Source organism: Acinetobacter sp. NIPH 284, assembly GCF_000369425.1.
In the GTDB taxonomy this organism is placed as follows: domain Bacteria; phylum Pseudomonadota; class Gammaproteobacteria; order Pseudomonadales; family Moraxellaceae; genus Acinetobacter.
The window spans coordinates 1-57,671 of sequence record NZ_KB850010.1 but is presented as its reverse complement, the minus strand read 5'-3'; the positions used below and the strand labels follow the sequence as shown (position 1 = coordinate 57,671).

Annotated in this window: 54 protein-coding genes and 1 pseudogene (1 of these 55 running past the window's edge); 32 read left to right on the top strand and 23 right to left on the bottom strand. The window is 37.3% G+C overall.

Features of this window, described 5'->3' with window-relative positions; translation table 11 throughout:
* From F908_RS03360 to F908_RS03320, 9 genes are all read left to right on the top strand, one after another.
* Positions 1 to 293: the 3' portion of a DUF6896 domain-containing protein gene (locus tag F908_RS03360; protein WP_228127618.1), read on the top strand. Its footprint begins 70 nt before the window's first position; the window shows 293 of its 363 coding nt (coding positions 71-363); its start codon lies beyond the left edge, outside the window; its stop codon occupies positions 291 to 293.
* A 195-nt stretch (positions 294 to 488) separates the two neighbouring features.
* Positions 489 to 1,466: a KpsF/GutQ family sugar-phosphate isomerase gene (locus F908_RS03355; protein WP_005157546.1), complete on the top strand. Its 978-nt coding sequence runs from the start codon at positions 489 to 491 to the stop codon at positions 1,464 to 1,466.
* Between the two features lie 3 nt (positions 1,467 to 1,469).
* Entirely contained in the window at positions 1,470 to 2,009 is a 540-nt protein-coding gene (locus F908_RS03350; protein ID WP_005157544.1) for a KdsC family phosphatase, read from the top strand.
* A 39-nt stretch (positions 2,010 to 2,048) separates the two neighbouring features.
* Positions 2,049 to 2,597, top strand: coding sequence for an LPS export ABC transporter periplasmic protein LptC (gene lptC / locus F908_RS03345; RefSeq protein ID WP_005157542.1), 549 nt, complete (start codon positions 2,049 to 2,051; stop codon positions 2,595 to 2,597).
* Complete coding sequence (lptA, locus tag F908_RS03340; protein ID WP_005157541.1) at positions 2,581 to 3,129, top strand: lipopolysaccharide transport periplasmic protein LptA; 549 nt, start codon at positions 2,581 to 2,583, stop codon at positions 3,127 to 3,129. The genes lptC and lptA overlap by 17 nt, the downstream gene beginning before the upstream one ends.
* Complete coding sequence (gene lptB, locus F908_RS03335) at positions 3,129 to 3,875, top strand: LPS export ABC transporter ATP-binding protein (protein ID WP_004663024.1); 747 nt, start codon at positions 3,129 to 3,131, stop codon at positions 3,873 to 3,875. Before lptA ends, lptB begins: the two co-directional genes overlap by 1 nt.
* A gap of 520 nt (positions 3,876 to 4,395) precedes the next feature.
* A complete protein-coding gene (locus tag F908_RS03330) occupies positions 4,396 to 4,998 on the top strand; it encodes an IMPACT family protein (protein ID WP_034602625.1) in 603 nt (200 codons plus the stop codon).
* On the top strand, positions 4,988 to 5,605 hold the full coding sequence (locus F908_RS03325) for an acyltransferase (protein ID WP_005157536.1): 618 nt from the start codon (positions 4,988 to 4,990) through the stop codon (positions 5,603 to 5,605). The genes F908_RS03330 and F908_RS03325 overlap by 11 nt, the downstream gene beginning before the upstream one ends.
* 115 nt (positions 5,606 to 5,720) lie before the next feature.
* Positions 5,721 to 6,563, top strand: a complete 843-nt coding sequence (locus F908_RS03320; protein ID WP_005157534.1) for a universal stress protein — start codon at positions 5,721 to 5,723, stop codon at positions 6,561 to 6,563.
* A 387-nt stretch (positions 6,564 to 6,950) separates the two neighbouring features.
* On the opposite strand, the gene F908_RS03315 is transcribed toward F908_RS03320, so the two are convergent.
* The 4 genes from F908_RS03315 to mutS form a co-directional block, all read right to left on the bottom strand.
* On the bottom strand, positions 6,951 to 7,619 hold the full coding sequence (locus tag F908_RS03315; RefSeq protein WP_005157533.1) for an O-methyltransferase: 669 nt from the start codon (positions 7,617 to 7,619) through the stop codon (positions 6,951 to 6,953).
* 138 nt (positions 7,620 to 7,757) lie between these two features.
* The gene (locus F908_RS03310) at positions 7,758 to 8,471 is read right to left on the bottom strand and encodes a D-Ala-D-Ala carboxypeptidase family metallohydrolase (protein ID WP_005157531.1); all 714 of its coding nucleotides are present in this window, start codon (positions 8,469 to 8,471) and stop codon (positions 7,758 to 7,760) included.
* A gap of 136 nt (positions 8,472 to 8,607) precedes the next feature.
* Positions 8,608 to 8,937 carry a ferredoxin FdxA gene (fdxA, locus tag F908_RS03305; RefSeq protein WP_004663008.1) on the bottom strand — a complete coding sequence of 110 codons (330 nt, stop codon included), beginning with the start codon at positions 8,935 to 8,937 and terminating at the stop codon, positions 8,608 to 8,610.
* Between the two features lie 275 nt (positions 8,938 to 9,212).
* The gene (mutS, locus tag F908_RS03300) at positions 9,213 to 11,885 is read right to left on the bottom strand and encodes a DNA mismatch repair protein MutS (RefSeq protein WP_005157529.1); all 2,673 of its coding nucleotides are present in this window, start codon (positions 11,883 to 11,885) and stop codon (positions 9,213 to 9,215) included.
* Positions 11,886 to 12,110: 225 nt separating this feature from the next.
* Here mutS and F908_RS03295 point away from each other — a divergent pair, with 225 nt between their 5' ends.
* From F908_RS03295 to F908_RS03250, 10 genes are all read left to right on the top strand, one after another.
* Entirely contained in the window at positions 12,111 to 13,460 is a 1,350-nt protein-coding gene (locus tag F908_RS03295) for a tyrosine-type recombinase/integrase (protein ID WP_005157527.1), read from the top strand.
* Between the two features lie 268 nt (positions 13,461 to 13,728).
* Positions 13,729 to 16,272 (top strand): hypothetical protein, encoded by a 2,544-nt coding sequence (locus F908_RS03290; protein ID WP_005157525.1) that lies wholly within the window; start codon positions 13,729 to 13,731, stop codon positions 16,270 to 16,272.
* Between the two features lie 289 nt (positions 16,273 to 16,561).
* Positions 16,562 to 17,419, top strand: a complete 858-nt coding sequence (locus F908_RS03285) for a YagK/YfjJ domain-containing protein (RefSeq protein WP_005157522.1) — start codon at positions 16,562 to 16,564, stop codon at positions 17,417 to 17,419.
* A gap of 91 nt (positions 17,420 to 17,510) precedes the next feature.
* Complete coding sequence (locus F908_RS03280; RefSeq protein ID WP_005157519.1) at positions 17,511 to 18,263, top strand: hypothetical protein; 753 nt, start codon at positions 17,511 to 17,513, stop codon at positions 18,261 to 18,263.
* Between the two features lie 186 nt (positions 18,264 to 18,449).
* Positions 18,450 to 18,680, top strand: coding sequence for a helix-turn-helix transcriptional regulator (locus F908_RS03275; RefSeq protein WP_005157513.1), 231 nt, complete (start codon positions 18,450 to 18,452; stop codon positions 18,678 to 18,680).
* A gap of 168 nt (positions 18,681 to 18,848) precedes the next feature.
* Positions 18,849 to 19,115 (top strand): hypothetical protein, encoded by a 267-nt coding sequence (locus F908_RS03270; protein WP_005157510.1) that lies wholly within the window; start codon positions 18,849 to 18,851, stop codon positions 19,113 to 19,115.
* Positions 19,116 to 19,133: 18 nt separating this feature from the next.
* On the top strand, positions 19,134 to 20,174 hold the full coding sequence (locus F908_RS03265) for a DUF932 domain-containing protein (protein ID WP_005157506.1): 1,041 nt from the start codon (positions 19,134 to 19,136) through the stop codon (positions 20,172 to 20,174).
* A 119-nt stretch (positions 20,175 to 20,293) separates the two neighbouring features.
* A complete protein-coding gene (locus F908_RS03260) occupies positions 20,294 to 21,343 on the top strand; it encodes a YqaJ viral recombinase family nuclease (RefSeq protein ID WP_005157504.1) in 1,050 nt (349 codons plus the stop codon).
* A gap of 264 nt (positions 21,344 to 21,607) precedes the next feature.
* Positions 21,608 to 22,519, top strand: coding sequence for a recombination directionality factor (locus tag F908_RS03255; RefSeq protein WP_005157502.1), 912 nt, complete (start codon positions 21,608 to 21,610; stop codon positions 22,517 to 22,519).
* 85 nt (positions 22,520 to 22,604) lie between these two features.
* Entirely contained in the window at positions 22,605 to 22,826 is a 222-nt protein-coding gene (locus tag F908_RS03250) for a helix-turn-helix transcriptional regulator (RefSeq protein ID WP_005157501.1), read from the top strand.
* 64 nt (positions 22,827 to 22,890) lie between these two features.
* Here F908_RS03250 and F908_RS03245 read toward each other — a convergent pair whose 3' ends face one another.
* From F908_RS03245 to F908_RS03215, 7 genes are all read right to left on the bottom strand, one after another.
* A complete protein-coding gene (locus tag F908_RS03245; RefSeq protein ID WP_005157499.1) occupies positions 22,891 to 23,583 on the bottom strand; it encodes a hypothetical protein in 693 nt (230 codons plus the stop codon).
* A gap of 131 nt (positions 23,584 to 23,714) precedes the next feature.
* Positions 23,715 to 24,377, bottom strand: a complete 663-nt coding sequence (locus F908_RS03240) for a HEPN domain-containing protein (RefSeq protein ID WP_005157496.1) — start codon at positions 24,375 to 24,377, stop codon at positions 23,715 to 23,717.
* Positions 24,378 to 24,410: 33 nt separating this feature from the next.
* Positions 24,411 to 25,853, bottom strand: a complete 1,443-nt coding sequence (locus tag F908_RS03235) for a vWA domain-containing protein (RefSeq protein WP_005157489.1) — start codon at positions 25,851 to 25,853, stop codon at positions 24,411 to 24,413.
* A 14-nt stretch (positions 25,854 to 25,867) separates the two neighbouring features.
* Positions 25,868 to 26,236: a hypothetical protein gene (locus F908_RS03230; protein WP_005157486.1), complete on the bottom strand. Its 369-nt coding sequence runs from the start codon at positions 26,234 to 26,236 to the stop codon at positions 25,868 to 25,870.
* Between the two features lie 10 nt (positions 26,237 to 26,246).
* Positions 26,247 to 27,473, bottom strand: coding sequence for an AAA family ATPase (locus tag F908_RS03225; RefSeq protein WP_005157484.1), 1,227 nt, complete (start codon positions 27,471 to 27,473; stop codon positions 26,247 to 26,249).
* Between the two features lie 109 nt (positions 27,474 to 27,582).
* Positions 27,583 to 27,864 (bottom strand): hypothetical protein, encoded by a 282-nt coding sequence (locus tag F908_RS03220; RefSeq protein WP_005157469.1) that lies wholly within the window; start codon positions 27,862 to 27,864, stop codon positions 27,583 to 27,585.
* A 62-nt stretch (positions 27,865 to 27,926) separates the two neighbouring features.
* Entirely contained in the window at positions 27,927 to 30,023 is a 2,097-nt protein-coding gene (locus tag F908_RS03215; protein WP_005157467.1) for a dynamin family protein, read from the bottom strand.
* 179 nt (positions 30,024 to 30,202) lie between these two features.
* Between F908_RS03215 and F908_RS03210 the strand changes: the two genes are divergently transcribed.
* Positions 30,203 to 33,532, top strand: coding sequence for a dynamin family protein (locus F908_RS03210; protein WP_005157465.1), 3,330 nt, complete (start codon positions 30,203 to 30,205; stop codon positions 33,530 to 33,532).
* 124 nt (positions 33,533 to 33,656) lie between these two features.
* Here the strand turns inward: F908_RS03210 and F908_RS03205 are convergent, their stop codons facing one another.
* The 4 genes from F908_RS03205 to F908_RS03190 all read right to left on the bottom strand — a co-directional run bounded on the left by F908_RS03205 (position 33,657) and on the right by F908_RS03190 (position 38,200).
* Entirely contained in the window at positions 33,657 to 35,306 is a 1,650-nt protein-coding gene (locus F908_RS03205; RefSeq protein WP_005157462.1) for a dynamin family protein, read from the bottom strand.
* A gap of 90 nt (positions 35,307 to 35,396) precedes the next feature.
* Positions 35,397 to 37,037, bottom strand: coding sequence for a dynamin family protein (locus tag F908_RS03200; RefSeq protein ID WP_005157460.1), 1,641 nt, complete (start codon positions 37,035 to 37,037; stop codon positions 35,397 to 35,399).
* Between the two features lie 164 nt (positions 37,038 to 37,201).
* A complete protein-coding gene (locus F908_RS03195) occupies positions 37,202 to 37,813 on the bottom strand; it encodes an arginine repressor (RefSeq protein ID WP_005157459.1) in 612 nt (203 codons plus the stop codon).
* Positions 37,814 to 38,008: 195 nt separating this feature from the next.
* The gene (locus F908_RS03190; RefSeq protein WP_005157458.1) at positions 38,009 to 38,200 is read right to left on the bottom strand and encodes a hypothetical protein; all 192 of its coding nucleotides are present in this window, start codon (positions 38,198 to 38,200) and stop codon (positions 38,009 to 38,011) included.
* 220 nt (positions 38,201 to 38,420) lie between these two features.
* Here F908_RS03190 and F908_RS03185 point away from each other — a divergent pair, with 220 nt between their 5' ends.
* From F908_RS03185 to F908_RS03160, 6 genes are all read left to right on the top strand, one after another.
* Positions 38,421 to 39,314: a helix-turn-helix transcriptional regulator gene (locus tag F908_RS03185; protein ID WP_005157456.1), complete on the top strand. Its 894-nt coding sequence runs from the start codon at positions 38,421 to 38,423 to the stop codon at positions 39,312 to 39,314.
* A 132-nt stretch (positions 39,315 to 39,446) separates the two neighbouring features.
* Positions 39,447 to 39,911, top strand: coding sequence for a hypothetical protein (locus F908_RS03180; protein WP_005157454.1), 465 nt, complete (start codon positions 39,447 to 39,449; stop codon positions 39,909 to 39,911).
* Between the two features lie 57 nt (positions 39,912 to 39,968).
* Positions 39,969 to 40,478 carry a hypothetical protein gene (locus F908_RS03175; RefSeq protein ID WP_005157453.1) on the top strand — a complete coding sequence of 170 codons (510 nt, stop codon included), beginning with the start codon at positions 39,969 to 39,971 and terminating at the stop codon, positions 40,476 to 40,478.
* Positions 40,479 to 40,630: 152 nt separating this feature from the next.
* Complete coding sequence (locus F908_RS03170; protein WP_005157450.1) at positions 40,631 to 41,167, top strand: hypothetical protein; 537 nt, start codon at positions 40,631 to 40,633, stop codon at positions 41,165 to 41,167.
* Between the two features lie 20 nt (positions 41,168 to 41,187).
* Complete coding sequence (locus tag F908_RS03165; protein WP_005157447.1) at positions 41,188 to 41,625, top strand: hypothetical protein; 438 nt, start codon at positions 41,188 to 41,190, stop codon at positions 41,623 to 41,625.
* A gap of 81 nt (positions 41,626 to 41,706) precedes the next feature.
* A complete protein-coding gene (locus tag F908_RS03160; protein ID WP_005157435.1) occupies positions 41,707 to 42,192 on the top strand; it encodes a hypothetical protein in 486 nt (161 codons plus the stop codon).
* A gap of 42 nt (positions 42,193 to 42,234) precedes the next feature.
* Here F908_RS03160 and F908_RS03155 read toward each other — a convergent pair whose 3' ends face one another.
* Together F908_RS03155 and F908_RS03150 are read right to left on the bottom strand one after the other, a co-directional pair.
* A complete protein-coding gene (locus F908_RS03155; RefSeq protein ID WP_228127617.1) occupies positions 42,235 to 42,837 on the bottom strand; it encodes a hypothetical protein in 603 nt (200 codons plus the stop codon).
* Positions 42,838 to 42,891: 54 nt separating this feature from the next.
* Positions 42,892 to 43,479, bottom strand: coding sequence for a DUF805 domain-containing protein (locus tag F908_RS03150; RefSeq protein ID WP_005157427.1), 588 nt, complete (start codon positions 43,477 to 43,479; stop codon positions 42,892 to 42,894).
* Between the two features lie 313 nt (positions 43,480 to 43,792).
* On the opposite strand from F908_RS03150, the gene F908_RS03145 reads away from it, so the two are divergent.
* From F908_RS03145 to F908_RS03125, 5 genes are all read left to right on the top strand, one after another.
* Positions 43,793 to 45,361, top strand: coding sequence for a type I restriction-modification system subunit M (locus F908_RS03145; protein ID WP_005157424.1), 1,569 nt, complete (start codon positions 43,793 to 43,795; stop codon positions 45,359 to 45,361).
* Complete coding sequence (locus F908_RS03140) at positions 45,361 to 46,581, top strand: restriction endonuclease subunit S (protein WP_005157421.1); 1,221 nt, start codon at positions 45,361 to 45,363, stop codon at positions 46,579 to 46,581. Before F908_RS03145 ends, F908_RS03140 begins: the two co-directional genes overlap by 1 nt.
* Positions 46,582 to 46,590: 9 nt before the next feature.
* The gene (locus F908_RS03135) at positions 46,591 to 47,196 is read left to right on the top strand and encodes an AlbA family DNA-binding domain-containing protein (RefSeq protein WP_005157418.1); all 606 of its coding nucleotides are present in this window, start codon (positions 46,591 to 46,593) and stop codon (positions 47,194 to 47,196) included.
* Entirely contained in the window at positions 47,117 to 47,533 is a 417-nt protein-coding gene (locus tag F908_RS15875; RefSeq protein ID WP_155756593.1) for a hypothetical protein, read from the top strand. The genes F908_RS03135 and F908_RS15875 overlap by 80 nt, the downstream gene beginning before the upstream one ends.
* Before the next feature lie 108 nt (positions 47,534 to 47,641).
* Positions 47,642 to 50,518, top strand: a complete 2,877-nt coding sequence (locus F908_RS03125; protein ID WP_005157402.1) for a type I restriction endonuclease subunit R — start codon at positions 47,642 to 47,644, stop codon at positions 50,516 to 50,518.
* A gap of 17 nt (positions 50,519 to 50,535) precedes the next feature.
* Here the strand turns inward: F908_RS03125 and F908_RS03120 are convergent, their stop codons facing one another.
* The 3 genes and pseudogenes from F908_RS03120 to F908_RS03115 all read right to left on the bottom strand — a co-directional run bounded on the left by F908_RS03120 (position 50,536) and on the right by F908_RS03115 (position 53,000).
* Entirely contained in the window at positions 50,536 to 51,660 is a 1,125-nt protein-coding gene (locus tag F908_RS03120; RefSeq protein WP_005157385.1) for a Fic family protein, read from the bottom strand.
* A gap of 246 nt (positions 51,661 to 51,906) precedes the next feature.
* Positions 51,907 to 51,969: pseudogene (locus tag F908_RS16480) on the bottom strand (hypothetical protein); the annotation flags it as partial.
* A 533-nt stretch (positions 51,970 to 52,502) separates the two neighbouring features.
* Entirely contained in the window at positions 52,503 to 53,000 is a 498-nt protein-coding gene (locus F908_RS03115; protein WP_005157372.1) for a hypothetical protein, read from the bottom strand.
* Positions 53,001 to 53,222: 222 nt separating this feature from the next.
* On the opposite strand from F908_RS03115, the gene F908_RS15375 reads away from it, so the two are divergent.
* A protein-coding gene (locus F908_RS15375) for an IS3 family transposase (RefSeq protein WP_155756589.1) occupies positions 53,223 to 54,352 on the top strand; the annotation gives its coding sequence in 2 pieces (ribosomal slippage) (positions 53,223 to 53,475 and positions 53,475 to 54,352; 1,131 coding nt in all).
* A 53-nt stretch (positions 54,353 to 54,405) separates the two neighbouring features.
* Here the strand turns inward: F908_RS15375 and F908_RS03100 are convergent.
* The 3 genes from F908_RS03100 to tnpC all read right to left on the bottom strand — a co-directional run.
* On the bottom strand, positions 54,406 to 54,648 hold the full coding sequence (locus tag F908_RS03100) for a hypothetical protein (RefSeq protein ID WP_005157371.1): 243 nt from the start codon (positions 54,646 to 54,648) through the stop codon (positions 54,406 to 54,408).
* A gap of 29 nt (positions 54,649 to 54,677) precedes the next feature.
* Positions 54,678 to 56,795, bottom strand: coding sequence for a TonB-dependent receptor (locus F908_RS03095; protein ID WP_005157370.1), 2,118 nt, complete (start codon positions 56,793 to 56,795; stop codon positions 54,678 to 54,680).
* Between the two features lie 273 nt (positions 56,796 to 57,068).
* The coding region (gene tnpC / locus F908_RS03090; protein WP_005157360.1) for an IS66 family transposase at positions 57,069 to 57,671 on the bottom strand (603 nt) is incomplete at its 5' end.

The following is a 57,671-nucleotide window of genomic DNA, read 5'->3' as shown; positions in this document are numbered from 1 at the left end:
TGCAAGGATTTGGTATAAAGCAACCTATTACAAATATTGAATGGGCATGTATGGATATCCCTCAACTTGGTAAATTGATAGGAGGTATTCCATATTTTAAACATGGTTTTGGCTGTAAGCTTAAATTACCTAGAGGTGCCGTAGATTTTTATTTTGGAGAGCAGGGGCAGATCAATGGTTTTGATTTATGGAGATTGCTTGATTTTGCTGGTTCAAGATTATTTAAATATGGATTTTCTAGCGAAGCTGCTTTAAAGCAATGTTTTGAAGATGAAGTGAAAGCAGGTCGTTGAGTCTATTCAGGGTATATACTTTATTACTTAGTAGATTCTAGCAATTAACATAAGTTCAATCTCTCTTCATTTTTGATGAAAACTACTACATTTAGAAACGTGCATATTTTTCAATTATGCTAGAATCAGTATCATTCTTTTGATTAAAATCATCCACCTTCAGGTGGATAGCGTATTATTCTGGGTCAAACTCATATGTCACAAGCCATAAATTTTCAAAAAAGCGCATTAGAGACCCTGCGAATTGAGCAACAAGCCTTAGAAGTTCTTGCAACACAAATTAATGAAAGTTTTGATCGTGCCTGTGAAATTCTTTTGCAGTGTAAAGGGCGTGTTGTTGTGACGGGTATGGGCAAATCAGGTCATATCGGTCGAAAAATGGCAGCGACACTTGCATCAACTGGGACACCATCATTTTTTATGCACCCAGGTGAAGCGGGGCATGGTGATTTGGGTATGTTGGTTCGAGGTGATGTATTAATCGCGATTTCAAATTCAGGCAAAAGTGATGAAATCATGATGCTCATGCCGTTAATCAAACATCTAGGTGTACCATTAATTACTATCAGTCGTGATGATAAAGGACCAATGCCACAGAATGCGGATGTTGCACTGACATTAGGTGAGGCGGATGAGGCTTGTCCTCTAGGTTTAGCACCAACATCTAGTACGACTGCAACACTTGTTTTAGGCGATGCATTAGCCGTCGCATTGTTGGAAGCGCGTGGTTTTACCGCAGATGATTTTGCTCGTTCCCATCCTGCGGGAGCATTAGGTAAACGCTTACTTTTGCATGTAAAACATTTGATGCATACAGGGACTGAATTACCCAAAGTTAAACCTGATACACCGATGAACAAGGTGTTATATGAAATCTCAGATAAACGTTTGGGTCTTACCACGGTTGTTGATGAGAACGATATTTTATTAGGTATTTTTACTGATGGTGATTTACGCCGAATGATTGATCAGCAGCAAGGTTTTGATGTAAACCTCCCAGTTGCTGAAGTTATGACCAAAAATCCACTCACTATTTCTCAAGAAGCCCGTGCGGTGGAAGCATTGGAAAAAATGCATGAGAGAAAGATTAATCAATTTGTAGTTGTTGATTATACCAATAAAGTGATTGGTGTGATTAGTATGCATGACCTTATTCAGGCAGGAGTAAATTAAGCCATGGCATCTTATGCTTTACAAGAACAAGCACGTCATTTACAAGCATTAGTGCTTGATGTGGATGGAATCTTAAGCGATGGCTTTGTAACCCTAACAAACTCAGGTGATGAACTTAAATCATTTGATATTCGTGATGGGTTAGGTATGAAATTGGTTCAACAAGCAGGAATGAAAGTGATTATTATCACTGGACGTAAGAGCAATATTGTTGAAAAAAGAATGACAGATTTAGGTGTTGATCTTATTTTTCAAGGGCGAGAAGATAAAGGTGTGGCATTACGTGAAGCATGTGCTCAGTTAAATATTTTACCTGAAGATTGTTTATATATGGGCGATGACTGGCCTGATTTATCTGCATTTGCGATTGCTGGCATGAGTATTACTGTTCCCAATGGTCATGAGGAAGTTCGTCGTCGTGCAAATTTAGTCACTCAAGCGATGGGTGGACGTGGCGCAGTTCGAGAAGTATGCGATATGCTCTTATGTTCAAAAGGCGTTTACCAAGAGCTACTTGCAAAATATTTAGCTGTACCACATTAATAGTAGCGTGAATTACCCAAAGGTCAGGTAACTCTGTTTATGGATACCAAGGTTTTATATGTTGTCGCTGTTTTGATTGCTGCTTTAAGTGGTGGCTATTATTATTACAGCGGCAAAGCAAAAAAGTTGGATGTTGATTCAGCGAAAAATATGACTTATTCAGCGCAGGGTGTTCACTTAACACAGACTGATGAGCAGGGTAATTTATACGTTCGGGCTGAGGTGAAACAGTTGCAGCAAAATATGCAGCAGAAAACATCCCAACTTGATCAATTAAATGCCGTGATGTACAAGCAGGGTAAGGCTGATGCAACGTTTTATGCAAAACAAGCACAAGCCTATGACGATAATACAAAGATCATATTACAAGGCAATGTCGTTGCAACTAAATTGTCTGATCAGGGGAAAATGGAGTTTCATACTAATGAACTCACAGGATATCCAAAAACCAGAGAATTAGAGACACAACACTCAGTCACTGTACAAACGCCAAGTTCTGAGTTTGTTAGTCAAGGTCTAAAGGCAAATTTGAATAATGGTCAATATGAATTCTACAAAATTCGAGGAAAGTATGCGCCAAGCTTTTAATTCTAAATTTCGTTTCACTTTCCTAAAACAGGTCACTTGTATTGCCGCTGTAGTATTTTCTTCGGCTTCAAGTTTTGCTTTGCCATCAGACCGTAGCCAACAGTTATCATTGGTTGCTGATCGTGCAACCTATAATGATAAAACGGGTGTAACAACCTATACGGGTAACGTAGTGATCGAGCAAGGCACGATGAAGCTTCAGGCTGATTCTATTATTGCGACATTGAATAGCAAAAAAGAAATACAAACGATTACAGCTAAAGGTCAGTTGGCAAAATTTCAGCAGCAAATAGATGCTAAAAAAGGTTTAGCGCGTGGTGAAGCGCAGACCATTGTTTATAATGCCGATACAGGAATTATTACTTTAACTGGTAAGGCGTATCTATATCAAGATGGCTCTAGTATTCGTGGTAACAGTCTGAAATATAGTATGAACAAAGGTGATGTAGAGGCACAAGGTTCTTCATCAAATCGAGTTCAAATTATTATTCCGCCATCAAGTTCTAAAAGTTCTCCAGGGGCGCGTGATTAATGGATCAATCAGTACAGCAATCACAAACTTTATGTATTAAACACCTAGCTAAAAACTATAGTAAACGGTGGGTGGTAAAAGACGTTTCATTTACGATGCAAAGCGGTCAAATTGTTGGTTTACTTGGACCAAATGGTGCAGGTAAAACCACAAGTTTCTATATGGTTGTCGGACTTGTTCGGATGGATAAGGGTGAAATCCATTTAGATAATTTAGATTTATCTGATCTAGCGATGCATGAGCGGGCACGTAAAGGTATTGGATACTTACCACAAGAAGCATCAATTTTTAGAAAGCTCACAATTTCCGAAAATATCATGGCAATTTTGGAAACGCGTAAAGATCTAAATAAACAGCAAAGACAGCAACGTTTAACTGAATTATTGAATGATTTTAAAATTAATCATATTAAAGACTCGTTAGGAATGAGTGTATCTGGTGGTGAACGTCGCCGTGCTGAAATTGCTCGTGCGTTGGCCGCTGATCCCAAATTTATGCTATTAGATGAACCATTTGCAGGCGTCGATCCAATTTCTGTAGGTGATATTAAAGATATTATCCAGACATTGAAAAGTCGAGGAATTGGTGTTTTAATCACTGATCATAATGTAAGAGAAACCTTAGCAATTTGTGAAAAAGCTTATATTGTCAGTGAAGGTTCTGTGATAGCAGAAGGAACTCCGCAAGAAATTTTAGATAATGAGCAAGTACGTAAAGTGTATCTAGGTGATGACTTTGTTGTTTGAATCAAATTCAATCAAGAGATGAGAGAACCATTTATTGGTTCTTTTTTTATCTAAAATTATTATGAATAATAAATAGATACGTGATTAATGCATTTAAAACTAAAAGGTTTTAATTTTTAGATGATTGATTTTTAATTAATTTTTACTTTTATTTTATGCTGTTGTTTGCGCATTATTACGAAACTATTTTACAAAAAAACAAACACTTAAGTGTGTCCGAATTAGCTGAAAGAGCATAGTTTTTTGTTGGAAAAAGTGAGTAGAATGATTGTGCTTTTAAACGATAATAATATGAAAAGAATATGAGCATAAAGACAGATATATAGTCGTCAATAGTAGAACATGGAAAATATATGGAGATATTAAGTGGCTATTTTCTATAGTACTTTTATCGGTACCGATTACGCATGCTGAGACACTCCGTGAACAGTACCATACTTTAAAAAAACCTCGCTTAAAGTGAGGTTTTTTATTGTCTTGTGAAAAGTTATACTCTCTTTTTGGTTTGTATTTATGTTTTATGCCTTTCACTATCGCGAATACAGTTACTTTTGAAGAAGACATTAAAAAAAGTCGTTTCCAAGCGATTGCCGCAGTTGTTGAGAATGAGCAGCAAGTTAAAAATTTTCTAGAACACACCAAAGATACTTCAACTACACATCAATGCTGGGCATGGAAAATTGGACACCATGTACGCTTTAATGACGATGGCGAACCTTCTGGCACCGCAGGTCGCCCCATTCTTGCCACCATTGAAGGTAATGATTTAACCAATATCATTGTATTGGTCAATCGTTGGTATGGTGGTGTTAAGCTCGGTACAGGTGGTTTGGTCAGAGCGTATGGTGGATGTGCAGGTCAGTGTTTATTACTCGCTGAAAAAATTGAATTGATTGAGAAAAAACAGATTCAATTTGCCTGTTTATTTAATGAATGGGCAATTATCCAATATGAATTGATCCAACAACAGATTGAATATCAAGAAAGTTACACTGAAACAGGTGTTCTTATTGAAGCACGATTACAAGTACATCAAATTGAGCCTTTAAGGCATAAGCTCCAAGATGTGACACGTGGACGTGAATCGCTTAAGGTGATAGAGGAACAAGAAGATGACAACTGATCCTTTATTAAAGTATCGAGAACAACATAAGCATCGTTTGAATTATATGCCTTGGTTGTACTGGTCACTTAAGCCTAAACATCGAGAATGGGCCGAAGCATGGCAAGCTGAATATCAAGCTTATTTGATGGAAATGGAAACAATAGAGATTGGCAAAAATTGTTTTATTTCCCCTTTAGCACATATTTTTGCTGAGCGTGGGCGCAAGATCACGATTGGAGATAATACTTTTATTGCGGCAGATTGTACCTTGCATGGGCCGTTGCAGATTGGTAGTGAAGTCGCGATCAATCACCACTGTATTTTAGATGGTGGACGTGCAGGCATTAAGCTGCATGATCAGGTTCGAATAGCTGCTTATAGTCATTTATATGCGTTTGATCATGGCATGGATTTAGACCGACCAATATACCAGCAAGCTGTTACCTCCAAAGGAATTGAGATTGGGCGAGATGTATGGTTAGGGGCTCATGTTGGTATAAAAGATGGCGTGAAAATTGGACATCATGCGGTTGTGGGGATGAATAGTATGGTTACTAAAAATATAGAAGATTTTGCAATTGTGGCAGGTAATCCAGCTAGATTGATTCGTTATCGTACTGAATAAAATCAATTAAAAGCTCATGAGATTCTATACATAAATTTAACCCACCATACTTTGATCTGTGATAAGTTAAAAACAAGTAGAAGACCTAAGGTGTTAAACTTAAAGAGAGGCGAACATGAACCGTGTCATTGCATGTATTGATTCTTCACCCTGTATTGATGCTGTTGCTGAAGCAGCCGCATGGGTGGCGAAGCAAACGCAAAGAGAATTAGTATTGTTGCAAATTCTGGACTATTATCCAGCAAGCTATCATTTAGGTGAAATCAGCGGTGTCATTGGTTTTGAAAGTAATGCGATGTTACTCAAAGAGTTAGCCGAACTTGAGCAAAAGCAAAGCGAGCTTGCACTCGATTATAGTAATAATTTACTCAACCATATTTCAGAATTTATAGAGAAACAATACGGTTTAACCAGTACCAAGATTCAGGAAAAAGGCGATTTTCTTGAACAGAGCTTTAATATTTTAAAAGAGAATGATGTTGTCATTATCGGGCGTGTGGGTGAACGGGCGGCCGAGAAGAATAAGCCAATTGGCAGTAACGTGGAAAACTTTATTCGTGGTGCAAACTGTACAGTGATTACAGTGGGAGAGCATTTTGAACCACCGAAACGTTTTATTTTCGCTTATGAGTATTCACCGACCTGTCAAAAAATGCTGCAACGTATAGCACAAAGTGATTTATTGAAAAAGTTACAATGTCATTTGCTTTATGTCGGTGATCATCCAGAAATGCTGGCAGAGCCAGAAAAATATTTAAAAGATGCGGGTTTAGATGTTATACCCATTTATCGATACGGAGATGTTGCCCAAAATATTCTTGAATATCAACGAGAACATGATATTCAACTCATTGTTTTAGGTGCTTTCAGCCACAGTAAAATCCATCAATTCTTTTTGGGTAGCATTACCACCACCATTTTCCGTAATGCCAATGTACCTTTGCTTGTGGCTAAGTAATTCATTTTTATAAGAGGGTTTATTACACTTCAGCCATGCTTGCGTTATAGGCTAAAATGACTCAAACAAGGCATGAAACGCAGGCAATGGCGAGACCCTTATCAAGTTTCATAACGAAGTTTGTGGATATTTTAGCCATAACCCTATGGGACAGGAGCATTTTTTGTCATTACTGTGTTATGTCTTGTTCATTTAGAATGACTAAATTTCACAATACATGTCTTGTTCCGCCTAAAAAATGCTCGCTGTCGCAAGCATCTGTGAAGTGTTAATAGACCCTCTACTAGTTATCCGCAATTACTGTGGATAACTATATGGAAAAGCATTGTAGATAAATATAATCTATTGATATTGAATAAATAATTTTTTTAGATTGTTTTTTGATCTCTATTTTACGATTGCAATTGCAAAACCATCATGCCCTTTAGATCCTACTGTTTGTAGAGCAGTGCAAGAGAGCAGTTGAGGATGATCTTTTAATGCTGAGAATGCTTCACGAATGCCTTCAATACTAGGCTTCTTATTATTCTCATCTAAGATAGCACCTGCACGAATGACGTTATCAAGTACAATAATCGTACCTGAGTGAGAAAGCTTTAAGCTTAATTCAAAGTATTCACGATAACTTTGTTTATCGGCATCAATAAAAATTAGATCAAAGGGTTCACTGCCTTCAGCAATGAGTTGCTTCATAATATCTGCACCACGACCTTTCTTGAGCTCGATATTGGTTGGCATCTTGGCAAAATCGATATTTTCCTGAGCAATAATGACGTGAGTATCTCGACCTTCTACCGTGAGTAGATAGCCATCTTCAGGTAATGCTTTTGCCAGCCAAATAGTACTGTAGGCACCAAAAGTTCCCAGTTCCAGTACCCGTTTGCATTGGTTCATCTGAATCAACATTTGCAAAAACATGCCTTGATTAGGCGCAACAGCCAAATGATTAGAAAACCCCTGAGTATCGGTGTTGTCTAATGCATGTTGAAGTCTTGGGTCTGTGGGAATTAAATGTGAATTGATATAGTCATCAATGTCGGTCCACATCTGTTGCATAATCAAGTTTACCTATGAATCTGTTAGCTGCATTTTAAACATTTATGCTTAGAGTGCAATTTGATTACTGAATTAATCACTACCATTGAAATAAAAAAGAGACCGTTTAGATCTCTTATCGATTTAAATTATCGTTTATTAGAAGTTACACATTGAACTATTTCGGGTGAGGTCAGGCCCCCAAGTTCGATAACCTTGCGTATCGATATGAATTTGGCCAGAGCTGTACAAGCCTATTCCAAGATTTAAACTCTGCCCATGCTGGATCCAAAATTGGCATAGTTTAAATTTGGTCTGTTCAATATATGCATAGTCTTGCGGTTGTGGAACCTCAGGCCCGATACGGAAGTCGATTGCTGAATTGAACAAATGCTTAGAAGAACCCGCACCACCTGCACATTGATTTAAAGGTAGATCGCGGTAAACAGAAGTGACTTCGAAATCAGTTAAAATCTTAGCAGCGATTAAATATTTAAAGACCCGTAAGGTTGAAAGTGAATTATTCCATAGCTCACGATTTGGTACCATATATTCTGAGCGACCACATTTTTGCCAATCTCTAGCGGTACGTAATAATTCAAAACTTGGAATAATATGCGCCACATTGTTGCGTGTTAAAAACTGCTCGTATTCGCGGACGCGCGCGTAACTTTCACCTTGATTGAGCCATTGGCGATAAGAGTTTGGTTCAACTTTATTTGGAATTGGGTGAGTAAAAGTAACTTGTTCTTGAGGAATGTAAATTCTTTTATCTTGATTTTGATTCACTTTAGTGGCTGAACTGACACAACCGACCATCATCACAGGGATGATACAAAATGATAAGAGACCCTGTAATTTATTTCGCATCATAAAAAAGCAGTTCACAATCTATAAGTGATAGATGAATTATTTTAATGCAAAATAACGCACAAATAATGGTGCAATTGCAAAGAAATGTGTGATTCGAGTATAAAAAAAGACCAGTTAATACTGGTCTTTTCTATGATTATTTTTCTAAATATTGCAATTTATTTGGCTTGCCATTCCATTCTTCACGATCGGCGGGTTGTTCACCAATTTGAGTGATGTTATTACCTGCCCATTTTTCAGAGAGTTCAGCATTCAGCTCAATAAACGCTTCTTGACCTTCAGGTAGCTCATCTTCAGAGAAAATCGCATTTGCTGGACATTCAGGTTCACACAATGCACAGTCAATACATTCATCTGGATTGATGACAAGGAAGTTTGGACCTTCATAGAAGCAATCTACAGGGCAAACTTCAACACAGTCTTGATATTTACATTTAATACAGTTTTCGGTGACAACAAAGGTCATGGCGGCAGCTACCTAAAAAATATGGTTTTCATTTTGCATAGCGTATTTTAGGCAAAAAATACCGATAGAAACAATTCCTTTTATTGATATTTATTATTCGTATCAATGAAATGGGCTTATTTATATGACTTTTATTGATAATAAGTCTCAATAACTTAATGAATTGTCAAATTTCTCCTTGCATTACATGATGCAAAATGAGCGCACAAATATAATTCCGATCTTACAACTAGAGAAGTCAGCTCTGACCTAGGGCCAAAGCTGATGATTTAATCTTAATTTTCGAGTGCTTGGCTAGATTTGAATAAGGCTTTGAGCTGATAAAGCTGTTCAAGTGCTTGACGTGGTGTTAGATCATCCACATCAATTTTATCTAACAATTCAAGCGCAGGGGATTGAGCTTCCACTTCAACAATTTTCTCAACAACTTGAGTTTCAATTTCATGCTCAAGTGAACTGAATAAATCATTTTGAACTGTATTTTGCAAATGTTGATGCTGTTGCTTTTCCAGAATTTTCAAACGTTTCTGTGCTTCTTTAATTACACTTGCTGGAATACCTGCCAGTTTTGCAACTTGTAAGCCGTGGCTTTGGCTTGCAGGACCGTGTTGTACTTTGTGCAATAAAATTAAATTACCATTCAGTTCTTGTGCTGTCACATGATAATTATCAATACCGACTTCACCACCCAGTTCGGTTAACTCAAAGTAGTGTGTTGCAAACAGACATAGACATTTCACACGCTTCGTCAAATCAAGTACACATGCCCAAGCTAAAGAGAGGCCATCATAAGTACTCGTACCACGACCAACTTCATCCATCAAAACCAAAGATTGACTTGTAGCATGATGTAAAATCTGTGAGGTTTCAGTCATTTCCACCATAAAAGTAGATTTACCTGTCGACAAATCATCCGCAGAACCGATACGGGTAAAGATACGATCAATTGAACCTAGTTTTGCCGATTTTGCAGGAACGAAACTACCACAGTAAGCAAGTAAACTGATTAATGCAGTCTGACGCATAAATGTCGATTTACCGCCCATATTTGGACCAGTGATAATCGCCATACGGTGTTGTGGGTCTAGAGTCGTATCATTCGGTGTAAAGGGTGCTTTATTTAAAGCTTCAACCACAGGATGACGACCAGCTTGAATTTTGATGCTGGTTTCAGCCGTAAATTCAGGTCTTGTCCAATTATTTAATCTGGCTTGATGTGCAAAATTTGCCAGTACATCAATATGCGCAATTGCTGCGCTCATCATTTGTAGTTGAGCAATATTTTGGCGAAGCTCATCTAATAAGGATTCAAACAAAAGCTTTTCACGGGCAAGCGCGCGTGATTCACTTGAAAGGACTTTATCTTCAAAGCTTTTTAGTTCAGGCGTGATATAACGTTCCGCATTTTTGAGTGTTTGACGACGTATATAATCGGCTGGTGCTTGCTCGGCCTGAACGCGTGTCAACTCAATATAATAACCACTGACACGATTATAACCAATTTTAAGTGTATTGATTCCAGTACGTTGGCGTTCTTTAATTTCTAAATCAATTAAAAATTGCCCTGCATGATCGCGAATTTTACGTAATTCATCCAGTTCATCATCATAACCCTCGGCAATGACATTGCCATCACGCAACAGCACAGGTGGATTCTCAACAATTGCCGCCATTAAATGTTGATGTAGATTTTTGAAATCACCTAATTGATTATCCAACTGATTTAATAATTGAGATTGTTGGTTTTTTAGCACAGGTGCTAAAGCATGCCGTAAAAATGGAATTTGTGCACATGCTTGACGCAGTTGAACTAAATCGCGTGGACGTGCACTGCCCAAAGCAACACGACTCAATACACGTTCGATATCACCAATTTCTTTGAGCACTAAACGTACAGGAGATTCATGGTAGCCTTTTAATAATTGCTCTGAGGCATCTAAGCGAGCATCTAATATGGCAGTATCACGAATCGGTTGCATAAGCGTTCGACTGAGTAAACGGCCACCCATTGCGGTTTGGCAGTCATTAATCAGTTGGAATAAAGATGTGCCATGTTCAAATAACGGATCAATAATTTCTAAATTACGCCGTGTAATTGGATCAAGTGCAATAAAGTCAGTGCTTTGCTCAATTTGAATAGAACGAATATGTGGTAAAGCCGTTTTTTGTGTTTCTTTGGCATAATGAATTAATGCTGCGGCTGCGGCTTTTGCCAAAGGGAGTGGATCTAGACCAAAGCCTGATAAAGTTGAAACTGAGAACTGGTCACATAAGGTCTTTTGTGCATTATTTAAATTAAAATCAACATTTGGACGTTTAGTAATTGGGCAGTCTAAATTCTTTTTAATTTGTTCAATAATATTTTGATCGATCAGATCTTCATCAATGAGAATCTCGCTAGGCATTAAACGAGCTAGCTCAATTGCCAATTGTTCTGGCTTATAGTTTTGTTGTTGAACTTTAAAAATACCCGCACTCAAATCAAGTAATGCAAACCCAATTTGATTTTGTTGAATACATAAAGCAACCAGATTTGAAGACTGATAACTGCTAAGTAATGCATCATCAGTCAAAGTACCTGGTGTTAGAATACGAACTACTTTACGTTCCATAGGTGCTTTACTGCGAGAACCTGCGTTCTCGCCTTCACCAACTTGCTCACAAATTGCAACTGTGCGACCAGATTTAACTAAGCGGGCAAGGTAGCCTTCGGCTGAATGATAAGGCACTCCAGCCATTGGAATCGGTTGCCCACTCGCTTTACCGCGATGAGTCAGTGTAATGCCGAGTAGTTTGGCTGCTAAATGCGCATCTTCAAAGAATAGCTCATAAAAGTCACCCATACGATAGAACAGCAATGCATGTTGATACTCTGTTTTGACTTTGAGATATTGCTGCATCATAGGTGTGTGAGAAGATAAGTCAGCCATGATTTCAGCGCTGTTCATGCGTATTAAGTCCTTTATTTTCAATGTATTTAATAGTGTTTAACATAAACAGAATATCCGAAGGTGTAGGAGAAAATCTAAGCAAATACAGCCTAAGCCAAAACATTAGTGTAGGTTTTAGTGTAGGTTGTTTTAGTTTAAACTAGCCATCATTCCTGATCAATAATTGGAAAATGGACAGTTTGAAAGGATAACAAATAATTCAATCTTCTTGTGAGGTTTAAAATGGTCGGCTCGATAAATCAACAAACGACAATAAAAAAAGCACTTTCAGCAAAAGCCATTGAGAAGATGAAAGTGGGTGATCCTGATAAATCTGATATTGGGGAATATGTGGGGCTGCGGGTGCATTGCGGCAAAACGGGAACGAAGACCTTTTTCTATCGTTATCGTAGTCCTGTGGATGATTCGATCAAACAATATAAGATCGGAAATTTCCCTCAAGTTACATTGGCGGAAGCAAGAATAGAGCTCATTCGTTTAAAAGCTGAAAGGAATCAGGGGATTTGTCCCAAACATAAAAAAGAGCAGGAAAAGCTCCAGCAACAGATTGAACAAGAGCTTGCAAAAAAAGATATGTCTCAACTTACTGTACAGCAAATGATAGAGATGTATTTGACTGAGGTGATTGAAGATCACTGGATTACTGACCCTCGAACAAGGGAAAGGAAGAAGGTCTTGGGGGTAAGAAAGCCCAAAGGTCAATCTGAAACACGACGAACCTTGTATGGCGATGCAGTACGGGTTTTGGGTAATCGTATTGCTTTGGAAGTAACTCGAAAAGATGTGGTGGCTTTAACCAAAGAGATTATTGATCGTGGTTCTAATGTACAGGCTGGACGGGTATTGTCCGAATTGACGTTAGCGTATGAATACGCTATTGGACTAGAGCGGTTTCCAGCCAATTTTGCTAATCCTGCGTTATTAGCCAAGATGAGTATTAAGCAGTCAAGGCTAAAAGTAACCTGTAAAAAGGGCACACGAGTTTTAAATGATCAGGAATTAAAACGTGTATTGGCTTGGCTGCCAACATCAGGATTTACAACCCATCAAAAACATATCCTTTATTTAACGCTATGGACAGGTTGCCGTACTGGAGAATTGTGTGATGCTGAATGGCGGGATTTTGATTTGGATCAAGGTATATGGCATCTAAAAGCTTCAAAAAATAGCACTGAGCGTTATGTTCAATTATCAACTCAATGCGTTAATTTATTATACACATTCTACAAACCTGATCAGAAATATTTATTCGCTTCGAGTCGAACAGGGCTTCCTATTCAGCAAAAGTCTTTAAGTGAAATGAAATGGCAATTAAAGAATCCAGAGAAAGTTCAAACCAAATATCGTCCTGAGCAACTTTGGTTAGAAAATATGGATGATTGGAATCCACATGATTTACGTCGAACAGTGAGAACGGGTTTATCCAGATTAGGATGTCCTAAAGATATTGCAGAAGCAGTTTTGGGACATTCCAAAAAAGGAATTGAGGGAACTTATAATCTGCATAATTATGAAGCCGAATGTGCGGAATGGTTGCAGAAGTGGGCGGATCATATGGAGAAGCTAATTTAAGTAATAAAAAATTGATGAGATAAATCCGTCTTAATTGGCGGATTTTTTATATCTTAAATTTGAATAAATTACACTAATTTGAAAGAATAAATTTGAAATTTATAGCTTTAAGTTAAATTAATAAAGCAAATTTTTTTGAATGTTTTTATTAGTTTTTATTTGAATTTTTTAGAAGATTTTATGGTTCTAAACTTGTGTTTTAATTTTATATCATTAATATAAAAACAAAGACTTATCCACTTTATTTTTTATAAAAAGTTGAAATGATATGAAAAAAGATAATTTCTATAAAATTCTTGAATTGTTATATGATCATATTCAAATTATTGATGCTGAAAATGGACAATCTTTAGAAATTGTAAATGCTTTGCATGTTTATCAACTGGTAGGGGAAGTGATCCCTAAACTTTTAAAAGGCTATGATCTGGAGCAAGGCTGGGTTGTGAGTGATACCAATAAGGTACAAGTTAAACGCCTGATTACTGCGCTGAAGAAAGTAAAAATTTTTCCTAGACCACATGTGAAAGATATAAACCGTAAGACATTTTCTGAACTAGGGCAGTTTCTGGAGTTTGTGGAGTCTTTCCAATACAAAGGAACAGTTAAAACAGAATATGGTGATATTGTTTTAGTGGATAAATCCTCTGGGATTTGGACATTGAATGAGGAAGATCATGCTGAGATGTTTGTAAAGGCATATCTTGACTACCGCTATAAAAAGCAAAGTGAACAATCACCCTCTGATCAAGAGCAAGATGCAATAACTCAGTTGTGGAGTGCATATCAAGATGATGCGCTTGAACTAAAGGCTTTAGATATAAAAGCAGATATTTCTTCACAATTAAAAAAGGCAGGGATGCTGTCTATTGTGGCAACTAAAATTATCATTAGAAAAAATGATCAACAATCCTCACAATTTGACGAGATGATTGCTGGTAAAGCCAATTTACTGAATGTTCTTGGTGGTGATCAAAATATTATCAGAATATTTTATAAATCATTTTTGGAAACCAAGGAAACGCTTGCGTATTATGCGGTGTTTTTTATCCAGTCAGTATTCTATCTGGATGAGACTGTCTTTATTGGAACGATCAATAAGCTACTTAAGGAATACGTTACTCAAACTTTTCAACTTTCAGTGAAGATTCATGTTCAGAATCTAAATCCTGTTTTGAGTAAAAATCTTATACCTGAACCCCAAAAAAGAGATTTTTTATTGGTTGATGGCGTAGAAGAAAGTTGGGAATTTGTTGAGCAGACGGTGCTTGAGTTTTTATATCAATTTGAAAGGTTGGGTAAATTTAGAGCAAGGACAGAGCCTTTGGAATATGCAACAGAGCTTACTTTTTATGCTGTTCGTAACAAGCTTCGTGCTATTGACATAAAAGCAGGCACTTTCCTCATTGAACCTGAATTAACCTATTTCCATGCCAATCAGATTCAAGAGCATGTTCCTCATCTTTTGTTTTTTTCTACGGGACAGCGTTCAAAGTATATTTGGGACATGATGCACTTGTCTAATCATGCAAGAGAATATATTGCAAGAATTGCCGTTATTTATCAGGAAAATTTTGCTGTATGGAAAATGCAAAAATATCTTGATTTGGCGATGTATATTGAAATTTTCATGATGACATTGATGGAAAGTGCGCCTAATGCCTTTTATTCTTTTGCATCAAGTGTGCGTGATACATTGAATCGAGGTGTAGAAAATCGTATTAGCCGACAACTGTTACAATTTGTTGTGATTTTCAGGAATCAGTATCAATTGGATGTAATGCAACACCAACTTGACGGTAAGATGATTTCGCATACATTGAAATATTTTTTTCATATCTACACAAGACAATTAAGTGATCAAGGGGATGCTGCTGTACTTGAACGTATTTTAGCTGCTGATCTTCGAGGAAGCCGTATTCAGAAGAAATTAGATGAGCTTCTATTTCAGTTTAGACTTAATCAGCCTTTATTCTTCAAAGCTGAGCCTCGTCCGAAATCACAAAAAATTCTAGGTGAAAAAAAGCGGATTAGACTTTACGCTCAAATCGTTGAGCCATCTTCCACACAAAGGACAATGACACCAACCCACCATTCTCAAAATTCTACTTCACTTGTACAAGCAGCTATACAACATTATGTAGGCAATCTAGAGCATACGGCAGATACGCCTCATAAATTGATTCATATTCAGCGTCATAAAAGTCGGCTAGAGAAAGTTCAGGGAATGTTAAAATATGCTATGAAAACTGATGTGGTAATCATACGTTGTTTATTTTATTGTGATGTTAATAAAGTAATGGATTATGCTTATTTTTCTAAAATATTTTCTACCATGTTGCAGGACAATAAAAAAAGAAAACCGATCTCTGATATGGCAGCGTATCTTGGTTATTGGGAGGGACGCAAGAGGACAAGCCAAAACCAGATTACCGATTATGCAGCGAATGTGGTACTGATGTTTAAATCACAGGCATTGCTGGAATATCCTGATTTATTTGCTCAACTGGAGCGTAACTGGCGTTCAGCTTGTCAGAAAATAGAAAGGGAATGTGATCCTGAGATCAGAATACAAGGCAGAGTGGATAAATTACAGATAGCTCAGACATTGCCAGAACTCCAATGTCATCAGTTGTTGGTGGAAACCACCCAAAAAATATTAGCCAGAAATATCGTGAATTATCTTGCCAGTTATATAGTTTATCAGGATTTGTTGGATGATGAGATTTATCAACAATTACCAAAATGGTTGATCAAGAAAACAACTACAACCAACAAGCCGAAAGCAAAAAAATCGGTAATGAAAAAATTATAACTTTAGCTTCCATTTTTACCTATAAAATCATGCCAATCGGTATGATTTTAGCTGTTTGCTATAGAAGTAGAGAAAATTGATTTTAAGTCTTTTGATGGTCATGTTCATGCAAGATTTTTGCTAGGATTATTATTTAATTATAATATTTATTAATCACTTAAATCTATGTATACCATCATCATATCCAAGATGATGATGGATTGTCATTAGAAGAATAATCAATCAATTGATCTAAATTATAAAAATACAGAACCAGCACTCCTATGAAATTTACCATAGGAGTATCCAAATGAACCAAGCAAAGACCCTACTTGATATTGAAAAATTCATGTCATCAGTGTGTAGACGAGACTATCACTGGGAAGACTTTGCACCTGATTATGATCAGTGGCTGGACGATGCAAGGGCTATCTATGATGAAGAGCTTGAATACAGTCCCTTGATTCAAGCCTATTTTGATTTAATGCCTGAACGGATTGATTGGGAAGATCAAGATATATTTGAGGATGATCAAGCATTTCGATCCTTTCAACGTCATCTCAAATACCAGCAGCAATATTTTATAGAAGATTTGGCAAATCAAAGTGATGACTATCACAACCGTTTGGATGATTATTTTGCCAGCCTTGTTGACCGTCATCGTAAATTATTATTGGTCAGGGTCGATTTATCCTATCGCTTTGAGCGTAGTCCCTGTATCCAACAGTTTGGCAACAACATCAGGAAGTTACTTAGTCGTATCCAAAACAAGGATACGATATTTAAAGATCAAGTTGGCTATGCCTATCGACTGGAACAGGGTGGCAAGAGCAAAGGCTATCATTGTCATTTACTGGTGATCTACAACGGTTCTGAGCGTTGCCGTGATGCTTATCTGGGACAATCTATCGGTGAGCTATGGCAGGATAAGATCACTCAGGGTAACGGTCTATTCTATAACTGCAATCAAAAAGAGCATAAACGCTATTACGAGGATGAAGGGACATGGGGTTTAGGTTTGGTGGAACGGCGTAATAAAACAGCAGTTACCAATGCCTATCACACCATTCATTACTTGACTCGCCATAAGCCTGACCAGTATTTAAGGGTGAAACTCAGTCGTAGAATGAATGTATTTCAAACTGGACAGACTAGATGGAAAGAATAAGACTTAATATTTTGATCATTGATTGATCATGCCTTTGGGCAGTTTATTACAGAGTCGTGTCTCTTATGGTTCTAACCCATAGGAGACATACATGAACCACATCAATTGTAATGAAACCCTCTTTCAGATCGAAGATTTAATGCTGAATATTTGTTTAAACCGATACTATTGGCGAGATGCGATTGTTGAACTGCAAAGAAACCGAGAAGCAGCGACCACTATTTATGATCCTGAACTTGAATATTCACCACTGTTACAAGGCTATTTTGATTTGATGTCGATGAGTCACGCATCAGATTCGGGTAGAACAATAAACCCACGTAGATCACCATTACAATCCAGAACGGCTTTTCAGAATTTCTGTGATGGACTCATGGATGAGCAGGATCATTTCATTCTAAGGCATAAACGACAACGTAAGCGTAACTACACCGCCATCAAAAATCACATTGAAGACCTACTGGATAGTGATTGTGAGTTTCAAGTGATACATGGAAACTTTAATAAACTGAACCATGAGGCTCAGGGTGTTTATCAGTTTCATCAAACCCTGACAGAATTTCGTAGTCGAATCTTGAAACGTGATACCTGTTGCGAAGATCTACTGGATTATTCGTGGGTGATTGAGCAAGACCGAGAAGAAGGTTTGATTTGTCGTTATATTTTCATCTATGTTGGGTCATCTGACATAGAGCTTGATAATTATGCTACAGATCGTACGGATAAGAATTATGAGTTAATCGAGGAAGAAAACCTCTTGAATATTATTCACACGCTATCAAACCACGATGTTGAAGATCAGTATTTACGTGCAAGGATTAAAGGGATGCGTTGCTTTGGATAAATGTTGATCCCAAAAAATTGAATCTACACACTATAAACATGAATGTTTATTTCATATATTCATTTTTTGGCTTGAGTCATGTGGGGATGTTGGGTCAATTCATCTCATGGGGTGCAGTAAAAAAATACGGTATGCCGATTTGTATTGAGGAAGACCCCTCTCAACTACATTACTGGGAGTACCCACATGACCAATCTCGTTGAATACCAATATCGTATCCTGAACATCAAAGCAGTGATTGAGATTACTGCATTAAGTCGTTCAACCATCTATGAAATGATCAATCCGAAATCGAACTATTACGATGCCAATTTTCCCAAACCAATTCATTTAACCCAGAATCGGGTTGGCTGGGTATCTCAGGAAATTTATGATTGGCTTGAATCTAAAATCGCCCAACGATCAGAGGCACACTGATCCACCCTGATACGGCTACATGGTTGAATCGCAACGAACTGGCATGATCCCAAAAAATCACAGATATATATCATTAACATGAAGATTGAATGTTTCTTTTATCCCTTACATTCAAAAACACAGGCTTGCCCATCGGTAAGCCTTTTTTCATTTAATGAGGTCTATCTTATGAATATTACATGTCCATATTGCTATTCAGCCAATGTTAGCCGTGCAACCGCACAGCCTACTGGCAATAACAGTTTTTCTTCGATGGCAGGTGCAGGGATTGGTGCGAGCCTTGCCAAAAGTTTGCCTACACCATTTTCACCATTACTTGGTGGGCTTGCAGGTGCAGTGGTCGGTGGCTTGATTGATAGTTTGGTTCAACCATCCCAATCACAGCAGCCTACGGCTTATTTTCATTGCAACAATTGCCAGTGCAATTTCAACTAAGGATGGGAGGAAATCATCATGGCACATCAACTTGAACAAATGGCGTATGTCGGTGAAACCCCGTGGCATGGTCTGGGTAATCACCTTACACAGGATCAACCCATTGAAGTCTGGGCACAGCAGGCAGGCATGGATTGGCGTATTGAATCATCCAATGTCAGTTACATGGCAAAGAATGATCGGGGACAAAGCATCATCCTGCCTTATGAAGAACAGCGTGTCTTGTATCGTTCTGATACCCATGCACCTTTATCAGTAGTCAGCCAACGCTTTCAGGAAGTTCAACCCAAAGAAATTCTGGAGTTCTATCGTGACCTTACGGAACAATCAGGCTTTGAACTGGAAACCGCAGGGGTACTCAAAGGTGGTAAAAAGTTCTGGGCATTGGCACGTACAGGACAGACTACCGCACTCAAGGGTAAAGATGTTAGCAATGGCTATATTCTACTGGCAACTGCATGTGATGGCACACTTGCCACGACAGCACAGTTCACTTCCATTCGGGTTGTATGTAACAACACCTTGGCAATCGCCTTACGCAATCGCAGTACCAGTGCAGGCGTAGTGAAAGTTCCACATAGCACTCGCTTTGATGCAGAAAAGGTCAAACAGCAACTCGGTATTTCCATTCGTGCATGGGATGAACACATGTATGAAATGAAGCAACTGAGTCAGCGTAAAGTCACCCAACAGGAAGCAGCTGCTTACTTTGATGCGGTGTTTAATAATACCAGTCTAAGCATTGCTGAACAGGATGACAACATTATCCAGTTCTACCGCAATGTGGCAAATGAAGCCCAAAACGCTGCAACCAATAAAACTGAACCGAATGGACGAGCTATGTCTAAAGTCATGGATATGTTTAATGGTCAGGGACGGGGTGCAGAACTCAGTTCAGCCCAAGGGACAGCCTATGGCTTGCTGTGTAGCATCACAGAGTTTGTCGATCACGAACGTCGAGCCATGAGTACCGATCACCGACTGGATTCAGCATGGTTTGGTACGGGTGCAGCCATGAAACAGCGAGGTCTGGAACAGGCGTTAAGAATGGTGTCCTAAGCAGTATAGGCATTTTTTATACCGTCTATTTCCCTCTACCCAAAACTCCCTTTTGCCACATCGCCCTGATGTGGCTTTTTTATGCCGCAATTTTAATTTTTACAGACATGGAGTATCTCATGAACCATATCGTTGAACCACAAAGCAGAAAATCCATACCACATTTACCGTTAGCTAAACCGAATCCCAGTCGTGCCAAACGCCTTGTTAAAACCAAAGGCATGAGCCGTGAACAATGGCTACAGGTACGCAAACAAGGCATCGGTAGCAGTGATGCCGCAGCAGCCTGTGGACTTAATCCTCACATGAGCATGTTGGAGCTGTGGATGATTAAAACAGGTCGGATGCAGAACCAGCCTGATCAACCCACCCAAAACAGTTATTCGCCTTTGTATTGGGGCAATCAGCTTGAACCTTTAATTGCCAATTATTACCAACACAAGACAGGTCATAAAGTGCGTAAGGTCAATGCAGTGTTACAGCATCCTGATCCCGACAAACACTTTATGTTAGCCAATCTGGACTATGCCGTTGTAGGCTGTGATGAAGTGCAGATATTGGAATGTAAATCTGTGGGGGAATGGGGAACCAAACTGTGGCGTGATGGTGTACCTTTATACGTGATTATTCAGGTACAGCACCAATTGGCAGTGACAGGCAAACAGGCAGCCCATATCTGTGCCTTAATCTGTGGGCATGAAGCCAAGATTTTTAAGGTTGAACGCAATGAGATTGTGATCAGCCGAATCATGGCTTCTGAACGGATATTCTGGAACTGTGTGGAAAGTGACACACCACCCAGTGTCGATGCCAGTGAATCAGCCGCCAAAGCCCTGCAATTGCTTTACCCACAACACATCCCTTTGCAGACCGTTGATTTCTCTACCTTAGAGGGTGTCGATCAACTGTTTACAGATCTGTTGCATGAGGAACAACAACTGGCACAGCACCAGACCAAGTATGACTATCTCAAGCATCGGATTCAGGCGTTAATGAAAGATGCCGAAAAAGCCATATTCACTCAAGGCACAGTGACATGGAAAAAATCCAAGGACAGTGTGGTACTGGATCAAAAGGCATTATTACAGGCACAGCCTGAACTCCTGCAACAGTATCCACAACCCCGTCAGGGCAGCAGACGGTTTAATATTTATTCTGCAACGGTATAAATAGTTGTCTTCACCTACCACATCAAACAATTTTATTTTCCCAAATTTTAAATTTGTGCAAAGCCACCCCCGTTTGCCCTTTCTCCAGTGATGAAGAAAGGGTGGTGGAGCAGCTTTGCATTTTTTTATGTTCGCACAATGTTTTCTCCCATGACCTGTGATTGGAAGTCGTTTCTTTCAGGAGGGTTAGCAATATGGTGTAGGAGACAGTGCCTTCAATGGATTTGGGGAATCCGTAAACAAATGCAATAAAGGATAATCACCATGATTAAAGGTTTAGCAATTACCCCACCTGTATTGGGACGTATCAGTATTGGCAAGATCGTTGAAAAGAATGGCAAGCGACTGCCTGAAAAGGATGACCAGTTTACTATTACCAGCCAGATTCAAAATAAAGATGGTTGGGTTAAACATCCACTGGATGAGCAGCTTCGGGAAAAGGCACAAAATGGAAAACTCCGTACCATTCCTGTACGGATGATCTTTAATGAGCCTGAACTCAATCTTCGGGCAGAGTACAGTTTATTTGATCGACAGACTGGACGTTTAATTTGCTCAGGCAATGGGGAAACCTGCCAGCGACTCGGACAGAACGGCGTTGAGCAACATCCTTGTCCGTCGCCTGATCTCTGTCCATTGGCACAGGGTGGGCTGTGTAAACCTTATGGCAGGCTGTATGCCAATCTGGATGAGTCGGATGAGTTTGGTACATTCATTTTTAGAACCACAGGTTTTAACAGTATTCGGACATTGGCAGCACGGCTGAGTTACTACCATGCGGCATCGGGTAATCTACTGTCATGCTTGCCTTTGCAACTGACTTTACGAGGTAAAAGCACCACGCAAAGCTATCGTACTCCGATTTACTACGTGGATTTAACTTTACGTGACGGTGTGAATTTACAGGATGCGATTGTTTCAGCCAAGCAGATTGACCAACAAAGCAAGGCAGCAGGATTTTATCAGGAGGCACTGGATTTTGTGGCACGGCAAGGCTATGGCAATGCCAGCTTTGAGGTGGGTGGTGATGAGGGGCTGGATATTGTGGAGGAGTTTTATAGTGATCAGCAAAATGCGGTTGAGGTACAGCCTGACGCAGCGTCCGTTCATCATAGAATGGATGATGTCACAGGCATAAAACAGGGGCTTCAGCAAAGTGTAAGGGCTGTAAATTAGGTCAAGGCCATTAGCAGAAAAATACAGAACTCGGGTTTGTATTGAGAGAAACACCTCTCGATCACAAACTGGGAGTAATAACATCATGTCAACTATTGAATATCAATATCAGGTTCTTAATATCACTGCTGTGATTGGAATTACGGCTTTAAGTCGTTCAACCATCTACGCTCTCATTAATCCCAAATCTGATTACTACGACCCAAGTTTTCCGAAACCTCTCCATTTGACAAAAAATCGGATTGGTTGGTTGTCAAAGGAAATCAACGATTGGCTGGAGTTAAAAATCGCTCAGCGAGAAGAGTAAGGGGAAAATGATCCCCTTATTTTTTTGTCTTAAATAGATTGGGTTGAGGAAGTTCATAGAGTATTTAAGCTGACAAATAACTTAGATAAATCAAATCTGATTGCTCTGGCTTGGATGTGGCATTACAGCTATAAAAAATTTCCCCATCAAACTTTTCCCCTAAGTGTTCAATAATGATCTCAGTTAAATCCTGAATCTTATCAAGTGAGAATGAAGATTGGTGCAGATTGAAATTGAGTATCACCGTACCGTCTTTCCCAATCGGGCTAAATAACGGTTTCACATTTTCATTCATTAACTGCTGTTCTTGTAACGAATGAATATTGATATAGCGTTGTCCTTTTTCAAAAGCATCCGACTGGTAAAGATCTGCTGGTTCGAGAAATAATTCTGGTGAGAAATAGGTTTTAATCAATGCATTAAAAACCTTTTCCAATGCCTGCTGATGGTTTTCATTGGATGCTTGCTGATAAATAATGGTATTAGATAAATGCTCAGGTAAAGGTGTTAGATTATTTTTGGCTGTAATCACGATGCTATGTTCACAGCCAATCGGAATTGCGGTTAATTCTGCCAAATCATCTACAATGATAACGGCAACTTTATTTACATCGGAAAATGGCAGTTCAGATAATGATTTCTGAATAATAGAAAAAGGGCGTAATTTCTCTGTTGTTGGATCAAAGAATTCGAGATGAAGATCAATATTGGAATAAATGTGAATCATCTGGAGTAATGAGTTATTTTGTGTTTGCATGAAATTAGCTCAATGAAAATGTTAGTAGAAAACATGATTGAGCTTATCAAATTTTGGGGGCAGAAAAACCCAGCCAAGTTTTGACTAGGTCATAGTTTGTCGCAGTGTTTAATCAATTAAATCAATATTTTTTAGGATTTAACCACAGGGTAAAAGGGTTTACCCCAAGTTTTGTCATTGGGATGATTCAGCATGACCTGTAGCATTTCAGGGATAATTGTAAACAGAATGGTGCAGGCATCTTTAAGCTGACTACGATTGACAGTACTGTTGAATGTCGCACCACCGTGAATAATCTGGTTACGCAAAGTATAGAGGTGATTAAAAACAGCGACCAAAATTTCAGGCGTATCTTTTTGGCTGAGTGCATTTAGGGCTTTTTGTTTATTACGTTCAAAACTTTCTAGCCATTCAGTTTCTGTAATTAATCCATTGTGATAATCCCAAAATTGCTGAAACGTAAATTTATTGTTCAGAATAATACGGATACTGCCTGAAAAGGTATTCCACACCGAATCATAAATATGGTGCTGTTGATCTAAATGGCAAATCCGATAAATAAATTGTACGAATAGTCCTTTATCTACACTACGAATACCTGCGCCTAAATCCTTGGCATACGCTGCATTAAAGGCAATCCATAAAAAGATAAATTGAGAATCAAAATCCTGCGCCTGTTGTGCTTGTTCAGCTTGTTGTAACCAACTGAGGGAACGATGAATGCGTAAACGGAAATCTTCATTAAACTGTTCTTTGCTCTGTTTAAATTGGTGCTGGATTTCCTGTAATAGCATGATTTTTATTTCCATTTTAAAGTCTGTTTTAGTCTAACGTAGTTTACTCCAACTGGCAAAATGATGGATGGAATTACAGAGCTGCTCTAAGCCACCACCAGCATGTCCAACCTGAATACCATGATAACGTGTTCCATCTTTTTTGGATTTTTCGACTATCGTTCGGATATGGGGAGAAGCTGACCATTGTCCATCACTGACAATCATGACATCTGCTTTTTTCCATTGTTCCTGATCAAGTCTTCGAATGGCATGTTCGATGGTATCAATATCATTTCCACCATGAAAGCTAAAGCCTAAAAACTCAAGTAGTCCTTGAATACCTGCCTTATTGAGTTTGAGTTCATGCTCAATTTTATTACCAGTGCCACTAAAGGCAAATAAATAGCAGGGGCGTTTTTCAGCATGGGCAGTTTTGGCTGCCTGTAGGGTGAGGGCTTTTGCGACCAGTTCAGGTTCGCCACTCATTGAGCCAGAAGTATCCAACACCACTAAAATAGGTCCTCGATCAAAACGTGGGCGAGGTTTTTGGACTTCAACTTGTTCATTGATTTCTGCCCAAGTTTTACTAATCTCTGTGCCTTGTACCCGATAGCTGAGTAGGGCTTGTTCATAACGGCGTGCATGCCATAGCATCTTTAATTGTGGATGTCCGAGAAATAAGGCTTCCTGTGGTAGCATACGGGCAATATTGCCGCTACGTTCAATTCCTGACATTTCTTCAGGAATATAATGAACGACTTTTTTCTGTATTTCTTCAACGACACGGGAAATACTTTCAAAAAAACTTTCGAGTACTTCATCATTAGCAATACTTTCTTGTAGGCGACCCAACGAATCCACAATCTTCTTAAATTCACTGATACGTTTAAGTAATTCTTGCAGGCGTTCGATATGTCGCCAATTTTGATGTTTTAAAATGCCTTTGGTCAGATCGACATCCCGACCCAGCATATTGCCTAGATCGCCAAACACATCGTCCAGTTTTTTCCAAGCCTTAACTTTGTCATTCCAGGCTTCATTGATCACAAGCTCACCCGAAAAATCAAATTGATCTGTAAATTCAGCATCATTAATCGGCTGATTGATACGTTTCAGGTTTTTAAATTTTTCTCGTTGCTGTTCTTGCCATTCTGCAAGTTGTTGTTGATATTCATATTGAACCAGATGCCATGTTTGTATGACATCCTGTAAAAGCTGTACTGTTAATTCATGCTGATCTTTCATAAAACGAGCAACATCTGCCTGCTTGAGTTGTTTTTCAACGTTCTCTGAAATATAAGCGGGTAGCCAATCAGGTTTTGGTGGTAGTTCTCCAGCCATGAGGTATTTATACCATTGCTGCATGGTACGGCTACGCTGCTCCAAAGTACCCACTGTTGAACAAATGACATGCTCTAATAGCTCCTGTGGGCAGTCATCCAAAAATGCATATTGGTCTTCGAGGTAATCGGCAGCAATGGTTTTAGCCATCATCACAATCCTTAAACTTATAAATGATCTTGATATGTCAATTTCAAAACTTGCAAGCGATTTTCCAAATCTTGAATCTGTGTAAGACTTGCTTGTAAAGTTTCAGTTGCAGGCTCAATAAAATCGGTATCAATCCATAAATGTCCACCATTCTGACTTTGTAAATCTTTTAAGTTTTTGGTGAGTTGTAATTTCATTAAGGCAATGTGCTTGAGATGATTTTCAACTTCTTCGGATTTTTGTTTATACCAGTGGGGTGTAGGTGTAGATTTTTTAGGTTCAGGTTTAGGCTGAACAGATTTTGGTTTTTCTTGTGGTTTAGGTTGTTGTGTAGCTGATGCAATGGCGGAAGAATTAATATTACCAAATTGTGTAAACCAACCCATGCTATTTCTCCTATTGTGTTAAAAATTCGCCAATAATTTCATCATTTTGGATAAGATGAGTTTCAGTCTTGAATTTCTTGGTTATTTTTCCATTTGTAGGCGCACGAATAACTTCGGTCTTAAAACCAGTAGTTTCAAAACCTATACGAAGTTCACAAAGGATTTCATCTTGATTGCATAAAACATTTTCGGCTTTAAACCATCTATTAATCACACCTGCTTTAATTGTTTTAGGGACTTTTAATTCATGAATATCTACTTGAGTATTTGATTGTGTGGATTTCGGTAACTTACCAACCTCTTTCTCTAAAACTTCAACCACTTTGACCAGATTATCAACATTAATCACAGCCTTACCGCAATACTGCTCATACATTTCTGCAACCAATTCAACCTGTTCAGGTTTTTCCCAAATACAATGTTGCACCAGCCAGCAATCCCAAATTGAAACCGTACTTTGACCATTGGTAAAGGCAGAAACTTTTAGCATATGAACAATCTTACGCCAACGACGATCAGAGACCTGAATCTGATTTTCATGGCACCATTTTCTTAACTCAACCAGAAAATTGACTACTTCGGCAGATAGCTCAATGTGATTGGCATTGTTTTGAATAAATTGTACTTCTTCAAGACTAAGCTGTTCGACATTTAAATCCTGATCATTATTTTTTAAAGTCAGGAGTTGTTTAAAACCTTGCCGACTGACAGGGGCAACATATTGTCGAAACAAGAAGCGGTCAAATAAGGCACTCAATTCTTCACTTTCAGGAAGTTCATTACTTGCACCTACCACAGAAAGTAGAGGCGCTTTTTCCCGAATAATTCCATTATCAAATTCACGTTCATTTAATAAGGTGAGCAGGGCATTTAAAATGGCACTATTGGCTTTAAAAATTTCATCTAAAAAGGCAATAGATGCCCGTGGTAAATAACCTTGTGTTAAACGGGTGTATTGATCTTGCTCCAGGGCTTTAATGGAAAGAGGACCAAACAATTCTTCAGGTACAGAAAAGCGAGTCAGTAAACGCTCAAAATAGGGTGTTTGCTTAAACATGAGATGGATGCGACGAGCCACCATACTTTTGCCTGTGCCAGGCGGGCCAATCAATAAAATGTGTTCACCTGATAATGTTGCAAGAAAGGCAAGTTTAATGGTTTGCTCACGCTCAATTAAGCCTTGCATCAACTGTTGTTGAATACGCTGAATTTTTTCAAATAATTGCTTTTGGTTCATGGTGTTATACGCAATATAAATTATACATAGAGTGTAAGTTTAGGTTTGATAAAAAGATAGTGATTAAAACTATGACCAAGTCATAGTTTGACGTGATGAAATCATCAACTTATGAGCCAAAGAATATACCGAGTCCGACTAAAACAATGAGCCCCAATGCCAAACGATTGAGCAGAGTAATAAAATTCCAGCCCTTTTTAATGGTCGCCCGATGTTGATAAACACGTTGAAGATTATAAAACACAAACAGTACATCAATAATCAAGGCAACTGGTAAACCAATCATCGTGACAATACCCAGCCCATTAATCAAAATAAGCAGAATGACTTTTTTAATGTTACTTTGGCTAAAAACAAGATGTTTAAAGAACAGACGTTTAATCATTTCCATATCGAATTCCCCCAAATCTGTATAAAAAAAAGGTGTACAAAAATCTGTACACCTATGTGGTTTTAAGCTAGGATTTTTTTAAGCTGTTGATATTCTTCTAAGGTTTTTTGTTTTTCAGCAAAGTCCTGACGAACCTGTTGTAACTCTTGTTCAAGTCCTGCAATTAGGGTTTGCAGTAAAGAATCACGAGTTTGTTCTAAGCTGTGCTGTAAATCCTGAGAAGATGTTTTAAACCGTTGCGATAACATTTCAAAAATTTTCTGCAATGATTGATTAAGTTGTTGTTTAAGTTGCTGAATATCACTACTTGAACGAACCTGACCGCTAAAATTACGGCTAATCAGCTCACTTGGATTGCCGATATCCAAATTTAGCTCAGGTAAATCTAGCTGATTGATGACACGATCCAGCGTATTTTTAAATTGTTTAGGATCAAAATCCTGACTGGATGTATTGAGTTCATCCACCAATGCCTTGCGTAAATCCAGTTTTAATTGGCTTGGGCGAACTAAATCATTAAAGTGATATTGAATATCGACCTTGCAATCACGGGCATATTGGCTAATTTGTTCCACTGCATCGGAAGCATTCAGATATTCATAGGTTGTGGTATAGCTACGATAACGTGTTTCAGTATTACCCCAAGTCCAAGGCTTATACCATTTTGAGGTACTGACTTCATACGAGCGTTCTTCTGTCTCTGTCCCCGTATGTGTGGTGATCTGACTATATTGTTGAATCCCTTTTTGCAAGTCACGGGTAATATCTTGAGTCGTGCTTTGCAGTTTATTAATTTGTTGATTAATCAGATTTTCCAGCTTCCCTGAAATGCGCTGAATCTGTTGTTCACATTTCTTTTGCTGCTGTTCCAGTTGCTGAATATCTTGCGTGTTCAAGGTATGGATACGTTGATCAATCATTGCAGTCAACGCTTGTACTTTATCTGTTAAATTTTCCTGAGCTTTGGGCAAAAGTTCTTGTTTCTTCTGTTCTAAAAGTTGGACTTTATTCTGGCGAGCCTGTTCATATTCTTGGCTAAGCGTTTTAAAGTTACCAATTCTTTCCCAGTCTGCTTGAGTAAATTGGTAATCACCCCATTCTTCCCCTAAACTTTGTAATTCCTTATAAGTATGCTGCATGGCGTTATCCCATTGAGATTGTTCCCAATGTGAAAAACCATAGGCAAAGGTACTGGATAGAATAGGTTTGGTCAGTGAGCGTAATAATTCGGCAACTTGTGGGCGACCTGCCTGTTCACGTTGTTCAGCAAGTTTTCCAAGTTCAGTTTCCGCACGACGATTGACACGTTTTTGAACATTGGTTTCACATTCTGCTAACGAATCACGGTTAAAACCATCATCAATAATCACAGAGTCATATTGTGCAGCCACTAAAACCATTTTCTGTACGCCACCTTGAGGGAGTTGGCTTGAGAGTAATTCAATATCAGATTGATCTAAAAACTGACTAGCACGAGAAAGAAAAAACACTACATCACAGCGTTTCATTTCTTCTTTGGTCTTTTCAGTACGGCTGAGTACAGGATCGTTCATTCCTGGCGTATCAATAATGTCAAAGCCTTTCAATTCTTCATTAGGTAAATACAGGCGTGTCATTTTGACCAAAGGGGTATATTGACCACTGTTGCCTGCATAGGTGTCCAGAACCTGCATCAGCTCATCTAAAGAATTGGCTTCAATCAGTTGTTTTTGTTGCTGCAATACCTGAGTAACATCCAGACCACTTTGCTTCACCATCGTGGTCAGTTCTTTTGCTACTTTAATTTGGTCATAATCGCCTTGTTGTTGTGCCAGTTGCTCAAGGTCTTGCCATTCCTCTGCTGTGTAGTATTCAACTTCCAGTACAGGTTTTTCACCGTAGGAAATGCGTGTTAGGTTTGCTGTTTTAGGTGTGGCTGCTGTAGGCAGAACGGGTTTGCCATTAAAAAGGAGAGCATTTAAAAAGCTACTTTTACCTGCCTTGACCTGCCCCATAATCGCAATATTCAGTGTTTGCTCTTCCTGATTAAAACGCTCGACCTGTTCTAATAACGGTTTTTTTAGGCTTAGAATATCCTGAATTTCATTAAAACGTCCCTGCCAAGGTTGTAATTGCTCAGAAAGTTGGTTCAATTTTTCTAGGTGTTGCTGAATGGTCATAAGACACTCTTTTTTATGATGAAATAAACTATTTCATGGAGTCTACCTGAATTCTTATAAAAAAATAGAGTCATTTCATCGGTCTAAGTCATAGTTTGACGTAGTAATTTTCATAGATTGTTTTATATTGAATTTCGATTGTATATGATCAACACATAATAAAATTTCAGGACAAGAGAATGTCATACCAAGAAGACTTTGATATCGCACAGCGTTATGATTTATTGTGCCGCGCCAGTCAGTCACATGTTGAACAGGAGGGGCAACGTTTACAACTTGCAGCCGATCTGGATGTATTGGACAAAATCATTAATCATGATTTGCCTGAACTGGCTCGTTCAGGTAGCCCTGATCATTTTGCCGATATTTTAAAAAGTCTCAATCTGGAATTAGAACATTTTAGGGAGTTTTGTGAATTTCCAGACTTGGCTCAAAAAGTTGTGGTAGGTGTTGGTGGCGCATTCAGTGCAGGAAAATCCAGTTTAATTAATACGCTTTTAGGGAAAAAGCGTTTAGTGGTAGAGATTGATCCAACAACTTCTTTACCGACTTATTTGTTGTATGGTGAACAGGAACAGATTACGGCACTTAATTTATTTCGCCGTCGTGTAATTTTATCTCAGGATGAATTTGCCAGTCTGACCCACGAAGAAAAAATAAAATATGGTAGTCAGATTGCAGGGCTATTGCGTTCAGCTTTTGTCAGTGATCCAGATTTTACTTGGAAAAATATCGCCTTGCTTGATACCCCAGGGTATAGCAAACCTGATAGTGAACAGTGGAGTGAGCGAACAGATGAATCTGTGGCACGTTCACAACTTAATTTGTCTAACTTTATCATTTGGGTGGTATCAGCAACACAAGGGACGATTTCCGAAGATGATTTAAAGTTTTTGGCAACTTTAAATGCGGATATTCCAAAGCTGGTTGTGGTCAGCCGTGCTGATGCGAAAACACCTGAAGATATTGCCAAAATTGCGGCTTTGATAAAACAAACAACAGCAGAACGAGGAGTTAATGTGCTGGATGTAGTTCCTGTATCTGCACGGAAGAAAAATGATTATCCAGTTCAGCCTGTAGTGAGTTTTTTGGAGAAATGGAATGAACAGAAAAAATGTTTAAGCTTTGCTCAAAATTTTAAACGGCAGTTTGTGGGTTATAGTCAATTTGTACAGAATAAACAACAACAAGCTAAAACTAAATTGGAACAAATAAATAAGTTATTATTTTTATCTGATCATACGGAACAAACACAAATTACTGAAAAACTACAATATATTGAAAAAGATAGTAACAAGGAATGGAGTGATTTAGCTAAAAAACTTGAAGAGCTACAAAGTCAGTTTTTTAAGAAAATGAATCAGCTTGCAAATTCAATAACGGGATATAAGGAACAGTTGATTGATATTGAAACACTATTGCAAGATCCAAATTGTTCAGCTGAAATATTACAGAGTTATGCTGAAAGTTTAGATAATGATATATTAGATATAATATATAAGCATCAAAATTGTCCTCAAATAGTACTTGAAAGGGCTTTATCTAAACCTGTGGGAAGCTTGTCTACAGAAAAAATTATAAATATATTTTCACGTGGTGAAATATATTTTAATGAAAAAAATCTATTAAATCATTATAATATGCTTTCTTCTAGTGAGAAGTTAATGTTGGTTGGTAAAAATATAGGTAAATTGGTAAAAAAATATCTTTCTAAAGAGGAGGATAAAATTATTTTATATGAGTTGTTAAAGAATAAAGAACTAGATGATGAAGATTTATTAAATATAGCATATTATTCTCTAAATAGTTTTTATTTGGCAAAAACACTACTAGGTGTTAAAAATCTTTGTATGGAAGCCCAAGTTATTCTGACAAAAAATGACAATGTGAGTATTAGGGCTAGTTTGGCAAAATTAACAAAAATAGAAGAGGTTCAAACTATATTAAGTAGCGATGAAAATGAGAGAGTTAGAAATCAATTATTATTGAATGATAGTTTACATGATCAAGTGAAAAATAGATTATTATCTGTAAGTTCAAATTTTAGAGTTAATCAAGAAAGTAAACATTTTTCTATAGTTCAGGAAGGAGATGATTGGGATAAACAAAATCTTGCTGAAAATTGGTGGATATCTAAGAAGATACAGTTAGCTTTAATTGATAGTTATGATGAAAGCATTAGAGGTTCTTTAGCCTCAAATCCGACTATAGATGAGGAAATACAGCTAAAATTAGTTGAATTAATAGGAGATAGTTGGATTGATTCCATTAAATATAGTTTAACAGATAATAGAAATTTGACGGGCTTAGCATTATATAAATTAATGGAAAAAGATAGTCTGTTATATGCTGATGATAGATTGTTTGATGGGAGAATAAAGTTCTCATCTGAACTACAGCAAAAGTTCTTTGATAAAGGTTTTATGACTCGATGTAGTTTGGGTAAGTATCCAAATTTAGATGAAGATATACAAATTAAATTTATAAATAGTTGGGATATTGATAATATAGTAGATAATAGTAATTTAACTAAAAAAGTACAAAATTTATTGATAGATAATGGAGAGTATTTAGATAGAATTTCATTAAATGAAAAATTATTTGATGAGATTTATTCTAGATTGGCTCATGTTGATTGTAATAAGGTTAGAGTAAATCTAATAAGAAATAAAAGTGTGAAGATGGAAGTTAAAGAGTATTTGTCTACTCTAAGTAATTTCTTGAGCTTCTCATTTGATATTATAATAAATAATAAAAATATTGATCATTTTGGTCAAAGTATTATATTAAATGAAGAAGATTTTTATGTTAAAAAAATAATGGTTGAAAATTCTATTTTAAATGAAAATATTCAAAATTCTATAGTTGAAGAAAATAATGAAACACTTGTTAGATGTATGTTGGAAAACCCATCATTAATTGAAATTTTACAGTTAAAATTTGTAAATCACTCCAACTCTTGGTTCAGAAGAAGTTTAGCTAAAAATACTAATCTAATAGAAAGAGTGCAACTTACTTTAGCAAGAGATGAAGAAGCCTCAGTAAGAGAAAGTTTAGCTAGTAATACGTCAATTACAAATAATGTTCAGTTAATCCTTGTAAATGATAGTGATGAATCTGTAGTTAAGACATTGGCTGAGAATAAAGGACTTTCGATTGATGCTCAGATAAAAATAATAGAAATTGGAAGTAAAGATATAATATATTATTTGGCTAGGAATGAGAATTTGCATATCAATGTTCAAGAAATTTTATCCAATTTTGACTGTTCTGATTATGATTCTAGAATCATACTAAATAACTTAGCATCTAATAGATGTTTACACCCTAATTTGCAAGAAAAATTAGTATTAAATGATGATTTGCACTCTAATCTGGCATCAAATGTAAATGTAATAGAAAAAGTTCAAAATATATTACTAAGTAAGTCTGATAACTATATTAATGAAATTCTTTATGAAAATATAAATTGCTCTATTTTGAGTAGAAGAGCTATTTTAGAGTCTTGAATTGATTTAAAGCCTTATCTTTTTATAAGATAAGGCTCTTTTAGTGATACTAATTAAGCTTTAATGCAATATATTTAAAAGTATATTTTATCTATTAAACTGAGATATAAGATTGATTTTGGTACTACTGATCCAAATACTCCTTAACCGCCTTAGCCAAAGCCATCATTGGTTTTTTAAGATTATCTTGAGGAACATAAAGACGTTCATCACCATTGACATAGAGCTTAGACTCATCCCGATCAAAACGAATGCTACGGATTTGATTGAGCCGAGTCACAAAACGCTTTCCAAGCATGTCTTTGCAATACAGTTCACTATGGGTAAGGAATAGACCATTTTCAGCATTTTTAAAAATGGTGGTGGTATCCACTAAAACCAGTGGATCATCATTATACTTACCGTACTCACCATCACCCTCAAAAGCATAAGCTTTGATGGCTTTATCAACCTTTTTACGCACACCGTAAATATCATCAATCAAATAGCTGCCTGCACTTGGGCGACTAATTTCATCTTCATAACTTTCTAAAATACTTTCCAATGAACGACGAGTAGGTTGTACAGCTTGAGCTTGGTTTCTAATTTGTTCAGCTCGTGCCAATAAATCCTGTGCTTTCTGCATTTCAAGGGCTTGGCGTTGACGTTCCTGTTCATCAGCAATTGCTTGGGCTTCTCGTTCAAGTTCGGCCTGATATTGGGCAAGTGCTTCCTGACGTTGCTGTTCAATCGCAAACTGTTGCGCTAAATAATGTTGCCATTGTGTTTCAATATCGACATTTGCCAGTTGTGCTAATTGGTAAATTTGTTCAAATAAATTTTTCTGGAAACTATCCAAATCCACCTGATGATGCAGTTCAGAAAGATGGGTTTTAATTTCTGCAAAATATTCAACAAAATTATCTAGTACCGATAAAATCTGTGGCTGAGCATTCCAGTCTTCTAAATATTGATTTAAAAGAGAACGATCAAAGCCTTGAGACTGTCGAGCAGAATAGGTGAGTACGGCTTCCACTTGAATGTCGTGTTGAGTGAGTGTTTGGGCCGTCACAGATTGAATCAGTTCTAAATCAATTTCAGTCTTTTTATCAGCACGGCTAATAATAATCAGTTTGGGAATATCGGCTTTTAGTGTTTTTAGAAATTGTAGGTCACTTTCAGAAATGACACCTTGATCCGCAGAAATCAGCCAAATAATCCGTTGTGCATCATTGAGTTGAACTTTGGCGATGTGGGCATCACAATTTCCTTGCTCAGAGCTTTCAGTATTACTATAGCCTGGCGTATCGAGGAAAGATAAATTTTGCCAAGGAAAATGAGCTTGTTCTACAATAATTAAATCAATACTGTTGATTAAAGCCCTATCATCCTGCTCAGCATGATGGGTTAAATTTTTAAATTGCTCGGTTGAGAGCGTTTGGTTTTCTCCTGACTTTAGAATTGCAGTAATCCGATTGTCTGTGCCTTGTACCAAATAAGTTGGAATAGAAGTGGTTGGATCAATTTCCACGCTCAGTAGTTTCTGTCCCAATAGCCCGTTGAGAAAACTGGATTTGCCTGCACTAAATGCGCCACCAATACCAATAATAAAACGATTGTTGAGCTGAGGTGATACACAGAGTTTATAGAAATGGTCTAACTCATGCTGAAAATCCAGCCCCAATTGATTTGCCTGATCCAGAGGTAAATGGGTTTTAAATTGGGTAATATTCTGTTTAAAGTATTGCTTAAGCTGTTGGTATCTGTTTTGAACATCGGTATGTATATTTGACATTTTAAAGTCCAATCTATTGATTTTATGATGTGTTGTCTGACAGATCTTATTGATACTGCAAAAATATAAATAAGATCTGCTGGTTAAAAATTAAGGATTCAGTGCTTGAAGAACCTGATTCAGCGTTGTGAGGTCCTGTTGATAGATAGCACGTTGTTGTTCCTGTTCAGCTTCACCTTGTTGTAGTTGTTGCGCCAATTGAGCTAAGGCAAGTTGAGCCTGTTGATATTTTTCATCAATTTGCTGCTGCACATTTTGTTCAACCTGTTGTAACTGTGCCGTTAAAATTTGACGCAAATTTAATTCTACTTGTCCCATAACTTGTGGAATGAGGGTTGCTTGCACATAAGAGCGAGCTTGCTCACGTTGTTCAGCCCGTTGCTGTTCTTTCTGGCTATCAGAAATAAATTTTCCTAAAATTGTGGTAATAATTGGAATAATCACCGCAGCATAAGGGAAGCTTCTTAGCACGATAGGGAGTAGAGTTGCTGCACCAGTCAAGATTGTTGTATTCAATCCATCATTGTCAGAAGCTTCAAAATTAAAATTTTGATTGATTTTAAGTTGTTCAGGTAATTCTGATTCAATACGATGTAAATATTTTTCCACCAACGGTTTAAAGTAACGCTCCATACCCTCGGTCATGCCAATACGCACAGAGTAGGTAATCTGTTGTTGAATGTCGCTACCTTGATGAAGCACACTATTAGCGAAACTATCAGTTTCACCTGTTAAACGACTACGGATATGTTGAGTAATCTGTGACAATACATCATTAAAACGGCTGTTAATCTGTTGATGCTCTTGCTTTAATTTTTGTTGGAAGTGCTGCATTTCCTCCTGCATCTCAGTTTGTTTTAACTTCAAACTTTCGAGATCAAGGTTGTCCTGATTATTCAAAACTTCAATATGTTGTTGCAAAGTCGCAATCGTATCTATGGATTGCTTGACCACCGTTTCTTTAAAACGTTGTTCACTACGTTGTTCCAATTCCTGTAAAGCAACGATAACCGTATCAAACTGTTTACGGGAAGCAGCGACCACATTCAGGTAGTTATCGGGTGGTAGGATTGCTTGCACCTGTTGTTTAACCTGTTGTTTGATTGCTTCTATATCTTCGGCAGAACGTTTGTCACTTTTAGAAATAATGACCAGTACAGGCGCTTGATGTAGGGCTAATTCTGCAAGAAAATTTTTAATACTTTCCTTGAGTGTACCCTCCTCAGAACTCACCATAATGCAGTAGGCAAGACTACGTCCGAGATAATGATGAATTGCCTGACTATGTGCCTCTGATTTAGAGTCCAATCCTGGCAAGTCTGCTAAACATAAATGGGGTAAAGACTGGAGTAGTGGATTATTCAGTTTGACCTCAACATGACCATTTGCCCCCAAATCGTCAAAATCTTGAGATTTTAATTGTTCAAAGGATAATTCCTTAACAAACTGATTATCTTTAAACCCTAAAATTTGATCTGTTTCTGCAAAACTGATTTCTGTTGCCAAATTACTGGCTGGGTCTATTTCAACCGCTAATAGTTTTTGAGCCAGTAACGCATTAATTAATGAAGATTTTCCTGCACTAAATGCACCAATCAAAGGAATGCGGACTTTAAAGTTCTGACTATTTTTTGTCAGTTCTTGAAATTTGTTGCTATCAAGCTGGTATTTTTCATACAGGTTTTGAATTTTTGGTAAATCCTGAATGAGTGTTTGTTGCTGTTGAAACATCTTAAACCCCTGATTGTATAGGTATAACTATTTATAACGAATTGATTTTTAATCTAGTGATGATTATAGGAGATAAATCATTTAAAAAAAGACTGAACCAAAAGGAGTCAGTCTTAGTTTGACGCACTGGTTTGATAAAAATATTCAATTACCTGAAATCTGTACTATTCTTTCAGTGCTTGTGCCAGTTCGGGCATTTCATACTGTTCCAGTATTGTTACCAACTCTTGAAGCACCTTGCGAGTCTCTCTTTCATCAATATTAAAAGTATCCCGATAAATTTCTGACACTTTATTACCAATACCATGAATAAGTTCACCAATGATAGAGGGTTCAACCATACCGTATCCACCACCACGAGGTCGATTAAATATGTCTGAAAGACTGGTATCGTTATTGGACATTGTTGCATTGGATGTAATTAATTTTGCCTTTTGCAATAAAGGGGCTAGTTCGGCAAGCGTATGCTCGGGCAAAAGATCACTGAGTTCCTCATCGACTAACCGTAAAATAAGTGCTTGAGTAATGCTGAGTCCCTTGACTGTGGTCTCAATCCGTTTCCAACGCCAGCTATACGGCATACAGTCACGACGACATTCCAGAGGAAATAACTTTTCCAGTAAATTTAAGTCACGCTGTATAGTACGCTGCGTAGCATCAATTCCTTGATTTCTTAAATGAGTTTCTATATCTGCGGTACTCACATATTTGCTATCCAATAAAAATTGAATAATTTTCCATTGTCGGCTGATAACTTTCGATGATTCTTGACTCATGATGTACTCAAGTAATTTTTTGCCAAGTGTAATCGTCTTTTTTAGGAAAATTAAGAGGATAAAATATATAGTAGGTCGTAGTTTGACGTACTTAATTGATTGTTTTCTTTTATAATAATTAGCGTGTAAAAAATAAATTATTTTTTGAAAAAAGGGACACAACCTGTCCCTGTGGCAAGATAGGATGACAGATTATTAATCTTCGGAGGCTGGTTCAGCAGATGAGGATGAGTTTTTTAGTACAGCATCTATACCAGCATGAGGATCAACACCGAGGGCAGTACAGTACCAAATATATTCAATGACATCTAAACGGCGTTCGCCTTGTTCAACTTTATATATAAATGAATGAGGTCGTGCCATACGTGTAACAAGATTGTGCATCATGAGATTTTGTGACTTACGCTGGCTTTTAAGCTAGTCCTGTAAGGCAAGCATTTCGTCTTTATAGATACTTCTTGTCATCACGCATATTTATGATATATTTAATTTTTTACCAAAATAGAAAAATGTATTTTGATTAAATAAGTATCGTTAAATGGACACAACCTGTCCCTTGAGAAATGAATAATTGCTGTAACGTTAGAAATAAAAATCGCAGGTTCTCATGCAAAAGGATACGCAAAATAAAAATGAGACTTTAGCCAATCGTTTGATTGATATTCTTACAAGGCTAAACTCAGGGGAAAAATTAACCATCAATATGCTTGCAGAAAGCTATGATGCCCACCCAAAAACCATTCGACGTGATTTAGTAAGGTTGGAAAGCTGTAATTTGCCTATACAGAAAGAGGGCAAATATTTTTATTTAGACTCGACCTACTTAGGTAAGTTAAAACTAAAAGATATTCAGTCTTTTGCTCGTATATCTGGGATTCGTCATTTATATCCAAATCTTGATGTTTCATTTATACGTGAGCTTCTGGATAGTCGTGTTTATGATGCCAAAGGTTATTTTGTAGAAGATGCTTCACAGTTTAAGACCTTATTTGAAGTATTTGGTGAAGCGATTCGTAACCACCAACAAATAGGCTTTCTTTATAAAGGTGAACCTCGGGTCGTTGAGCCTTATAAGTTGGTCCATCATCATGGCTGTTGGTATTTGGCAGCAGTGCGTAAAGGTGTATTGCGTGCCTATCGTTTAAGTCGGATTGAATTATCGCCACACCCTCATGAACTTTTAGGTTTTAAACCTGATGCCACAATTTTGACTCAATTAGAAGATGAAGAAAGTATTTGGTTTGGTCAAGAGAAGCAGGAAATTATCTTAACGGTTCATGCTGATGTCGCTTTGCATTTTCAGCAAAGACCACTTTTGCCTGAGCAACAAGTCATCAAAAAACTGGATGATGGTGGCTTATTACTGTCCAGCCGAATTACGCACCATACCCAGATTTTGCCGTTGGTACGCTATTGGATTCCTCATTTAAAAATTGTTAGCCCAGAGGGCTTGCAGGATGAAATGGAGTTAAGGCTAAAGGAGTATTTAGGAATTTATTGATTAATCTGGGGTATAAAAGGTTATATCAATACTTAGGAAAATCCTTACCATTTAAAAATGAAAAAGAGTTTGATGATTTCATGATGAATGGTGAGGATTTTATTCTTTAAATTATGTTTTGGGGTTTAAAATATGTCAGATCAGGAAATTGAAAAAGCGAAATTGGCAGCTGAAAGAAAGGCTAGGGGACTAGGAATTTTCGAGGCTGCCATGTTGATAGTAACAGATGGTGAGTTGAGTGATACTCCTAGTGTTGATTGGATTCGAGATATTGGATGGGAAATTGAAGATTCACTAAAAAATTGGGAAACTTGTACTATTAAAGTGAGTTATAGCATACTGGGTAATAATAGGTATGGTGGTGTTGATATAGAAATAAAATTAGGCGAAGATTCAGTAATCTATTCTGCCACTAAAGAAGAAGATGAAGATGGGGATAATGAAACATCAATAAAAGTTTTTCGTATGGGTTCATGGGTTGATCGTTTTATAACTTACTCTAAAGAAGTTAGAGCTAAATATGAAAAACAGCAACTAGATAAAATACAACAAGAAAGAAATGAAGCGCTAAAACCATTTTTGGAAATAGATTTTTAAATACACCAAAATAGAATTTTTTGGATTTATTAATAGTTTAAATTTACGAGATTGCATATGTTTGAAAAAATGTTGGCTAAAGATAAGGCTAAAGCAAGAGCTAAAGCTGAGGTAGGGGTTGAAATTGAAGCTGAAGAAGCAAGAAAATTGGAGATTTTTGATGCTTTAGCTTTGATTTTTACAGATGGTCAAATTAACCCTCAAAAACTCTATAAAAAAGCATATTTGGGTAATTCTGCTTCACGAACATGGGAAGAATATACGTTTCGTTATTCTTATAGTTTTGATTATATAGAACGTGGTCATAGGCTGCTTGATTATAATGATGATGCTACTGATTGGGGAGTAGTAATACTCAAAATCACTCTAAATAGAGATGTACTTTTTGAAGCTTCAAGAGAATATAAGCGTGGTAAATGGCAAGAAAAAGAGATAGTTCATTGTTTCTATAATGGTGAATGGGTTGATCGTATTTTAGCTTATTCAAAAGAAATTTATACTAGATATGAGAAACAGCAGCAAAGAAAAGCTGATCAGAAAAAAGTTAAAAATTTGCAGCTACTTTAAATGTTGATTTTAGATTGGGTATATGTTTATTTTAAAAAGAAGTAATGAAATAAAATTCGTTATTTCTTTTTTTATAAAAGGACACAACCTGTCCACTCCATATTCAATAATAAAGCCTTATCAAAATGATAATCCAATAAAGGGCCTATTCAATGAAATTATCAAAATCTATTTTACTGGCAAGTTTACTTGCTACAACTACATCTGTTTTTGCAGATGACTTTATTTCTGCAAATGGGGTGAAGCTTACAGTGGGTGATTCATTAAAAACGGTTACAAGCAAACTAGGCAAACCTTCAGAGAAAGCAGCAGGGTTGATTATCTGGAAATTAAAAAGTGGCAATAAAGTTGCAGCTCGTTTTGATCAATATGGCTTAAGCAATGCAACATTAAGCGGAAATGTATCTACTGATTATTTATATACAGATGGCATTAAGATTTTCCTTAATAAAGAAAGCATCAATAGCATTGAGAAAAAACTCAAGTACGGTTGCTACCATGAGGGCTGGGGTGAGGGTGCAATTGCAGACTATGTGGTGAGAAGTGGTCCAGAGGGTTCAATCAATCTGATTTTTAATACTTGGGGTGGGGACATAACCACCAAACAATTAAAAAGCCAAAAAGTATCAGCACTCAGCTTGGGCGATGATGAACCATTTGGTGAACAAAAATATTGCCACGATCAATAAGCAACTTAAAGGACTCGAAAATGAAAAAATTAATCATCGGACTTGCCGTTGCTGTCTGTAGTCATTCATTATTTGCAGCTTGCCCAAGCCAGAGCAAAACGGTATTTAACTGCACAACGACCAATAACAAAGTGATTCAGGTCTGTGATGCAGGCAATACCATCAGTTATTCATTTGGTAAGGCAAGTGCTGCACCAGAGTTGGCAATCACAGTTCCTCGGGATAAAGTCACCACTTATCAATGGGAAGGATTTGGACGCTATGAGAATTATGCGATTAATATCCCGAATGGAAAAACCATATATCGGGTCAATGATAGTCTGGACAAAATGTCTCAGGAATATACGGCTGGTGTTGAAGTTTCCAATAACGACAAATTACTTGCCACAGTTGAATGTGCCGCTAATAAAAAAATAACCAGTAAAATTCAGGGCATCAAACTTCGTCCTGAAATGTAATCTTGGTTTTATCTTTCTCTAGGTTCTTATTTCATTTTCTCGGAATAAGAGCCTGAATTTTTTAAAATAAATGGTGATCCAATGAGATTATACTATCTTATCGGGAGTCTGTTGCTTGTCGCTGGGTGTCAGGATGCCTCAAACAATAAGACAAATGTAGATTCCACTGAAAAGGCTGAAGTGATTCAGGAAACACAGCCTGTTAATGATACCGATGATCAATATAGTGCAGACGGCTTAACCCGTTATGAAAATGAAAGTGTAGAGGAAATGGAAGCACCTCAAATTCCCGAAGAAGCACCTGTACGAATCGACTTACAATTAAATCCTGCATGGGCTGAATATGGTTTAGGTATGATTGATGTTCAATCGACAACAGATCAAGTGGTGATTGAAAAAGTGATTCTCAATCGGGGACAGTGTAGTGCAATTGATAATTCAATTAAAATGCCTGTCACTTTAAGCTTTGGTCATACCTATCGAGGCTATATCAATAACTGTAACTTGGATAAAATCATTGAAATTCAAATTAATACAAATTTAGGTAACTGGACATTTAAAAGATAATAAAAGAGAAAATGTCAATATTGGCATTTCCTCTTTTTAAAATTATGGATTAGCAAGTAAAGCTAGTTTCTTGCCAACCAGTGCGTAAGATTGAGTATTCACAATTGATGGGCAGCAAGATGGATCATCATCTGCGTATTCGTGATTTTCAATCGTAATAATTCCATCTTTACTGATGTTAGTGACTTTGGCATCCAAGCCTAGATTGAGATCAGTTATAAAATTGATCTGATCTTGTTGGTCAGTAGTAAAAATAAAAATTTCATAGGTCATAGTTGTTGAATGGCAGTTTGTTTCCTCACAGAAACTAGCCTCAACAATGTAATCAGTTTTTCCATCCTGATTAAGATCGGACTTAATAATATTTTTTGCGTTTAATGCATATTTAAAATAATCGTCATCTGTAGCAGAACGTCGGGATTCTTCATTTAAGAATTTAATCGATTCAGCAATTTTATTGTCAACCAAAGTTTCAATGCCTTGAAGAGTAGGTTTATTTTGAATAATCTTTTCTTCAGCTTGGGGTTGAATAGATTGTTCAGATTTCTCATTTTCAGCTTGCGGCAGAACTTTTTTAATATTGTCACATGCATTTAATAGAGTTGCACTACTGAGTAGCATAAGCGTAAAAATAAAGGGTTTCATATAGGATTCCATTAAAAAAGCCTACATAACTGGAGAATTATGTAGGCATAAAAGTTATAGAGTAGGTTCACCGTATTGATTATTATGGCTGTCTCCTGATTGCGCCCACCAAATAATTAAAGGAATGATTCCAATAATCGTAAGACTAATCAGATACCACCATCCAGAACGGTTTGTGTCATGTAGTCTACGAGCAGAAACGGCTAGAAAAGGAATAGTTAATGCTAGCGTTGTGATGGCATAAAATACAATCTCTGTTCCTAGAATTGCATCAATGACCATTGAAAGAATATTACAAATAACGAAGCCTAGATAAAAAAACCAAAACTCTTTAGGTCTTGCTCGACCATTAAAATTGGCATAGTTTTTTAGGCACTTCATAAACCAGTCAAAAAGATTAAAAATTTCTTCAGGTTTTTCTGAATAAGAGGTGCTTAACGTGGATGAGGTATTTGTTCCTAAAGCTTTATATATAGCAATTGCTTGATTTAAATGATTAGTATCAAAATCGACTTTCATACCACGTTGTGGTAAAGCTGATTCTTTCCATTCGCTGCCTAAAAAATGATATCGAACAGCATCATCGCCTGAAATTACCCCAGTATTGGTTTGAATTGAAAAATCTAAAATTGTACCTTTCATATTTTGCTCCACGTTAAACAAGTCTGTTTTGTTGTTTTGTGAAGCTATATTGCAATGATTGATGGACAGGTGGTGTCCCTAAGCAATTATTTTATGAATAAGTATTTTTTAATGGTTAATTTTCTATCACATTGCAACTAAATCATGGTGGAAGATTATAAATGGGTTGGATATTGATCATATATGATGTTCAAAGAGAAAAACCAGAATAAGCACGACAAACTATGTCTTTTATCTTTCAAATGTAGCTGAAAAATAATTAAATTTCGGTAAACTATTCACGTTTTATACTTTTCTTTGGACTTCAATAACAATGACCCAAGTACAACTGCAACAGCTACAAAAACAACTATGGAATATTGCCAATACTTTACGTGGCAAAATGGGTGCAGATGAGTTTCGTGACTATATTCTTGGGTTTATCTTCTTTAAATATTTATCTGAAAAAGCCGTGAACTTCGCCAATGAATTGCTTGATGGTGAAGAGATTGGCTTTTTAGAGCTTGATGAAAACAACGCTGAACATACGCCGTATATCGAAGTAATTAAAAAGAATGCCATTGATGAAGTGGGCTATGCGCTGACACCAAAACAACTATTTCATACGCTTGCTGAACGTGGTCGTAAAGGCGAATTTATTTTAGATGACTTGGCTGCCACGCTGAAAGCCATTGAACAAAGTACGTTGGGTTCAGACTCTGCCGATGATTTTGCCAACCTGTTTGAAGACCTCGATCTAAATTCGACCAAGCTCGGCAATACCGCCAGTGACCGTAATGAACTGGTGGCAAAGGTTCTCAGCCATTTAGATGATATTGATTTTGATATTTCCAATACTGAAAGCGATGTATTGGGCGATGCTTACGAGTATTTAATTGGTGAGTTTGCATCGGGTGCAGGTAAAAAAGCAGGGGAATTCTATACGCCTCAAACGGTATCGACCTTACTGGCGAAGATTGTAACGCAAGGGAAAACTCGTTTACGTTCTGTTTATGACCCGACTTGTGGTTCAGGTTCGTTGTTGCTGCGTGTAAAGCGTGAAGTTCAAGACGTGGATATGATTTACGGTCAAGAGATGAACCGTACCACCTACAACTTGGCACGTATGAACATGATTTTGCATGATGTGCATTTCGCCAAGTTCGACATTAAGCAAGAAGATACCTTGATTCGTCCGCAGCATTTAAACAAACGTTTTGATGCGGTGGTGGCGAATCCGCCATTTTCAGCAAAATGGTCTGCCGATCCGTTATTTTTACAGGATGAGCGTTTTGCTGCGTATGGCAAACTTGCACCAAGTTCTAAAGCTGATATGGCATTTGTTCAGCACATGCTCTATCAACTGGATGATCACGGCACAATGGCGGTGGTTCTACCGCACGGCGTTTTATTCCGTGGTTCGAGTGAGGGCGTGATTCGTCAGTACATGATTGAACAGCTCAATGTGATTGATACCATTATTGGTTTACCTGCCAATATTTTCTATGGCACGTCGATTCCTACGTGTATTTTGGTGCTGAAGAAAAACCGTGAGCATCAAGACAATATTTTGTTTATTGATGCCAGCAACGAGTTTGAAAAGCAGAAGAATCAAAACAAGTTATTGCCTGAGCATTTGGATAATATTATTGGGGCATTTGAAAACCGTCAGAGTATTGATAAATACGCGCATGTGGCGACTTTACAAGAAGTTAAAGACAACGACTTTAACCTGAATATTCCACGTTATGTCGATACTTTTGAAGCTGAGAATGAGATTGACCTTGATGCCATTGCTCAAGCGTTGCAGGCTTTGGAAGTTGAAAGTCAAAAGACCGATGCCGTCATCACTGAGTTTTGTAAAGAGCTTGGGATTGCTTCGCCGTTTGCGGAGGTGAAGTAATGTCTATACCTAAGTTACGATTTAAAGAGTTTGATGGGGATTGGTTGTTAGATACACTTGAAAATCAAATTAATTTTTTAGCAGGATATGCTTTTGATAGTAAATCAATGAGTAATGATGTCCAAGCTTATCAATTAATTAAAATGTCTAATGTATATCAAAATCAATTAGATTTAACGAGAAATCCTTCCTATTGGTCTGTATTAGAAAGTAAAAACGAAAAATTTTTATTATCCAAAGGTGATATTGTTTTAACACTTACAGGGACAGTAGGAAAAACTGACTATGGCTATAATGTAGAAATCACAGAAAATAATAAATTTTTATTGAATCAGCGATTAGTCCGTTTAAGGGGAAAGGAACAAGTTTCTTTATCAAAATTTATTCAATATAGAATTTCCACTGACAGATTTTTTTATCATTTTTTCAATTCATCTAAAGGTGGGACAGGTAATCAATCTAATGTGAGTATTGAAGATTTAAAACTTTTAGAATTGCCTTTTCCTAAGCTTAAAGAACAAACCAAAATCGCCTCTTTCCTTTCCGCAGTCGATGAAAAAATTAGCCAACTGACTCGAAAACATGAGCTACTCAGCCAGTATAAACAAGGCATGATGCAGAAGTTGTTTAGTCAGCAGATTCGTTTTAAGGCGGATGATGGGAGTGAATTTGGGGAGTGGGCATTATCAAAACTTGCTAATTATATTAATGAATTTAAAAGTACTTCAAAGATTCAAGATGAGTATGAAGTACTTACCTCATCTAGAAAAGGTTTAATACGACAAGCTGAATATTTTGAAGGTAGTCGATTAGTTGATAGAGAAAATATTGGTTATAACATTATTCAACCGAATCAAATTACATACAGATCAAGAAGTGATGATGGACTTTTTTTCTTTAATCTTAATAGATTGGGAATAACTGGAATTATAAGTACCTACTATCCAGTATTTACTATGAAAAATAGCGATAATAGATTTTTTCATGAATATTTAAATTTTTATAAACAAGAATACGTTAAGTATGCTGTTGGTACATCGCAATTAGTATTATCACTAAATGAGCTACGTAATATGAAATTTAAAATTCCTTGCTTAGAAGAACAAACCAAAATTGCTAATTTCCTCTCTGCTATCGACCAAAAAATTGAAGTGGTTGCCCAGCAAATTGAACAAACCAAACAATGGAAAAAAGGCTTGTTGCAGCAGATGTTTGTGTAGGTGAAACAGATGACCGATTACTTTCAAAATCTTGTATTGCAATTGCTCCAAGAACCCAGTGAGCAAGAATGGTTAGAGTTTAAAGAAAACTACCATAGTGCCGAAGAAATTGGAGAGCGTATTTCTGCCCTATCCAACGGCGCATGTTTATGTAACAAGCGCTATGGCTACTTAGTTTTTGGGATTAAAGACCACGATCAAAGCATTGTAGGCACAAACTTTGATCCTAAAAAACAAAAAGCCAAAGGCAATGAGGATTTAGAGTTTTGGTTACTGGCACGCTTAAACCCACGCATTGACTTTAAAATTCATGAACTCGACATTGATGGTAAGCATCTTGTTGTATTTGAAATTCCAGCGACTAGCGGCTCACCAGTGAGCTTTCTACATGAAGCCTATATCCGTATTGGGAGTTATACCAAAAAACTTAAAGACTATCCCGATAAAGCCAAGAAAATATGGCAAAGCATGGAAACCGATTGGAGTGCTGAAATCTGTCCCGATGCGACATTACAAGATTTAGACCCGATTGCGATTGCTACAGCCCGACAGCTTTTTATCCCTCACCAATATTATTGCGCTGGATCAGGTACAAAAGAACCAGTTAATCAGTGATGATGACGCTGCCGAACTTAGAAAAAAAGGTTTAATTGAAGGTAGAAAGCCAAATTATTGTATCTCTGCAAATGTGGCTGAACAAACAGATCAGCAAGCAGAATATTTAGAAATGCGTGGTTTGGATGATCAGCATTATCAGGGACTCATTTTGGAATATTTACGCAAGTTTAAGCAGGCGAAACGAGCTGATTTTGAAAAGTTATTAATCGATAAATTACCGCAAATATTAGATGAAGACCAGCGTAGACATAGAGTACGTAATTTATTGCAAAAAATGCGTAGAGATGGTTTGGTCGAAGCTAAAGGTTTGACATGGTATTTAAAGAAGAGCTAGTTTTAGCTAGTTTTAGCTAGTTTTAGCTAGTTTTAGCTAGTTTTAGCTAGTTTTAGCTAGTTTTTTGTATAAGTTATTGTTAATTAAATATTTAATTATGAGAGAAATATGACAGTACAAAGCGAATATCAACTTGAAAATGAACTGATTGCACAACTGCAAGGACTGGGCTATGCAACCGTTACCATCAAGGATGAACGCCAACTACTGTCAAATCTCAAAACACAAATTGAACGTGCCAACGGACTTGCACCATTATCAGAAACTGAGTGGAAGCAGGTCATTAGCTTTCTAAATACAGGCACAGTATTTGAACGGGCCAAGAATCTGCGTGATCTGTTCCCAGTTAAATTTGATGACGGCACTAGCAAACATATTTTTTTCCTGTCTGATGATCCTAGCAAAAATATTTATCAGGTGACCAATCAAATCACCATCGATCACCGCGACTATAATGGCAGAACCAGCCGTTTTGATGTGACCTTACTGGTCAATGGTTTGCCTTTAGTTCAAATTGAGTTGAAAAAACGAGGCATGGAAATTGCCGAAGCCTTTAATCAAACCCAACGTTATATTCGTGAAGCCTATTGGGCAGGGCAAGGGCTATTTAGTTTTATTCAGCTTTTTGTCATTAGTAACGGTGCAAATACTCGCTATTACTCAAATGGTACGACTGGGATAGAGTTTGCCTTTCCGTGGGCAGATGTTGCCAATAAACATATCAATGAAATTGTCGATTTTGCGGATGCATTTTTAAATCATCAGCATCTTACAGACATGCTGACTCAATACATGGTGATGTTGGAAACCAGTAAAAGTTTGATGGTGCTACGCCCATATCAAATTTATGCCGTGCAAAAGATTATTGCCCATGTGCAAAATTCAGAACAAAATGGCTATATCTGGCATACCACAGGATCAGGTAAAACACTGACCTCATTTAAAGCCAGTCAGCTCATCATGAAGATGCCTGATGTAGAAAAGGTCTTGTTTGTGGTAGATCGTAATGACCTTGATACCCAAACTTCACGAGAATTTAATGCTTTTAAAGCCGAGAGTGTGGATAGCACAGACAGCACGCACACTTTAGTGAAGCAACTCGATCAACGCCATGACAAGCTGATCGTGACCACCATTCAAAAGCTGAATCGTGCGATTAGTACAGACCGATATTTAGAACAGATCAATTATTTAAAAGATAAAAAAGTTGTATTCATTTTTGATGAATGTCATCGCAGTCAATTTGGTGATACCCATCAAAACATAAAAAAGTTCTTTAGTAATGCACAGATGTTTGGATTCACGGGAACACCGATCTTTGAGGAAAATAGTCAATCTAAAGCAGGATTGAAGCTCACCACAGATTATTTATTCAATCAATGTTTGCATCAATATGTCATTGTGGATGCGATTCGAGACCGTAACGTATTGCAGTTCCAAATAGATTATCGTGGCAAATATACTGCTAAGGGTATGCAGAATAACCTCGATTATGATGAAGATGTTGAGGGGATAGATACCAAAGAGCTTTATGATAATCCGCAGCGACTGGAAATGATTGCCCGTTATATCGTTGATACGCATGATACCAAAACCAAAAACCGTGAATTTACGGCGATGTTTTGTGTCAGCTCAGTGGATACCTTAACGCAGTATTATGACTTATTTGAAAAAGTCCAAGCTGAGAAGCAACAACAAGATGAAGCGGAAGGTCGATTATTTAAACCTCTCACCATTGCAACTATTTTCTCATACGGTGCGAATGAAGCTGTTGAGAGCAACGACCAAAATGGATTGATTCAAGAAGAGTCAACAGATGCACCGAGCCAAATAAATCAGTCTAGTCGTGATAAATTGGATCGCTACATTGCCAATTATAATGCTCAATTTGGTACGAATTATAATTCAGGTGATGGATTCTATGCTTATTACCGTGATATTGCAGATCGGGTAAAGAAAAAGCAGATTGATATCTTATTGGTCGTGAATATGTTCCTCACAGGCTTTGACTCAAAACCTTTGAATACGTTATATGTCGATAAGAACCTTAAATATCATGGTTTGATTCAGGCTTTTTCACGGACTAACCGTGTTTACAATGATAAAAAACCATTTGGGAACATCATTAGCTTCCGTAATTTAAAACGTGCCACCGATGAAGCATTGGCATTATTTTCAAATAAAGAAGCACGGAAGACCGTTCTTGTCCCTAGCTTTGATGAAATCAAACAAGATTATGAGCAAGCGGTAGAAAAACTGTTTGCCATTACTGCTGATTATCAAGCCGTGGATGACTTGCTGACTGAGGATGAGCAACTAGAGTTCATCAAGGCATTCCGTGAAGTGATGCGCTACAACGCCCAGCTACAAACCTTCATTGAATATGATCAAGACGACACTAAGCTTGATAAACAGCACTTTGCGAATTTTGCATCTAAATATGCTGATCTCTGTCGTGCGATTCGGAAAACCACCAAAAATGAAAAAGTTTCCGTGCTGGATGATGTCGATTTCCAATTGGATTTGCTGCACAGTGACCGTATCAATGTGGGTTATATCCTGACACTGTTACAGATGGCAGTGAATGCTGAAACAGATGAGCAGCGTAAGAAATACGAAGCTCAAGTACATGATCTGATTGGGAGTGATATTAGCTTGCATGATAAGCAAGACTTGATACAAAAGTTCATCGAAGAAAACATGCCAAAAATGATCAATGGACAAAGTGTACAAGTGGCTTTTGCTCAGTTTTGGGATGCGGAAAAAGAGCAAGCCTATCAGCACTTTTGTGAACAAGAAAATCTCAAGCCTGAAGCAATGAAACAGGTTTTAGATAATTATGAATTCAATAAACGCTTACCACGTAAAGAAGAAATGAAAGAGTTGCCAAACTACAAGATCAAGCTTTTTGAGCGGGACAGTGTATTATCCAATTTATTAGTGAAAACACGACAGTTGATTGAGAAGTTTTATGTGGGGTTGTAGTAAGGGTTTAGAATGACTTAAACCCTTAAATTTTGGATTTGATACCTTGTATTTCTCCCACCACCTTCAAGTTTTATGATACAGCCTTTTTCCAATAAATCAGTCAGGTGGCGAGTTGCCGTTGCTCGGCTAACTTTAGCCACTTTCTGATATTGTGAAGCACTGATGCCATGCTCAAAGCCATTTTCCCCACCATCAAGCAGTCGATTTAAAACTTTACGCTGCCCCTCATGTAAATCCATTTCCGAAAAAACCTGCCAAAATGTACTTTTTCGAAGCGTCCTTTCAATACGCTTTAATGTCTGCTCAAGGCTTTCATTGAGTGCCTGTAGAAACCAAAGTAACCAATCCGTAATATCAGAATCACTTTTTTGAGTGGCTTCAAGAATTTCATAATAACTCTTACGCTTATTTAGGATGACAGGTGACATTGCATATAGACGAATACTTTGTTGATCCATCTGAGCTAAAGCCAAGTCAGTCAATGTACGGGTAATACGTCCATTACCATCATCAAAAGGATGGAGTGTCACAAACCATAGGTGAGTAATTCCAGCCCGAATCAGTGGGTCAAGCAGGGTATTGTTTCTACTCGTATTAAACCACTGGATAAATTCATCCAAACGTTGTTCTAAAGCATCTCGTGGTGGAGCTTCAAAATGTACAGTAGGGTAGTCCATACGCCCTGATACAACCTGCATAGGTTCATGTCCACGTAACTGCCCAATACGAATACGCTGCATCGTCCAGTCAGTTTCATTAAATAACCATTGATGCCACTGAAATAATCTTTCAACAGATAAGTCTTGTTTAAAATTATTTAAAGCGTCCAGCATGATATTGGCTAGACCATCGGAACGTTCAGAACTGGGGTATGGTTGGTCTAGTGACACACCTAAATGCCTTGCTAAAGATGAACGCAGCGAATAAACATTCAGCGTTTCATTTTCAATCGCTGAGGATGAGACCAGATTGGCAATTAAGTTGTCTAGTGTCATGTGTTCTTTTTCAGGGTTATGCTGGCTTTGCCCAAGCAAGATACCAATTTTTCGATGAATGTGTCTGGTGAGTGGAAGAATGTTTTCATCCTTCCATGTAAAGGTTGCCCAGTTAGATTGTTTCCAGATCCAGTCATCATACATGCTTGGTCATCCCCTGAAATAGTTAAGAATAGGTTTGAGTAGATTGTAGTATATATTTGACTCATTAAATGAGTCAAATAAATTTATGATTCAGCTCATTTAATGATTCAATCTGATTGCTTATTTGATGGGCATAAAAAATGGTGGGTCGGTTGCGGTGTAGGCTGTTTTAATGATTTTGAAAAAGTGTAGGTTGTTGTGTAGGTTTCAAGATTTTGTTAAAAATTTATTTTATAAATCAATGAAAAGGTATTTCTGCATCATTGGTGTGTGAGAAGATAAGTCAGCCATGATTTCAGCGCTGTTCATGCGTATTAAGTCCTTAAATTTTTGAATAAATTAAAATATAGAAAGTCTAATTGTCTAACTGATAGGGAGTCAACAGGATCTCATCTAAGGAGAAGTATAGCTTTTATATCTAAGAATTGAGCCAATAGTGAGTGAAATCTTATTTTAAACCTAGAACAGCAGTTTTAATAAAAAAATGAAATTTGAAAAATGTCATAGTTTGTTATTTGATAGAAATTAATGAGAGTAGAATAATTGTTGACTAGCCTACTGGTCTTTAAAAAAGATCGAGGATTCTCGTAATTTTAAAAGACAGCAGCATGAAACAAGAAGAACAGTATATGTTGATATCGTTGAAAAATTAGGAGATAGACGGGTAGATATGATTGTAACAAAAGATATTGTGGAACTTGTTAAAAGTATTGTTGATCATGGGGTGCAAGTTCAAGCGAAGAAAGCTATCATAAAAGTATATTAATGATTGTGCTATCTGGATTGAATCACAAATAATTCCCCAAAAGAGAGTTTTTTAAATCTCTGTTTTATGTTGAAAATTAAATATTAACAACAAAAGAATAAGCTTTTTGATTCAGATTGCTATCTATTAGAATTGCATCAAACGACATGTTTTCTAATAATGATTTGAGATTGTGATGCATTTTCAATGATTCTGACGAAAGATGAATAAGAATAATTCGATTAACTGGATCGATTATAAATTCAATAGTTTCAGGATTTTTGTTGGTTAAAACTAAGCGATTTTCATGAAGTAGTTCTGTAATTTGTTCACTAAGTTGATTAATTTTAATTTCTTCTTCACTTGATGATGTGGTTTTAGAAACATGAATTTGAGCAGAATAACGTTCAAAATCCTTTGGTGTGTCAATAATTTCAACTTTGTAAAAACTAAATGAGTCAGTTTCTAATTTTAAAGAAGATAATTGGTTCTTTTCTAAGAAGTCAGTTTCCATCGGTTTGATATTTGACTGATAAAGATTTGATACGTCTTTTGCTTCTTTTATAGCTTTTTTTGCTCTATTTTGTGCATCCAAGAGCGGGTCATAAGTATGCTCAATTTTTGATGAATTTACATGCTCATCGATACTAAAGAACTCTGGTACTTGATTTTCTGTTGATGCATTTACTTGTGCTGTACTATCAAATATTGTTTCACTGATTGGTTGAGTGATGTGGTTCTAGGATTTTAGACCACGTCTATAAGTGATAATCTACTCCCCAATAAGCATGGGAAATGCTTGTTTTTGGAGTCAACCATGACACGAAGAAAACGTCGTAATCATTCAGCAGAGTTTAAAGTTAAAGTTGCTCTCGCAGCAATTAAAGGCGACCACACACTCGCTGAACTTTCTACTCAATTCGATTTACATCAAAACCAAATCATCGATTGGAAAAATCAACTGCTTGAGCAATCAATCAATATTTTTTCACGACCAACAGCACAACAAGAACCTGAGATTGACCTCAAAGCTCTACATGCCAAGATAGGACATCAGGCATTGCAAATTGATTTTTTAGAAGGTGCGCTCAGAAAAATAGGGCAGCTGAGCGGCAAAAAATGATCGATAAGACCCATCAACTTTCGGTACGACAACAATCGCAATTGATTCAAATCAATCGCAGTACGTTGTATTACAAGCCCAAAGAGATTTCATCAACTGATTTGAGTTTGATGCGTCTGATCGATGAAATTCATCTCGACTACCCATTTATGGGCAGTCGAATGATACGAGATATGCTACAGCGTCAAGGACATCAAATAGGTCGGCGTAAAGTCCGACGTTTAATGCGCTTGATGGGAATACATGCCTTGTATCCAAAACCCAATACCAGTAAGCCTAATCTTGCACACCGTATTTTCCCATATCTGTTGAAAAACATGGTCATCGCTCACTCTAATCAAGTCTGGTGTACAGATATCACATACATTCCTATGACTAAAGGCTTTGTCTATCTGTGTGCAATTATAGATTGGCATAGTCGTAAAGTACTGGCTCATCGTGTATCGATCAGTATGGAAACAGACTTTTGCATAGATGCGTTGCAAGAAGCAATTGTGAAATATGGTTGTCCAGAGGTGTTTAATACAGACCAAGGCAGTCAATTCACAAGCGAGGCATTTTTGAATGAGTTAAAATTGCGAAATATCAGTATCAGTATGGATGGGAAAGGACGGTGGAGAGATAATGTGATGATTGAGCGATTATGGCGCAGCTTGAAGCATGAGGAAGTCTATTTGAAGGCTTACGATACGGTTAAACAAGCGAAACAATCAATTGCTGAATATTTGGATTTTTATAACACGATACGTCCTCATTCAAGTTTGAATAAGGCAACACCAAATGAATTTTATGATCAACATTTACTAAAAGTAATGGCAGCATAATTTAAATATTTAGAGCGGATTTATCACTTATAAAACTGAATTGAGTGGTCTAATTAACGGAACCACATTAGAGGTTGATCGATTGTTGCTGTTGTTTGCGAATCTTTTGAAGACAAAAACATTGCATCTTTATGATTTGCACTTGATGCCGAAACTAACGTAATCTTTATATTTGAATTTATATGATCGTTTTTTTTAACTGCAAAATTTAAAAGTAGGATTACAATAAAAACATGCATCATAATGCTAAAGAGAAATGCGCTCTGTGAAATATTGAGTTTATTTTGAGACAACATATTTTTCTCCTCAGCATTTATCGCTCAGGTCAGAATAAATAGCGGAAGGTCATTCTGAGGTTTCTGCCCTCAGTAGGATGAATATGCCTATCATAAATTCCTTCACGTTCTGAAGAGTTAGGTGAGCATGTAGGCTCACTGAGATCTTGACGAGGGCATGATGCATAGTAGTATTCGATATCATTTGTTTTTTGATTGAATACATTAAAGAGTTCAACTTGTGCTAGAAAATTTTTATTAAATTCATAGCTGCCTTGTAAGTTAACTAAAGTTGATGAATCGGAACGAACTGAGTTATCCTCAATCAAAGGGCGAGAACCAAAGTAACGCAAACGTCCTCCAAAATTAATTTGGTCATTCAGTTTATAAGTAAATCCAGCAGCTATGGTCTTTTCTATTGCCCCAGGAATATGATTTCCTTCCGAATTTTCATTTTTAAATCTTGCTTTTGACCAAGCCAGATCTAGATCGATAACCCAAGCATCTGTTGGTTGATAGAATTGTGAAATTTCGATACCTTGTCTTTTACTTGGTCTACTTGCTTCTGTCGTACCAGCATCGCCAATAAATACCAGTTCTGAATCTGAATCAAGTTGCCATAGAGCTATTGTTGAGGTGAGCTCAGGTATAAGTTTTGCTCTTAATCCAAGTTCTGAATTTATTGTTCTTACCAATGGAGAAACGGGGAGAGTTGGTTTTAAATAGTTACTATCACGAGAATCAATGTTTAGGTGCGTTGTAGTTCCTCTAGCATCATTGCTATGAAAGCCATATGCATAATTAATGTAATATTCAGTATTCTCCCACGGACCTAAAATTATACTCATTTTAGGGCTGAAAATATGATCAGTTTTATGACCACTATTTTCTTCTTTATCAGAATTTACATCAAAAGAATAAAAATCACCGCGAACGCCTAAAATGGTTTTTAACCAAGGTTGCCATGTTGTTTGATTTTGTCCCCATATTCCAATAGACAATTGATTAACATCATCATTTCTTATCGTGTTGAAACGTTGTCGATCTTGTGTCTGATAAAGACCTAAGTTGTTAATATAATCATACCTAAGAGATGATCCAAATGAGTTTAAAAGCTCTTTGCTTGACCATTCACTTAATGAACCTTTTTGAAATTTAAATCCAAGTGTCGTTCGTTCTTCAGCTTGCTCAAATTGGTCTCCATGGATTGGATCATTTAAAAAATAACTAAAGTCAGAAAATAGATTCAGTTTGTTATATACGGCATAAGAGGAGATTGTTGAGTATTTCGTTTTCTCATAATTTTTAGCATTATACCAAATAGCAGTCCGAGCAGACTTACCACCATCACTCTTGTTTAAACTATCGAAGCGATTAAGTTCACCGCTTTCAATCAGCCGCTCTGGAATTTGATCAGTAGCATCCCATCGTGCTTGATAATGTTGAAAGCTGATGGATTGATTTTTATTATGATCACCAGTGAAATATTTTAAGAATACATTTTGTTTTGAAAGATTTTCAGGGTTAACCCAAGGTCCGTCACTGTTGATATTCTCAACTGCACCGATTAATTCCCCGTCACTAAGAACTAAGTTTCCAACGGCTAAAAATCTAAGTAAGTTGTGATTACCTAACGTTATTTGTGCGTAAGGATTATCTAGAGAATGGATACTCGAAATTTTTGCTGTGCCTGCTGATGCAAAATCACCATCATCAATCGATACTGCTCCTTTGTGATATTGAATTGATTCAATCAGTTCGGGGATTAGAAAATTTAAGTCTGTGTAACCTTGACCGTGGGCATGACTCACCATGTTAATGGGTTGCTCATCAAATGATGTTGCAAAGTCAGTTCCATGATCTAAGTTAAAACCTCTCAGAAAGTATTGATTTGCCTTACCACTACCACTGTGTTGACTCACAATGACACCAGGGATCGTTTCTAAAACTTCTGCTGGACGTGATAAAGGTCGAGTTTCAATTTGTTCTTTCGATATTGTTCCTTGGGATGAAGTAAATGCGACCCCAAAAGTGTTATCTAAATTTGATGATGCTGTTATTTTAATTGTAGGAAGTGTTGTTGTAAGTTCACCTCCCGCATGAGTAAGCTGACCTAAATAGAAATGACTGCTTCCTATCAACAAGCAATACAAAATTCTTTTTTTCATTTTTATTCCATTAATTTTATAAATTTTCGTGATTTTCTCAAACATGAAATCATTATTCATTTCATGTTTTCAGTTGTTTATCAAATTTATATTTAGAGTTGCTTTAACATTTGTTTTAATTTTTGAATGTAGGTCGGATTTTCATAGCCAGTCTCATTACTCCAATTTAATAATTTTTCTGTGCTTTCACGATTTTTACTATCAAGTGCAAGGGCGGCATAAACCTCAAAATCGTCATTTTCTCTGTAAGCATCCAGTGAAGCCCACTTGAACTCAAGCAGGCTTCCAGTTATGCGGCAGCAGCGCTTCGATATCTTTCATTTTATGTGTTGGCAGCCTTTTCAACACATCACTGAGATAGGCATACGGATCAAGACCATTCAGCTTGGCTGACTGGATTAAAGTCATGATGTTCGCTGCCCGTTGACCACTACGCAGTGATCCTGCAAATAGCCAGTTTTTTCTGCCTAATGCCCACGGACGCATCTGGTTTTCTATCCAATTATTGTCTATTGGCAAATTGCCATCATCCAGATAACGGCTTAAGGCAGACCAGCGTTTTAGGCTGTAATTGATTGCTTTCGCTGTAGGCGAACTCTTTGGTACTTTATCTTGATATTCTTTCAGCCAGACATACAGTTGACGCATGATCGGTTGACTGTCCTGCTGCCTTCGCTGGTGGCGTTGTTCGGCACTACAGTCTGGTATCTCTCGTAATTCTGCCTCAATTTGGTAAAGCTGTTGAATCAATTGCAGAGCTTGTTCGGCAATGAGACTTTTACCCGTCACATGCAGCTCATGGAATTTACGACGGGCATGGGCCATACAACCCACTTCAATCATCTGACCTGAGGCAAAACGTGCCTTATAACCACT

What these genes read in the sequence shown, in the direction of transcription:
- F908_RS03355 (WP_005157546.1), top strand. Translation starts at nt 489, where the DNA reads ATGTCACAAGCCATAAATTTTCAAAAAAGCGCATTAGAGACCCTGCGA.
- F908_RS03350 (WP_005157544.1), top strand. Translation starts at nt 1,470, where the DNA reads ATGGCATCTTATGCTTTACAAGAACAAGCACGTCATTTACAAGCATTA.
- lptC (WP_005157542.1), top strand. Translation starts at nt 2,049, where the DNA reads ATGGATACCAAGGTTTTATATGTTGTCGCTGTTTTGATTGCTGCTTTA.
- lptA (WP_005157541.1), top strand. Translation starts at nt 2,581, where the DNA reads ATGCGCCAAGCTTTTAATTCTAAATTTCGTTTCACTTTCCTAAAACAG.
- lptB (WP_004663024.1), top strand. Translation starts at nt 3,129, where the DNA reads ATGGATCAATCAGTACAGCAATCACAAACTTTATGTATTAAACACCTA.
- F908_RS03330 (WP_034602625.1), top strand. Translation starts at nt 4,396, where the DNA reads ATGCCTTTCACTATCGCGAATACAGTTACTTTTGAAGAAGACATTAAA.
- F908_RS03325 (WP_005157536.1), top strand. Translation starts at nt 4,988, where the DNA reads ATGACAACTGATCCTTTATTAAAGTATCGAGAACAACATAAGCATCGT.
- F908_RS03320 (WP_005157534.1), top strand. Translation starts at nt 5,721, where the DNA reads ATGAACCGTGTCATTGCATGTATTGATTCTTCACCCTGTATTGATGCT.
- F908_RS03315 (WP_005157533.1), bottom strand. Translation starts at nt 7,619, where the DNA reads ATGCAACAGATGTGGACCGACATTGATGACTATATCAATTCACATTTA.
- F908_RS03310 (WP_005157531.1), bottom strand. Translation starts at nt 8,471, where the DNA reads ATGATGCGAAATAAATTACAGGGTCTCTTATCATTTTGTATCATCCCT.
- fdxA (WP_004663008.1), bottom strand. Translation starts at nt 8,937, where the DNA reads ATGACCTTTGTTGTCACCGAAAACTGTATTAAATGTAAATATCAAGAC.
- mutS (WP_005157529.1), bottom strand. Translation starts at nt 11,885, where the DNA reads ATGAACAGCGCTGAAATCATGGCTGACTTATCTTCTCACACACCTATG.
- F908_RS03295 (WP_005157527.1), top strand. Translation starts at nt 12,111, where the DNA reads ATGGTCGGCTCGATAAATCAACAAACGACAATAAAAAAAGCACTTTCA.
- F908_RS03290 (WP_005157525.1), top strand. Translation starts at nt 13,729, where the DNA reads ATGAAAAAAGATAATTTCTATAAAATTCTTGAATTGTTATATGATCAT.
- F908_RS03285 (WP_005157522.1), top strand. Translation starts at nt 16,562, where the DNA reads ATGAACCAAGCAAAGACCCTACTTGATATTGAAAAATTCATGTCATCA.
- F908_RS03280 (WP_005157519.1), top strand. Translation starts at nt 17,511, where the DNA reads ATGAACCACATCAATTGTAATGAAACCCTCTTTCAGATCGAAGATTTA.
- F908_RS03275 (WP_005157513.1), top strand. Translation starts at nt 18,450, where the DNA reads ATGACCAATCTCGTTGAATACCAATATCGTATCCTGAACATCAAAGCA.
- F908_RS03270 (WP_005157510.1), top strand. Translation starts at nt 18,849, where the DNA reads ATGAATATTACATGTCCATATTGCTATTCAGCCAATGTTAGCCGTGCA.
- F908_RS03265 (WP_005157506.1), top strand. Translation starts at nt 19,134, where the DNA reads ATGGCACATCAACTTGAACAAATGGCGTATGTCGGTGAAACCCCGTGG.
- F908_RS03260 (WP_005157504.1), top strand. Translation starts at nt 20,294, where the DNA reads ATGAACCATATCGTTGAACCACAAAGCAGAAAATCCATACCACATTTA.
- F908_RS03255 (WP_005157502.1), top strand. Translation starts at nt 21,608, where the DNA reads ATGATTAAAGGTTTAGCAATTACCCCACCTGTATTGGGACGTATCAGT.
- F908_RS03250 (WP_005157501.1), top strand. Translation starts at nt 22,605, where the DNA reads ATGTCAACTATTGAATATCAATATCAGGTTCTTAATATCACTGCTGTG.
- F908_RS03245 (WP_005157499.1), bottom strand. Translation starts at nt 23,583, where the DNA reads ATGCAAACACAAAATAACTCATTACTCCAGATGATTCACATTTATTCC.
- F908_RS03240 (WP_005157496.1), bottom strand. Translation starts at nt 24,377, where the DNA reads ATGCTATTACAGGAAATCCAGCACCAATTTAAACAGAGCAAAGAACAG.
- F908_RS03235 (WP_005157489.1), bottom strand. Translation starts at nt 25,853, where the DNA reads ATGATGGCTAAAACCATTGCTGCCGATTACCTCGAAGACCAATATGCA.
- F908_RS03230 (WP_005157486.1), bottom strand. Translation starts at nt 26,236, where the DNA reads ATGGGTTGGTTTACACAATTTGGTAATATTAATTCTTCCGCCATTGCA.
- F908_RS03225 (WP_005157484.1), bottom strand. Translation starts at nt 27,473, where the DNA reads ATGAACCAAAAGCAATTATTTGAAAAAATTCAGCGTATTCAACAACAG.
- F908_RS03220 (WP_005157469.1), bottom strand. Translation starts at nt 27,864, where the DNA reads ATGGAAATGATTAAACGTCTGTTCTTTAAACATCTTGTTTTTAGCCAA.
- F908_RS03215 (WP_005157467.1), bottom strand. Translation starts at nt 30,023, where the DNA reads ATGACCATTCAGCAACACCTAGAAAAATTGAACCAACTTTCTGAGCAA.
- F908_RS03210 (WP_005157465.1), top strand. Translation starts at nt 30,203, where the DNA reads ATGTCATACCAAGAAGACTTTGATATCGCACAGCGTTATGATTTATTG.
- F908_RS03205 (WP_005157462.1), bottom strand. Translation starts at nt 35,306, where the DNA reads ATGTCAAATATACATACCGATGTTCAAAACAGATACCAACAGCTTAAG.
- F908_RS03200 (WP_005157460.1), bottom strand. Translation starts at nt 37,037, where the DNA reads ATGTTTCAACAGCAACAAACACTCATTCAGGATTTACCAAAAATTCAA.
- F908_RS03195 (WP_005157459.1), bottom strand. Translation starts at nt 37,813, where the DNA reads ATGAGTCAAGAATCATCGAAAGTTATCAGCCGACAATGGAAAATTATT.
- F908_RS03190 (WP_005157458.1), bottom strand. Translation starts at nt 38,200, where the DNA reads ATGATGCACAATCTTGTTACACGTATGGCACGACCTCATTCATTTATA.
- F908_RS03185 (WP_005157456.1), top strand. Translation starts at nt 38,421, where the DNA reads ATGCAAAAGGATACGCAAAATAAAAATGAGACTTTAGCCAATCGTTTG.
- F908_RS03180 (WP_005157454.1), top strand. Translation starts at nt 39,447, where the DNA reads ATGTCAGATCAGGAAATTGAAAAAGCGAAATTGGCAGCTGAAAGAAAG.
- F908_RS03175 (WP_005157453.1), top strand. Translation starts at nt 39,969, where the DNA reads ATGTTTGAAAAAATGTTGGCTAAAGATAAGGCTAAAGCAAGAGCTAAA.
- F908_RS03170 (WP_005157450.1), top strand. Translation starts at nt 40,631, where the DNA reads ATGAAATTATCAAAATCTATTTTACTGGCAAGTTTACTTGCTACAACT.
- F908_RS03165 (WP_005157447.1), top strand. Translation starts at nt 41,188, where the DNA reads ATGAAAAAATTAATCATCGGACTTGCCGTTGCTGTCTGTAGTCATTCA.
- F908_RS03160 (WP_005157435.1), top strand. Translation starts at nt 41,707, where the DNA reads ATGAGATTATACTATCTTATCGGGAGTCTGTTGCTTGTCGCTGGGTGT.
- F908_RS03155 (WP_228127617.1), bottom strand. Translation starts at nt 42,837, where the DNA reads ATGAAACCCTTTATTTTTACGCTTATGCTACTCAGTAGTGCAACTCTA.
- F908_RS03150 (WP_005157427.1), bottom strand. Translation starts at nt 43,479, where the DNA reads ATGAAAGGTACAATTTTAGATTTTTCAATTCAAACCAATACTGGGGTA.
- F908_RS03145 (WP_005157424.1), top strand. Translation starts at nt 43,793, where the DNA reads ATGACCCAAGTACAACTGCAACAGCTACAAAAACAACTATGGAATATT.
- F908_RS03140 (WP_005157421.1), top strand. Translation starts at nt 45,361, where the DNA reads ATGTCTATACCTAAGTTACGATTTAAAGAGTTTGATGGGGATTGGTTG.
- F908_RS03135 (WP_005157418.1), top strand. Translation starts at nt 46,591, where the DNA reads ATGACCGATTACTTTCAAAATCTTGTATTGCAATTGCTCCAAGAACCC.
- F908_RS03125 (WP_005157402.1), top strand. Translation starts at nt 47,642, where the DNA reads ATGACAGTACAAAGCGAATATCAACTTGAAAATGAACTGATTGCACAA.
- F908_RS03120 (WP_005157385.1), bottom strand. Translation starts at nt 51,660, where the DNA reads ATGTATGATGACTGGATCTGGAAACAATCTAACTGGGCAACCTTTACA.
- F908_RS03100 (WP_005157371.1), bottom strand. Translation starts at nt 54,648, where the DNA reads ATGTTGTCTCAAAATAAACTCAATATTTCACAGAGCGCATTTCTCTTT.
- F908_RS03095 (WP_005157370.1), bottom strand. Translation starts at nt 56,795, where the DNA reads ATGAAAAAAAGAATTTTGTATTGCTTGTTGATAGGAAGCAGTCATTTC.